Consider the following 55,476-nt stretch of genomic DNA (forward strand, 5'->3'; position numbering starts at 1 on the left):
GAGTCGCCTATCCGCGAGTCGGAGTCGCCTATCCGCGAGTCGGAGTCGCCTATCCGCGAGTCGGAGTCGCCTATCCGCGAGTCGGAGTCGCCTATCCGCGAGTCGGAGTCGCCTATCTGTGCGCCGGAGTCGCTCGTGGACGTGGCGGAGTCGTCGGCGGGTGTGGACGAGCCGCACGTGCGCGGAGAGGAGCCGCGGTGATCGCGCTGGTCCGCATGCGCCTGGCCGGTTTCGTCCGGGGCGGTCGCGCCTTGCCGCCGCTGCTGGCAGGTCTGGTCCTGCTCGGCGTTCTGCATGGCGGCGGGCAGTCCACGGCAGCGGCCGCCTATGGCTACTCCGCCGCGGTGCTCTTTCCCGTCTTCGCCTGGTTGACCAAGGTCGTCCTCGACACCGAGCCCGACGTGCAGCGGCGGCTCGCCCGGGTTGCGGTGGGGCCCATCCGGGAGTCCCTTGCCGGCGCGGTGACCGCTTTGCTCACCGGATTGCTGCTCACTGCGGCGGCCCTGATCGCTCCGCTCCCGTTCGGTGCCATTCGAGGGCCCGAGCCCGGGTCGGCTGAGCCCTCGACGGCCACCGGCGCGGTCCTCGGTCTGCTGGCTCACCTGGTGGCACTCGCCGCCGGTGTGGGGCTGGGAGCGCTAGGCAGCCGGGCGGTGACGCGGACGGTCCGGGCCGGCGTGACAGTGCTCGCGGTCGGATCGGTCCTCGGCATCGTGCTGGGCCTGCGCGACTCTGTAGCGCCGTGGCTGGTGCCGCCGGTGCTGGCCTTCGCCCGCGCGCTGGGCCGGGTGCCCGTGCCTGCCTTCGGGACGTTCTGCCTCCTCGCCGCCTGGGCATTGGCGTGGTGTGGGGCGGTCTTCGGGACGTACCTGTGGCTGCGTCGGCACCGTGCTTGACCTTGCCGGTCGGAGGATCAGCCGGGAGCGAGGAGGCAAAACTCGTTGCCCTCCGGGTCGGCCATGACCGTCCACGCGACCTCGACCGGGTCAAGGTCGATGGGGGTGGCGCCGAGTGCCCGCAGTCGGGTTGCCTCGACCGTCAGGTCGTCACCCGGATAAGGCCGCACGTCGAGGTGGACGCGATTCCACCCGGTCTTCATGTCGGGTGTGCGGAGGAACTGCAGATAAGGACCGACGCCCTGGGCGGAGCGGAGCACCGCATGGTGGTCGGTCACCTTGTGCAGGGTCCAGTCCATTGCGGCACCCCAGAATTGGGCCATGGCTCGTGGATCCCGGCAGTCGACCACCACCGTGGCGATCGGCCCGGTTTCCGGCAGGAGCGAGTCCAGCACGCAGAATTCGTTGCCTTCCGGATCGGCCATGACCGTCCACGGGACATCGCCCTGGCCCACGTCGGCGAGTGTCGCGCCGAGCTCCCTCAGCCGTGCGACCGTCTCCGCCTGCTGGGCCGCCGAGGTGGTGGCGAGGTCGACGTGCACCCGGTTCTTTCCTGCCTTGGGTTCCGGGGAGGCGATGAGATCAATGCAGACGGCGACGGGGTCGGGGTAGCTGAAGCCCGCTGGTTCGAGGTTGGTGACGCCCGGTCCTTCGCTGCTGAGGTTCCAGCCCAGTGCCGCTGCCCAGAAGCTGCCCAGCGCTGATTCGTCGTGGGCCTTCATGTTGATCTGCACTAGCCGCGTCGCCATGTCGACGATGCTAGTGACGCCGAAGCCAGACCGGGGTCCCTCGGGTTCGGGGGCCGATTTGGTGTGTGCGGCGGGTACGCGTACTCTTCGGTGTTGAAGTTCCACCCATAGACCGCTGGTCGTCGCAGTCACCGTTTCAAGACGGGGGTTGTGGCCGAAGGTCCCGCAGCAGGCGGGCGACCCGCGCAGGGAGAACGGCTCGTGTTCATGCCGGCGTCTCGTTACGCCCATGTCCGCCCCGTGCGCCCTGCGCCGGGGCGTTTCTCGTGTTTCGGGTCCGCGAACAGTTCCAGCGGATCTTGAGCATTGAGAGAGGAGGGACATGGCGGACAAGCCGGTCCGGGCCGATAAGGCCACTGCCGTCGCCGAGCTCACCGAGCAGTTCCGGAACTCCTCGGCAACCTTGCTGACCGAGTACCGCGGTCTCACGGTTTCCGAGATCACTGAGCTGCGGCGATCGCTGGGCAACGAGACCAAGTACTCCGTGTCGAAGAACACGCTCGCGAAGCGGGCTGCGACCGACGCGGGCATCGAGGGCCTCGACGAGCTCTTCGCCGGTCCTACCGCGCTCGCCTTCGTCAGCGGCGACCCGGTCGAGGCGGCCAAGGGCCTTCGGGCCTTCGCCAAGGCCCACCCCGTCCTGGTGATCAAGGGCGGCGTCTTCGAGGGCAAGGCCATCACGGCCGCCGAGGTGGGCAAGATCGCCGACCTCGAGTCCCGCGAGGTGCTGCTGGCCAAGCTGGCCGGCGCCATGAAGGGCAACCTGACCAAGGCTGCGGGCACCTTCCAGGCCCCGCTGGCCCAGGTCGCACGCCTGGCGGCTGCACTGCAGGACAAGCGCGCGCAGGACGGTTCCGCCGAGGCCTGATCCGGCCTTACGCGGACTTCGACTTACATTCACCAAAGCTAAGAAAGGTTGCCTGATATGGCGAAGCTCAGCACCGACGAGCTGCTCGACGCGTTCAAGGAAATGACCCTGATCGAGCTCTCCGAGTTCGTGAAGCAGTTCGAAGAGGTCTTCGAGGTCACCGCCGCCGCTCCCGTCGCGATGATGGCTGCCGGTGGCGCGGGCGGCGACGCTGCCCCGGCCGAGGCCGAGAAGGACTCGTTCGACGTCGTCCTCGAGGCCGACGGTGGCAAGAAGATCCAGGTCATCAAGGTCGTGCGCGAGCTGACCGGCCTGGGCCTCAAGGAGGCCAAGGACGCCGTCGAGGCCGCCCCCAAGGCGATCCTCGAGGGTGTCAACAAGGAGAAGGCCGAGGAGGCCAAGGCCAAGCTCGAGGGTGAGGGCGCCAAGGTCACCCTCAAGTGACCTGACGCTTCACGCTTTTCTCGCCACAGGCGGGGGCCCGGAATGGGTCCTCGCCTGTGCGTTTTCCGGTAGGCGGTGCCGGCCCGTCGGGCCGCTGTCCAGGGGTCGGACACCCGACGGACAATTGCCCTGACCAGGAGTAATTCCCGCGGTCGGGCGACTATGCCGCGTCCGGCAAGGGACGGCACAGGTCCGACCCGCGGCGCAACCCTTGACTGTGTGTCCGACGACAGGCACGCTGACATCAGCAAGTTTCCGCGCTTGCGACAGCCGACCTGTGGGTATGCCTGCTTATGCCGGGTCCCGCAGACTGGCACCGAGGAAGATACGCCGCGTTTTGAGCGGCCCCGCACGAGGCACTGACCTTGGAAGCGCAGGTCAGCGACCTTCGGGGCACGTTCCGCAGGCTTCCTCCGGTGTGGGCTGGACAGCGGTTAGCCGAGCGGCTACACTGCTAGTTTGCGCTGCCTTCTGCCTTGAGCCCTGCAGGGACATCCATCCGGATGACTTCCTGGGGGTTCATTGGAGTGCCCAGAGCGGTAACCAGCGGTTAGCAGCGCAGACAGTTGCACCAGCAGCTCAGCCGCATCAGCAGCACCGGTCCTCGGAAGGACGCATCTTGGCAGCTTCCCGCCCTGCGAAGACCAGTCGTACGTCGAGCGCTTACGCTCCCCGCCGTATCTCTTTCGGCAGGATCACCGAGCAACTTGAGGTCCCCAACCTCCTTGCCCTCCAGACGGATTCCTTCGACTGGTTGGTTGGCAACGAGGCGTGGCAGGCCCGATCGACGGACGATCCGCATGCCCTGTCGGGCCTCGCAGAGATCCTCGAAGAGATCAGTCCCATTGAGGACTTCTCTGGCACCATGTCGCTGTCCTTCTCCTCCCCGCGCTTCGACGAGGTCAAGGCCTCGATCGAGGAGTGCAAGGAGAAGGATCTGACCTACTGCGCACCGCTGTTCGTGACCGCGGAGTTCACCAACAACACCACTGGCGAGATCAAGAGCCAGACGGTGTTCATGGGTGACTTCCCGATGATGACCCCCAAGGGGACGTTCATCATCAACGGCACCGAGCGCGTCGTGGTGAGTCAGCTCGTCCGCTCGCCGGGCGTGTACTTCACCAAGGAGCCGGACAAGACCTCCGACCGCGACCTTTCCAGCGTCAAGGTCATCCCGAGCCGGGGTGCCTGGCTCGAGTTCGACATCGACAAGCGCGACACCGTTGGTGTTCGCATCGACCGCAAGCGTCGGCAGGCCGTCACGGTCCTGCTGAAGGCGGTCGGTTGGTCGGCGGACCAGATCCGCGAGCGGTTCGGCTGGTCCGAGCTGCTCATGACGACGCTCGAGAAGGACCACATCGCGGGGCAGGACGAGGCCCTCCTAGACATTTACCGCAAGCTCCGCCCTGGCGAGCCCCCGACCCGGGAGAACGCGCAGACCCTGCTCGACAACCTCTTCTTCAACCCGAAGAGGTACGACGTCGCCAAGGTCGGTCGCTACAAGTTCAACAAGAAGCTCGACATCGATGTCCCGATCGTCCGGGGCACGCTGACCGAGGAAGACATCGTCAAGACCGTGGACTACCTGTGCCGGCTGCACGCCGGTGAGGAAGGCTACGAGCCCGACGACATCGACCACTTCGGTAACCGGCGCCTGCGTACGGTCGGCGAGCTGATCCAGAACCAGGTCCGGGTCGGCCTGTCCCGCATGGAGCGCGTCGTCCGCGAGCGCATGACCACGCAGGACGTCGAGGCGATCACGCCGCAGACGCTGATCAACATCCGCCCGATCACGGCGGCGATCCGCGAGTTCTTCGGCACCTCGCAGCTGTCGCAGTTCATGGACCAGACCAACCCGCTGGCGGGCTTGACCCACCGGCGCCGGCTGAGCGCGCTCGGCCCCGGTGGTCTGTCCCGCGAGCGGGCTGGCTTCGAGGTCCGCGACGTGCACCCGTCCCACTATGGCCGGATGTGCCCGATCGAGACCCCGGAAGGCCCGAACATCGGCCTGATCGGTGCCCTCTCGACCTTCGCGCGGGTGAACCCGTTCGGCTTCGTCGAGACGCCATACCGCAAGGTGGAGAACGGCGTCGTCACCGACGAGGTCCACTACCTGACCGCGGACGAGGAAGACCGGTTCATCAAGGCGCAGGCGAACGCCACGCTCGCCGCCGACGGAACGTTCGCCCAGGACCGCGTCCTGGTCCGCCGTAAGGGCGGTGAGGTCGACTACGTGCCCGGCACCGACGTCGACTACATGGACGTCTCGCCGCGGCAGATGACCTCCGTCGCGACCGCGATGATCCCGTTCCTCGAGCACGACGACGCGAACCGCGCGCTCATGGGCGCCAACATGCAGCGTCAGGCAGTGCCGCTGGTCAAGGCCGAGGCGCCGCTGGTCGGCACCGGCATGGAGTACCGCGCTGCGGTCGACGCCGGTGACGTGGTCGTGGCCGAGGTCGGCGGTCTGGTCGAGGACCTGTGTGCCGACTACGTGACGGTGCACCAGGACGACGGCCACCGCCGGACCTACCTGCTGCACAAGTTCCGTCGCAGCAACGCCGGCTCCTGCGTCAACCAGAAGCCCGTCGTCTTCGAGGGCGACCGGGTCGAGGCCGGCCAGGTCATCGCCGACGGTCCGTGCACCGACGAGGGGGAGATGGCCCTCGGCCGTAACCTCCTGGTCGCGTTCATGTGCTGGGAAGGCCACAACTACGAGGACGCGATCATCCTGTCGCAGCGCCTCGTGCAGCAGGACGTCCTCACCTCGATTCACATCGAAGAGCACGAGGTCGACGCCCGTGACACCAAGCTCGGCCCGGAAGAGATCACCCGCGACATCCCCAACGTCAGCGAGGAAATGCTCGCCGACCTGGACGAGCGCGGCATCATCCGGATCGGTGCCGAGGTCGTGCCCGGCGACATCCTGGTCGGCAAGGTCACGCCCAAGGGTGAGACCGAGCTGACCCCGGAGGAGCGGCTGCTCCGCGCGATCTTCGGTGAGAAGGCCCGGGAAGTCCGGGACACCTCGCTGAAGGTGCCGCACGGCGAGACCGGCACGGTCATTGGCGTCCGGACGTTCTCCCGCGAGGACGGCGACGAGCTGCCCCCGGGCGTGAACGAGCTGGTCCGGGTGTACGTCGCCCAGAAGCGCAAGATCCAGGACGGTGACAAGCTCGCCGGACGCCACGGCAACAAGGGCGTCATCTCCAAGATCCTGCCGGTCGAGGACATGCCGTTCCTGGAGGACGGCACCCCGGTCGACATCGTGCTCAACCCGCTCGGTGTGCCCTCGCGAATGAACATCGGTCAGGTCCTGGAGACCCACCTCGGGTGGATCGCCAAGACCGGCTGGTCGGTCGAGGGCGACGACGCCGACTGGAAGCGGCAGCTGCGGGCCATCGAGGCGCACGAGTCCCCCGCGGACTCGAACACCGCGACCCCGGTCTTCGACGGCGCGCAGGAGGAGGAGATCAAGGGTCTCCTCGAGTCCACGCTCGTCAACCGGGACGGCAAGCGGCTGGTCAACGGCGACGGCAAGGCGCAGCTCTTCGACGGTCGCTCCGGCGAGCCGCTGCCCGACCCGATCTCCGTCGGCTACGTCTACATCCTCAAGCTGAACCACCTGGTCGACGACAAGATTCACGCTCGGTCGACCGGCCCGTACTCGATGATCACGCAGCAGCCGCTGGGTGGTAAGGCGCAGTTCGGTGGTCAGCGGTTCGGTGAGATGGAATGTTGGGCGATGCAGGCCTACGGCGCCGCTTACGCGCTGCAGGAGCTGCTCACCATCAAGTCCGACGACGTCCTGGGCCGCGTGAAGGTCTACGAGGCCATCGTCAAGGGCGAGAACATCCCGGAGCCGGGTATCCCCGAGTCCTTCAAGGTGCTTCTCAAGGAACTGCAGTCGCTGTGCCTGAACGTTGAGGTGCTCTCCAGCGACGGTGTGGCCTTGGAGATGCGCGAGACGGACGACGAGGTCTTCCGGGCCGCGGAGGAACTCGGCATCGACCTGTCCCGGCGCCCGAACGAGGGCGTCAGCAGCGTCGAAGAGATCTGACGGACGGCGCCCCGGGTGGTGTGACCACCGCCCGGGGCGCCCCCGCCGCCTGGAATTTATCCGAGCAACGAAACACGAGGGATAGTCCAAGTGCTCGACGTCAACTTCTTCGACGAGTTGCGCATCGGCCTTGCTACCGCTGACGACATCCGGCAGTGGTCGCACGGCGAGGTCAAGAAGCCCGAGACGATCAACTACCGCACGCTCAAGCCCGAGAAGGACGGACTCTTCTGCGAGAAGATCTTCGGTCCGCAGCGGGACTGGGAGTGCTACTGCGGCAAGTACAAGCGGGTCCGGTTCAAGGGCATCATCTGTGAGCGCTGCGGCGTCGAGGTGACCCGGTCCAAGGTCCGCCGTGAGCGCATGGGCCACATCGAGCTGGCCGCGTCGGTCACGCACATCTGGTACTTCAAGGGTGTGCCGAGCCGGCTGGGCTACCTGCTCGACCTGGCTCCCAAGGACCTCGAGAAGATCATCTACTTCGCCTCGTACGTGGTCACGAGCGTGGACGCCGAAGCGCGTCACCGCGACATGTCCACCATCGAGAACGAGATCTTCGCCGAGAAGCGGCAGTCCGAGAACAGCCGTGACTCCGAGATCGAGAAGCGCGCCGCCAAGCTCGAGCAGGACCTGTCGGAGCTCGAAGCCGAGGGTGCCAAGGCCGACGTGCGCCGCAAGGTCAAGGAAGCCGGCGAGCGCGAGATGCGCCAGATCCGGGACAAGGCCCAGCGCGAGATCGACCGCCTCGACGAGGTGCTCGACACCTTCCGCAAGCTCGACGTGAAGCAGCTCGTCACCGACGAACTGCTCTACCGCGAGCTGCGGGACCGCTTCGGTGAGTACTTCACCGGCGGCATGGGTGCCGAGGCGATCAAGGCGCTGCTCGAGAACATGGACCTGGACGCCGAGGCCGAGCTGCTGCGCGAGATCATCCGCACCGGCAAGGGCCAGCGGAAGATCCGTGCGCTCAAGCGGCTCAAGGTCGTCGCCGCGTTCCTGAACACCCGGAACTCCCCGCTGGGCATGGTCCTGGACTGCGTCCCGGTCATCCCGCCGGACCTGCGCCCGATGGTGCAGCTCGACGGTGGCCGCTTCGCGACCTCCGACCTGAACGACCTGTACCGCCGGGTGATCAACCGGAACAACCGCCTCAAGCGTCTGATCGACCTCGGTGCCCCCGAGATCATCGTGAACAACGAGAAGCGGATGCTGCAGGAGGCCGTCGACGCACTGTTCGACAACGGTCGCCGCGGCCGGCCGGTCACCGGTCCGGGTAACCGCCCGCTGAAGTCGCTCTCCGACATGCTCAAGGGCAAGCAGGGTCGCTTCCGGCAGAACCTGCTCGGTAAGCGTGTCGACTACTCCGGCCGTTCCGTCATCGTCGTCGGCCCCCGGCTCAAGCTGCACCAGTGCGGCCTGCCGAAGCAGATGGCGCTGGAGCTGTTCAAGCCGTTCGTGATGAAGCGTCTGGTGGACCTCAACCACGCGCAGAACATCAAGTCGGCCAAGCGGATGGTCGAGCGCCAGCGCCCGGTCGTGTGGGACGTCCTCGAAGAGGTCATCAGCGAGCACCCGGTGCTGCTGAACCGCGCGCCGACGCTGCACCGCCTGGGCATCCAGGCCTTCGAGCCGCAGCTGGTCGAGGGCAAGGCGATCCAGATCCACCCGCTCGTCTGTACGGCGTTCAACGCCGACTTCGACGGTGACCAGATGGCGGTCCACGTGCCGCTGTCCGCCGAGGCGCAGGCCGAGGCGCGGATCCTGATGCTCTCGTCGAACAACATCCTCAAGCCGGCCGACGGCAAGCCGGTCACCATGCCCACCCAGGACATGGTCATCGGGCTGTACCACCTGACCCACCTGACGCCGGGCGCGAAGGGTGAAGGCCGGGTGTTCAGCTCGGACGCCGAGGCACGGATGGCGTTCGACAACGGCGAGCTGCACCTGCAGGCGCCGGTCAGGATCCGGCTCCGCGAGGTCATCGGTGTCGACAACGGTGCCGGCAAGGCCCCGTGGGAGGCTCCGGAGGACTGGACCCAGGACCAGCCGCTGCTCGTCGAGACCACCCTGGGCCGGGTGATCTTCAACGAGACGCTGCCGCCGGGCTACCGCTACGTCAACTACGAGATCCGCAAGGGTCAGCTCTCCGCGATCGTCAACGACCTCGCCGAGCGCTTCCCAAAGGTCGCCCTGGCCGCGACCCTGGACGCGCTCAAGGAGGCCGGCTTCCACTGGGCCACCTGGTCCGGTGTGACGATCGGTATGGGCGACGTCATCGGTCCCCCGCGCAAGCCGGAGATCATCGCCCGCTACCAGGGCGAGGCGGACCGCATCGACAAGCAGTACCAGCGGGGTCTGATGACCGCCGAGGAACGTCGCGGCGAGCTCATCGACATCTGGACCAACGCGACCAAGGAAATCTCCAAGGAGATGGAGACGGCGCTGCCGCAGGAGAACCCGCTCTGGGTGATGATCAACTCCGGCGCTCGCGGTAACCTCCTCCAGCTCCGGCAGATCGCTGCGATCCGTGGTCTGGTGGCCAACCCCAAGGGCGAGATCATCCCGCGCCCGATCACCTCGTCGTACCGCGAGGGCCTGACCGTTCTGGAGTACTTCATCTCCACGCACGGTGCCCGTAAGGGTCTCGCTGACACCGCGCTGCGGACCGCCGACTCGGGTTACCTGACCCGACGTCTGGTGGACGTGTCGCAGGACGTCATCATCCGCGAGGAGGACTGCGGCACCGAGCGCGCGATCCCGATGGCGGTGGGCGAGCGGGAGGCCGACGGCACCCTGATCGTGCACAAGCACGCGGAGACCGGCGTGCACGCCCGGACCCTGGCCGACAACATCGACGACGCGCAGGGCAACCGCGTGGTGTCGCGTGGTGACGACCTCAACTCGATCCTGGTCGACAAGCTTGTCGCCGCCGGTGTCGAGAACGTCCGGGTGCGCAGCGTCCTGACGTGCGAGTCGAAGCTGGGCGTCTGCGCGGCCTGCTACGGCCGGTCGCTGCCGACCGGCAAGTCGGTCGACATCGGCGAGGCGGTCGGCATCATCGCCGCCCAGTCCATCGGTGAGCCGGGTACGCAGCTGACGATGCGTACCTTCCACACTGGTGGTGTCGCGGGTGAGGACATCACCCAGGGTCTGCCCCGTGTGCAGGAGATCTTCGAGGCCCGCGTCCCGAAGGGCAAGGCGCCGATCGCCGACACCCCGGGCCGCATCCGGATCGAGGACGGCGAGCGTTCGCGCAAGATCGTCGTCATCCCGGACGACGGCAGCGAGGAGATCGTGTACGACAAGATCTCCAAGCGCGTGAAGCTGCGGCCGAACGTGCACGACGGTGGTCACGTCGAGGTCGGCGAGAAGCTGACCGAGGGCACCATCGACCCGCACGAGCTGCTGCGCATCATGGGCCCGCGCGCGGTCCAGGTCCACCTGACCAATGAGGTCCAGGAGGTCTACCGCTCGCAGGGTGTGCTCATCCATGACAAGCACATCGAGATCATCATCCGCCAGATGCTCAAGCGGGTGACGGTCATCGACTCGGGTGCCGCGGAGTTCCTGCCGGGTGTCCTGGTCGACCGCGCCCTCTTCGAGTCGGAGAACCGCCGACTCGTGGGCGAGGGCGGCGAGCCCGCCGCCGGTCGTCCGGTCCTCATGGGTATCACCAAGGCCTCGCTGGCGACCGACTCCTGGCTCTCGGCGGCCTCCTTCCAGGAGACCACCCGGGTGCTCACCGACGCGGCGATCAACTCGCGCAGCGACTCGCTGGTGGGCCTCAAGGAGAACGTCATCATCGGTAAGCTCATCCCGGCCGGTACCGGTATCTCCAAGTACCGCAACATCCGGGTCGAGCCGACCGAGGAGGCGAAGGCCAAGGTGTACTCGATGACCGGGTACCCCGAGACCGACTACGGCTTCGGGCCGGCCAGCGGGCAGGCTGTGCCGCTGGACGACTTCGACTTCGGGTCGTACCGCTAAACAACGCACCACGGGTGGGGCGGTCGCTGACAGCGGCCGCCCCACCCGTGTTTCATGGGTCGATCTGCTCTTGCGGCGGGAGAAGGCCGAGCTGCGGAGGATAGTGCGGCAGAGCGGCTCTCAGGGAGCCTGCGGCCAACGGAGGGACCGGGGGAGATGGGCGGGTTGACCCGCCACGGACTGCGCTGCGCTGAAGGATCGGTAGTCCGCTAGTGCGGTGTACCGCGAGTGTTGCAAGTCTTGCGCTCGCGGCAGTGGGCTGTGTCTCGCCTCATCCGTTGGTGAGACACCGACTCGGTGTCTGCTGGAGCGCCGACGGAGACGTCGACCAGGTGCTGGCGCCGACCAGGAAATGGAAATTCTGTGCGCTGGAATGGACAGTAATGCGATTTCCTGCACAGGAAAATGTAATCGCCAGGCCGTTCAGCACGTGATCTCAATGCGCCAAGCCGAAGCCGATGCCGCACTTTCCTGAGGCCTGAAACCGTTGGCTGGTAAGGGTTTGAGTCAATGCTGTTGGGCGTATCCGTTCGGTCGTCGTCGGCCTGCGGTCACCTGTAGGCGTCTGCGAGGTCCTGTGTCGAGACCGGACTGCTTTGCGGATTGCCGCACGTTGGACACGGCTATCGCTGGGTTTGAGAATGGCAATTTTTCTGAGATTTACATCACAGTTGCCCGCTGTGAGAGGTCCGGTCAGCGAGCCATCCTGCTGGCAGGAAAGGCGAAAACCGGGCTGACTGGGGTGCTCGAGCGGGGGGATGCCGGTAAGGATGGGGGAGTGAGTGTGTTCACCGCGCCGCCGCGCCACCCGATGGACCCCGACCCGGTGCCTTCGACGAAGGCACGCGCCGTTTTTGCCCTTGGGCTGGCCGGTTTGTTGACCGGCCCGCTGGTGGGCGGAGTGATTCCCGCCACGCTGGCGCTGCTGCTTGGTCGGCAGGTGCATCGCGAGCAGTGGGTGGCCGAGGGTTACCTGACCGGGGGTAAGTGGCTGCACCGCGGCCGCCGGATGGCCTGGGTGGGCATCGTGTTCGCCGTTACCACCCTCGTGATCACCGTGATCGCCGCGTTGTTGCACCTCGCGGGCGCGCCGGGTCAGGACTTCGCTCCCGGCACCAACTGACGCCGGGCGCGGCTGCGGCTCGCCCGTGCGGGTGACAAGCTGGGCCCATGACGTATTACCCGTCCGGTGGACCAACGCCGGCCGTGCCGCCGCCACCGCACGACGGCGCGTGGACGCCGGGCCGGGTCGACCGGGTCGCCGGCACCGATTACGGCCTGGTCCAGCTGCAGGTCGTGCCGGCGATGTCTGGGCAGGCCACGGGCTCGTTGATTGCGGGGATCGCGTCGATTCTGGTGTCCCTCCTGGTGCTTTGCTTCGGCGCCGTTGGTGCTGAGGACGGCTGGGGCGTGTTAGCCGCCGGGGCGTTTGCGCTGCTGTCGGGGCTGCTCGGCGTCGGGGCGATCGTCACCGGCGTTCTCGCCATGCGCCAGATCCGAAGTTCAGGACAGGGCGGGCGGCTGCGGTTCAAGGGGCGCGGCGTCGCGGTGGCGGGCTGCTCGTGCGGTGCGGTCGGAGCGGGGATCGCCGTCCTGTCGGTCGCCGTCAGCGCCCTGCTGGGGGCGTCTTAGTGAGCTGGCTCGCAGTGTTCGGAGGATCGCTCGGCAGGACCGATAGCCCGCCCGGTACAGTTGAACGTGCGGAGGTATCCGACCGTGTCTCGTGGGGGTCATTTTGACCCGTGGGGATGTGGTGGGTAATCTTCTTCCTCGTGCCTGGGCTCGCCCGGGCAAGTCGTGCGTGCGCCCTTAGTCGTAGGCAAGACGAACAAGAAGATCAGGGCAGCAACGCCGGGCTTGACGAGCCCGACACAAACAACCCGCCGCGTGTTCGAACGGACGCGCCGGGAAACCGTGAGCTGGGCGACACGCCCGACCGCGGGTGTGGGAGTCCCGCCAGGGACTGCCTGCACACAAGGCATAACGAGACGGTGCGGCCGCTAGAAAACGGCGGCCGAAGGGAGCGGAGAAACCCGGTGCCCACGATCCAGCAGCTGGTCCGCAAGGGCCGCCAGGCGAAGACGAGCAAGACCAAGACGCCGGCGCTGAAGGGAAGTCCCCAGCGGCGCGGCGTGTGCACGCGCGTGTACACCACCACCCCCAAGAAGCCGAACTCTGCGCTGCGCAAGGTCGCTCGTGTGAAGCTCAGCAGCCAGATCGAGGTGACCGCGTACATCCCGGGCGTCGGCCACAACCTGCAGGAGCACTCGATCGTGCTCGTGCGTGGCGGTCGTGTGAAGGACCTCCCGGGCGTCCGCTACAAGATCGTCCGCGGTTCGCTGGACACCCAGGGTGTCCGCAACCGCAAGCAGGCCCGCAGCCGTTACGGCGCGAAGAAGGAGAAGAGCTGATATGCCGCGTAAGGGCCCTGCTCCGCGCCACCCTGTGGTTGCGGACCCGGTTTACAACTCGCCGCTGGTCACCCAGCTGGTGAACAAGATCCTGGTCGGCGGCAAGCGTCAGCTCGCCGAGCGGATCGTCTACGGCGCCCTCGAGGGCTGCCGCGAGAAGAACGGCACCGACCCCGTGGTCACGCTCAAGCGCGCCATGGACAACGTCAAGCCGACCCTCGAGGTCCGCAGCCGCCGTGTCGGTGGCGCGACCTACCAGGTGCCGGTCGAGGTCCGTACCCCGCGGCAGACCACGCTCGGCCTGCGCTGGCTGGTCCAGTACTCCAAGGCCCGCCGCGAGAAGACCATGATCGAGCGGCTGCAGAACGAGCTGCTCGACGCCAGCAACGGCCTCGGTGCTGCGGTCAAGCGGCGCGAGGACACCCACAAGATGGCGGAGTCCAACAAGGCCTTCGCGCACTACCGCTGGTAAGACCCCCGTTACCGGCCCGGCGACCGCCGGGCCGGGACGCTGGTTTCATCGGCCTTTTCCGCGGAATCCGCGGAATTCAAGGTCGACCTGACGACGAAGAGTAGGGATTGCAGTGGCTGCCGCAGACGCGCTCGCCAAGGTTCGCAACATCGGCATCATGGCGCACATCGACGCTGGTAAGACCACGACGACCGAGCGCATCCTGTTCTACACCGGCATCACGTACAAGATCGGTGAAGTCCACGAGGGCGCGGCCGTCATGGACTGGATGGAGCAGGAACAAGAACGCGGTATCACCATCACTTCCGCCGCCACCAAGTGCGAGTGGAAGGGTCACACGATCCAGATCATCGACACGCCTGGCCACGTCGACTTCACGGTCGAGGTCGAGCGGTCGCTGCGTGTGCTCGACGGTGCGGTCGCGGTCTACGACGGTGTCGCCGGCGTCGAGCCGCAGACGGAGAACGTCTGGCGGCAGGCGGACAAGTACAACGTCCCGCGCATGTGCTTCGTCAACAAGCTCGACCGGACCGGCGCGGACTTCTTCCGCTGTGTCCAGATGATGATCGACCGGCTCAACGCCACCCCGCTGGTGCTGCAGATCCCGATCGGCCTCGAAGGCGACCACATCGGTGTCGTCGACCTGATCGGCATGCGCGCCCTCACCTGGCGCGGCGAGACCGCCAAGGGTGAGGACTACGCGGTCGAAGAGATCCCGGCCGACCTCGCCGAGTCCGCCGCTGAGTGGCGCGACAAGCTCATCGAGACCCTGGCCGACGTGGACGACGCGGTCATGGAGAAGTACCTCGAAGGCGAAGAGGTCTCCCAGGACGAGATCAAGGCCGCCATTCGGCGGGCCACGATCGCCAGCAAGGCCAACCCGGTTCTCTGTGGCTCGGCGTTCAAGAACAAGGGCGTGCAGCCCATGCTCGACGCCGTCATCGAGTTCCTGCCGTCGCCGCTGGACATCCCGGCCATCGAGGGCACCGCGACCGATGGCGAGACGCCGATGAGTCGTAAGCCCTCGAACGACGAGCCCTTCTCGGCCCTGGCGTTCAAGATCCAGACCGACAAGCACCTCGGCAAGCTGACCTACGTCCGGGTCTACTCCGGCACGCTCGAGACCGGCACCCAGGTGGTCAACTCCACCAAGGACCGCAAAGAGCGGATCGGCAAGATCTACCAGATGCACGCGAACAAGCGTGAGGAGCGCACCACCGCGCAGGCCGGCGACATCATCGCCGTCCAGGGTCTGAAGCAGACCACCACCGGTGACACGCTCTGCGACCCGGCCAAGCCGGTCATCCTGGAGTCGATGACCTTCCCGGAGCCGGTTATCCAGGTCGCCATCGAGCCGAAGACCAAGTCGGACCAGGAGAAGCTGGGCACCGCGATCCAGCGCCTGGCCGAGGAGGACCCGACCTTCCGCGTCTTCAACGACGAGGAGACCGGTCAGACGATCATCGCCGGCATGGGCGAGCTCCACCTGGACATCCTGGTGGACCGCATGCGCCGCGAGTTCAACGTCGAGGCCAACATCGGTAAGCCGCAGGTGGCGTACCGCGAGACCATTCGCGGCACGGTGGAGAAGTACACCTACGTCCACAAGAAGCAGACCGGTGGCTCCGGCCAGTACGCGAAGGTCGTCGTCAACGTCGAGCCGCTGTCGCTCGAGGCTGACGGCCCCACGTACGAGTTCGTCAACGCAGTGACCGGTGGCCGCATCCCCAAGGAGTTCATCCCCTCGGTGGACCACGGCGCGCAGGACTCCCTGCAGTACGGCGTCCTCGCCGGCTACCCGCTGGTCGGCGTGAAGTTCACGCTGGTCGACGGCCAGTACCACGAGGTCGACTCCTCCGAGATGGCGTTCAAGATCGCCGGCTCGATGGCGATGAAGGAAGTGGCTCGCAAGGCCGACCCCGCGCTGCTCGAGCCGATGATGTCCGTGGAGGTCACCACTCCCGAGGACAACATGGGCGACGTCATCGGCGACCTCAACTCCCGCCGTGGCATGATCCAGTCGATGGAGGAGCGTCACGGCGCCCGCGTCGTCAAGGCCCTCGTGCCGCTCTCCGAGATGTTCGGCTACGTCGGCGACCTCCGGTCGAAGACTGCTGGCCGGGCTAGCTACAGCATGCAGTTCGACTCCTACGCCGAGGTTCCGCAGGGCGTGGCGAAGGAGATCATCGCTAAGGCCACTGGCGCCTGACGCGTTGAGGCGCATGCGGTCCGTCGAGGACCGCACGCGCACGAGCAGTCGACAGAGTCCTAATCGCCTTATCGGGCGTGCCGGGCGACAGAAGAAACCCCAGTCCACAGGAGGACACCAGTGGCGAAGGCGAAGTTCGAGCGGACTAAGCCGCACGTCAACATCGGCACCATTGGTCACATCGACCACGGTAAGACGACGCTGACTGCGGCCATCACGAAGGTACTGCACGACGAATACCCGGACCTGAACCCGTACACCCCGTTCGACGAGATCGACAAGGCGCCTGAAGAGAAGGCCCGTGGTATCACGATCTCGATCGCGCACGTCGAGTACCAGACCGCGGCGCGGCACTACGCGCACGTGGACTGCCCCGGCCACGCTGACTACATCAAGAACATGATCACCGGTGCTGCGCAGATGGACGGCGCGATCCTGGTGGTTGCCGCGACCGACGGCCCGATGCCGCAGACCAAGGAGCACGTGCTCCTGGCCCGCCAGGTCGGCGTTCCGTACATCGTTGTCGCCCTGAACAAGAGCGACATGGTCGAGGACGAGGAGCTCCTGGAGCTCGTCGAGCTCGAGGTCCGCGAGCTGCTCAGCACCTACGAGTTCCCGGGCGACGACCTGCCGGTCGTGCGTGTCTCGGCGCTCAAGGCGCTCGAGGGCGACCCGGAGTGGACCGGCAAGCTCATGGAGCTGATGAACGCGGTCGACACCGCGATCCCGCAGCCCGAGCGTGAGACCGAGAAGCCGTTCCTCATGCCGATCGAGGACGTCTTCACGATCACCGGTCGCGGTACGGTCGTCACCGGCCGGGCCGAGCGCGGCATCCTCAAGCCGAACGAGGAGGTCGAGATCGTGGGTATCCGCGAGAAGTCGACCAAGACCGTTTGCACCGGCATCGAGATGTTCCGCAAGCTGCTCGACGAGGCCCGCGCGGGCGAGAACGTCGGCCTCCTGCTGCGCGGTATCAAGCGCGAGGACGTCGAGCGCGGCATGGTCGTGGTGAAGCCGGGCTCCAGCACTCCGCACACGGAGTTCGAGGGCCAGGTCTACATCCTGTCAAAGGAAGAGGGCGGCCGTCACACGCCGTTCTTCCAGAACTACCGCCCGCAGTTCTACTTCCGCACCACGGACGTCACCGGCGTCGTCACGCTGCCCGAGGGCACCGAGATGGTCATGCCGGGCGACTCCACCTCCATGTCGGTCAAGCTGATCCAGCCGATCGCCATGGAGCAGGGCCTGAAGTTCGCGATCCGTGAGGGTGGCCGCACCGTCGGCGCCGGAACGGTCACGAAGATCAACGTCTGATTGAGGATCGCCTCCGCCGACTCCCTCGCGCAGTGATGTGCGACTCAAGAGTGGGCGGAGGCGACCCCCAACGGTGACCCCGATTAGCTTTGCCGCGATCGATACGGCATACTAGTCAGGTTGCGTCCGCGCAGGGTGGTTGGCGGCCTTAGCAATGTGACTGCCTCGGCAGTTTGGCAGCTAGCCACCCTCGCCCGGTGTCCGGCGTGTGTAAGCGCCGCCGGTCGCCCCGATCCCGACGGATGGGGTTGCTCCCCTGGAGCTGCTCCGCGGGCATGACCGCTCCAGATCCTTGGGGCGGAGCCTGGTTCCACAGCGCGACACGCCCGACCGCGGGGGTCGGACAACGCAGGATCAACGGTCCTGCGGGCATGCGAGGGCCACCGCTTTCGCACGTAGCGGCATCGAGAGAAGGAAACAGAAGCCACCATGGCGGGACAGAAGATCCGCATCCGGCTCAAGGCCTATGACCACGAGGTCGTCGACTCCTCGGCACGGAAGATCGTCGAGACGGTGACGCGGACCGGGGCGCAGGTCGCAGGCCCGGTGCCGCTGCCCACGGAGATCAACCGTTTCTGCGTGATCCGTTCGCCGCACAAGTACAAGGACTCGCGCGAGCACTTCGAGATGCGCACGCACAAGCGTCTGATCGACATCATCGACCCGACTCCGAAGACGGTCGACTCGCTCATGCGCCTCGACCTGCCGGCTGGCGTCGACATCGAGATCAAGCTGTAGGGACCGGACAATGGACAGGCAAGTGAAGGGCATCCTGGGCGCCAAGCTCGGCATGACCCAGGTCTGGGACAACAACAAGGTCGTCCCGGTAACCGTGGTGCAGGCCGGCCCGTGCGTCGTGACCCAGGTCCGCACCCCTGAGGCGGACGGCTACTCCGCGGTGCAGCTGGCGTACGGCCAGATCGACCCGCGCAAGGCGAACAAGCCGGAGAGTGGACACTTCGCGAAGGCGGGCGTTTCACCGCGCCGCCACATCGTGGAGCTGCGCACCACCGACGCGGGCGATTACGCGCTCGGCCAAGAGGTCACCGTTGAGGCGTTTCCGGTCGGCGTGCCGATCGACGTCACCGGTAAGACCAAGGGCAAGGGCTACGCCGGTGTCATGAAGCGGCACGGCTTCCACGGCCTCAAGTCGAGCCACGGCGTCGAGCGCAAGCACCGCTCGCCCGGCTCGATCGGCGCGTGCGCCACCCCCGGCCGAGTGTTCAAGGGCACCCGGATGGCGGGCCGCATGGGCGGCAAGCGCTTCACCGTGCAGAACCTCACGGTGCAGGCGGTCGACACCGAGAACAACCTGCTGCTCGTCCGTGGTGCCGTTCCCGGCCCCAAGGGCGCGCTGATCCTGGTCCGTTCGGCGGCGAAGAAGAAGGGTGGTGCCAAGTGAGCTCGGTTGACGTGATCAACGCCGAGGGCGCGAAGGCCGGCTCAGTCGAGCTGCCCGACGACATCTTCGACGTGCAGGCGAACATCCCGCTGATGCACCAGGTCGTCGTGGCTCAGCTGGCGGCGGCCCGGCAGGGTACGCACAAGGCGAAGACCCGCGGCGAGGTCGCCGGCGGCGGCAAGAAGCCGTACAAGCAGAAGGGCACCGGTCGCGCCCGTCAGGGCTCGATCCGCGCGCCGCAGTTCACCGGCGGTGGCGTCGTGCACGGTCCCGTGCCGCGTGACTACAGCCAGCGGACCCCGAAGAAGATGAAGGCCGCCGCTCTGCGTGGCGCCCTCTCGGACCGGGCCCGCGACGGTCGGGTGCACGTGGTCGAGGCGTTCGTCGCCGGCGAGACCCCGTCCACGAAGGCCGCGATCGCCACGCTGCGCAAGGCGACCCAGTCCGCCAAGGTGCTGGTCGTGCTGAGCAGCTACGACGAGATCAACTGGCTGTCGCTGCGGAACGAGGCGACCGTGCACCTCATCGAGGCCGGTCAGCTCAACACGTACGACGTGCTGGTCGCGGACGAGGTCGTCTTCACCAAGGAAGCGCTCGAGGAGTTCCTCGGCGTTCCCGCAGCGGCCTCCGAGGAGGGGAACAAGTGAGCACGATCGCCGACCCGCGCGACATCATCATCGCGCCCGTGGTCTCCGAGAAGAGCTACAGCGTTCTCGACCAGAACTGGTACACGTTCCTGGTCCACCCGGACGCCAACAAGACCGAGATCAAGATCGCGATTCAGCAGATCTTCGATGTCCGTGTGCTGACGGTTAACACCATCAACCGCCAGGGCAAGCGCAAGCGCACCAAGACGGGCTTCGGTCAGCGCAAGGCGACCAAGCGTGCCCTGGTGAAGCTGGCTGACGGTGACCGCATCGAGGCCTTCGGCGGCCCGGTCAGCTAAGGGGTTGTGAATCATGGGTATCCGTAAGTACAAGCCGACCACGCCGGGCCGTCGCGGCTCCAGCGTGGCGGACTTCGCCGAGATCACCCGGTCGACGCCGGAGAAGTCTCTGCTCGCCCCGCTGCCCAAAAAGGGTGGTCGCAACGTCCACGGCCGCATCACCACGCGGCACCAGGGCGGTGGACACAAGCGGCAGTACCGGATCATCGACTTCAAGCGCAACGACAAGGACGGCGTGCCGGCCAAGGTCGCTCACATCGAGTACGACCCGAACCGCACCGCCCGCATCGCGCTGCTGCACTACCTCGACGGCGAGAAGCGCTACATCATCGCGCCGAAGGACCTGAAGCAGGGCGACAAGGTCGAGTCGGGTGTCGGTTCCGACATCAAGCCCGGCAACAACCTGCCGCTGCGCAACATCCCGGTCGGTACGACGGTCCACAACGTGGAGCTTCGTCCCGGCGGTGGCGCCAAGCTCGGCCGCTCGGCCGGTGTCGGCATCCAGCTCCTCGGCCGTGAGGGCGTGTACGCCACGCTGCGTATGCCTTCGGGCGAAATCCGTCGTGTCGACGTGCGCTGCCGCGCCACGGTCGGCGAGATCGGTAACGCCGAGCAGTCGAACATCAACTGGGGCAAGGCCGGCCGCATGCGCTGGAAGGGCAAGCGCCCGACCGTCCGTGGTGTCGCCATGAACCCTGTCGACCACCCGCACGGTGGTGGTGAGGGTAAGACCTCCGGTGGTCGCCACCCGGTTAACCCGGCTGGTAAGCCGGAGGGCCGTACCCGCCGCAAGGGCCAGGAGAGCGACCGCATGATCGTTCGCCGCCGCTACGCCACCCGCAAGCGCGGGTAACGGGAGTTAAAAGATGCCTCGCAGCCTGAAGAAGGGCCCGTTCGTCGACGACCACCTCGTCAAGAAGGTGGAAGTCCAGAACGAGAAGAACTCGAAGAACGTCATCAAGACCTGGTCGCGGCGCTCGACGATCATCCCCGACATGCTCGGGCATACGATCGCCGTGCACGACGGGCGCAAGCACGTCCCGGTGTTCATCACCGAGGCCATGGTCGGGCACAAGCTCGGCGAGTTCGCTCTGACCCGTACGTTCAAGGGTCACGAGAAGGACGACCGCAAGAGCCGCCGCCGCTAAGCAGTCCACGGATAAGAACAAGGGGTTACAGCGATGCCAGTTAAGGGCGACGCTCCGGCGCTTCCGGGCGCGCGGGCGATTGCGCGCCACGTGCGCATCTCGCCGAACAAGGCGCGCCGTGTGATCAACCTCGTCCGCGGTCTGCCCGCGAAGGAGGCTCTCACGGTTCTGCAGTTCGCGCCGCAGGCTGCGAGTGAGCAGGTTTACAAGGTGCTCGCCAGCGCGATTGCGAACGCGGAGAACAACGAGCGGCTCGACCCGGACGCGCTCCTGGTCAGCGAGGCGTTCGTGGACGAGGGTCCGACGCTCAAGCGGTTCCGGCCGCGGGCGCAGGGCCGGGCGTACCGGATCCGCAAGCGCACCTGTCACATCACCGTCGCGGTGGAGGCCGTCCAGGCCACCACTTCGGGCCGTAAGCCCGCGGCGACCAAGGCGGCGAAGGCCAAGGCGGCTCCGGCCACCGAGGCCAAGCCGGCCGAGTCCCAGAGCACGGAAGGTGCCGAGTAATGGGTCAGAAAGTTCACCCCACCGGATTCCGGCTCGGCATCTCCACCGACTGGAAGAGCCGCTGGTTCGCGGACAAGCTCTACAAGGACTACATCGGCGAGGACGTCAAGATCCGCCGGATGATGTCCAAGGGCCTTGAGCGCGCCGGCATCTCCAAGGTGGACATCGAGCGCACCCGGGACCGGGTCCGCGTCGACATCCACACCGCCCGGCCGGGCATCGTCATCGGCCGTAAGGGCGCGGAGGCCGACCGCATCCGCGGCGAGCTCGAGAAGCTCACCGGCAAGCAGGTCCAGCTCAACATCCTCGAGGTGAAGAGCCCGGAGTCGGACGCACAGCTCGTGGCGCAGGGCGTCGCCGAGCAGCTGTCCAGCCGGGTCAGCTTCCGTCGGGCGATGCGCAAGGCCATGCAGTCCGCGATGAAGAACCCGGTCTGCAAGGGCATTCGGGTGCAGGTCTCCGGCCGCCTCGGCGGCGCGGAGATGAGCCGCACGGAGTTCTACCGTGAGGGTCGCGTTCCGCTGCACACCCTGCGCGCCAACATCGAGTACGGCTTCTTCGAGGCCCGCACGACGTTCGGCCGCATCGGCGTGAAGGTCTGGATCTACAAGGGCGACGCCGTGCCGGGTCGCGAGATTGCTCCCGAGGCGCCCGCGCGTCCGCGCCGTGAGCGTGGCGACCGTCCCGAGCGTCCGCGTCGCGGCCGTTCCGGTTCGTCCGGCACGACCGCGGGCGGCACCGAGGCCGGGCGGGCCGCGCAGGCTCAGGCCGCCGAGTCGACCGACACCGCCGCTGCTCCGGCTGCGGCCGAAACGCAGCAGGAGGGCTGACACATGCTGATGCCGCGTAAGCCCCCGAAGGGCTTCCGCAAGCCGCACCACCCGGACCGCCACGGCGCGTCCAAGGGCGGCAATCGCGTGGTCTTCGGTGAATTCGGTATTCAGGCCCTCGAGCCTGCGTACGTGACCAACCGCCAGATCGAGTCGGCTCGTATCGCCATGACCCGGCACATCAAGCGTGGCGGTAAGGTCTGGATCTCGATCTTCCCGGACCAGGCGCTGACCAAGAAGCCCGCCGAAACCCGCATGGGTTCGGGTAAGGGCTCGCCGGAGTGGTGGGTGGCGAACGTCAAGCCGGGACGCATTCTCTTCGAGATGTCGTTCCCGAACGAGACGATCGCGCGCGAAGCGATGCGTCGCGCGATCCACAAGCTCCCGATGAAGTGCCGCATCGTGACACGCGAAGTGGGTGAAAGCTGATGGCAGCGGGCGTTAAGGCAGCCGAGCTGCGGGAACTCTCCGAAGAGGAGTTGATCTCGCGGTTGAAGGAGGCCAAGGCGGAGCTGTTCAATCTTCGCGTGCAGGGCGCGACCGGGCAGCTCGACAATCACCGTCGGCTGCAGGTGGTCCGTAAGGACATCGCGAAGATCTACACGATCATGCGTGAGCGTGAGCTGGGGCTCTCGGCCGCGCCGACTGAGGTGACAGCATGAGTGAGAACACTGCTGCTGAGCCGCGGGCACAGCGCAAGACGCGCGAGGGCCTCGTGGTCAGCGACAAGATGGACAAGACCGTCATCGTCGAGGTCGAGGACCGCGTCAAGCACGCCCTCTACGGCAAGGTTCTCCGTCGCACCCGCAAGCTCCAGGTGCACGACGAGCAGAACGCTTGTGGCGTGGGCGACCGGGTGTCCCTGATGGAGACCCGCCCGCTGTCGCGTACCAAGCGGTGGCGCATCGTGGAGATCCTCGAAAAGGCCAAGTGAGTGCGCTGGGCCGGTGCAAGCCGGCCCAGCCGCCCATCGTTCCGCCAAGCTTCGGCGCAGCTGTTCCGGAGAACTGGCAGACATAGGAGACAGACGTGATCCAGCAGGAGTCGCGACTGCGCGTCGCCGACAACACGGGTGCCCGGGAAATCCTGTGCATCCGCGTACTGGGCGGCTCCGGCCGCCGCTACGCGAGCATCGGCGACGTCATCGTGGCCACGGTCAAGGACGCCATCCCGGGTGCCGGTGTGAAGAAGGGTGACGTCGTCAAGGCGGTCATCGTTCGCACCGCCAAGGAGCGGCGCCGTCCCGACGGCTCGTACATCCGCTTCGACGAGAACGCCGCCGTCATCATCAAGGACGGTGGGGACCCCCGCGGTACGCGCATCTTCGGCCCGGTTGGCCGTGAGCTGCGCGACAAGCGGTTCATGAAGATCATCAGCCTGGCGCCGGAGGTGCTCTGACCGTGAAGATCAAGAAGGGCGACACGGTCGTCGTCATCGCCGGTAAGGACAAGGGCGCCAAGGGCAAGGTCATCGCGGCCTTCCCTCGGCAGGACAAGGTCCTGGTCGAGGGCGTCAACCGCATGAAGAAGCACGAGAAGATCCGCACGACGCAGCGCGGTTCCAAGACCGGTGGCATCGTCACGCAGGAAGCCCCCATCCACATCTCGAACGTGCAGATCGTGGACGACCAGGGCAAGCCGACCCGCATCGGTTTCCGCATCGACGACAACGGCCAGAAGGTCCGCATCGCTCGTAGCACCGGTAAGGACCTGTGATGACTGCCGCCACCGAGACCAAGACTCTGCCCCGGCTGAAGCTCAAGTACCGCGGAGATGTCATCCCGGCGCTTCAGGAGCAGTTCAAGTACGGCAACCCGATGCAGGTTCCCGGCCTGGTGAAGGTCGTCGTGAACATGGGTGTGGGCGAGGCTGCCCGCGACGCCAAGCTGATCGACGGCGCCGTGCGGGACCTGACCACCATCACCGGCCAGAAGCCGCTGGTGCGGCGGGCCACCAAGTCGATCGCGCAGTTCAAGCTGCGTGAGGGCATGCCGATCGGCGCGAAGGTCACCCTGCGCAACGACCGGATGTGGGAGTTTCTGGACCGGCTGCTGTCGATCGCGCTGCCGCGTATCCGTGACTTCCGCGGGCTCGACGGGCGCAAGCTCGACGGGCACGGCAACTACACGTTCGGTCTGACCGAGCAGTCGGTGTTCCACGAGATCGACCAGGACCGGATCGATCGGACCCGGGGCATGGACATCACGGTGGTCACCACCGCCACGACCGACGAGGAGGGCCGGCAGCTGCTCAAGCTCCTGGGCTTCCCGTTCAAGGAGAACTGAGCATGGCTAAGAAGGCGCTGATCATCAAGGCGGCCGCGAAGCCGAAGTTCGCCGTTCGGGCCTACACCCGCTGCCAGAAGTGCGGACGCCCGCACTCGGTCTACCGCAAGTTCGGCCTGTGCCGGGTTTGCGTGCGGGACATGGCCCACCGTGGTGAGCTGCCCGGCGTGTCCAAGGCTTCCTGGTAACCCAAGCTTGTAATACCGCTTCGCCGTAGGCCCGGGCCTCCTGGGAACCCCGGCGAGAAAGGTTGACGAATACCCATGACGATGACGGACCCGATCGCAGACATGCTCACGCGTCTGCGTAACGCCAACCAGGCGTACCACGACAAGGTGACCATGCCCTTCTCGAAGATCAAGGCGAACATCGCCGAGGTCCTCAAGGCTGAGGGTTACATCGCCTCCTGGACGGCTGAGGACCCGGCTGAAGGCGAAGTCGGCAAGCGGCTGGTCGTTGAACTGAAGTACGGCCAGAACCGTGAGCGCAGCCTCGCCGGCATCAAGCGCGTGTCCAAGCCCGGTCTCCGGGTGTACGCCAAGTCCGACGAGCTCCCCCGGGTGCTCGGCGGCCTGGGTGTCGCGATCGTTTCGACGTCCCAGGGGCTGCTGACCGACCGGCAGGCCCGCAAGCGGAGCGTTGGCGGGGAAATCCTCGCCTTCGTTTGGTAACGGAGACTCTGACATGTCGCGAATCGGACGTAAGTCGATCCCGGTCCCGGCCGGCGTCGACGTCACCATCACCGGGCAGACCGTCAAGGTCAAGGGCCCCAAGGGCGAGCTCTCGCACACCGTCGCCGAGCCGATCACGGTCGAGAAGGCGGAGAACGGCGAGCTGAGCGTCAACCGCCCCAATGACGAGCGCAAGGCCAAGGAGCTCCACGGTCTTTCTCGTACCCTGGTCGCCAACATGATCGTCGGCGTCACCGAGGGCTACAAGAAGACGCTGGAGATCAACGGCACCGGTTACCGCGTGACTGCCAAGGGCAAGGACCTCGAGTTCGCCCTGGGCTTCTCGCACCCGGTCAACATCCCCGCGCCGGCCGGCATCACCTTCACGGTGGAGAAGCCGACGCAGTTCTCGGTGGCGGGCATCGACAAGCAGCTCGTCGGCGAGGTCGCCGCGAACATCCGGAAGATCCGCCCGCCGGAGCCCTACAAGGGCAAGGGCGTCAAGTACCAGGGCGAGGTCATCCGCCGCAAGGCTGGAAAGGCAGGTAAGAAGTGACCGCCACGCTGCTCAAGCGCCGCAATGGCGGCGGTGTCGCCTCCAAGCGCGCCGTCGGCAAGGCGCGTCGGCACTTCCGGGTCCGCAAGAACGTCCGCGGCACTGCCGAGCGTCCCCGTCTGGTCGTCACCCGGTCTACGCGCAACATCACCGCGCAGATCGTCGACGACCTCAAGGGTCACACGCTCGTCTCCGCCTCCACGCTCGACGCCTCCCTGCGGGGCACCGAGGGTGAAAAGAGTGCCCTGGCCGCCAAGGTCGGCACTCTCCTCGCCGAGCGCGCGAAGGCCGCGGGCGTTTCCAAGGTCGTCTTCGACCGCGGTGGCAACAAGTACGCGGGGCGTATCGCCGCGCTTGCCGATGCTGCCCGCGAAGCCGGACTCGAGTTCTAGGAGGGAAGACCTATGCCTGGTCAGCAGCGCCGAGGCGGCGGGTCCGGCGGTAACAACGAAGGTGGCCGCCGCGACAACCGCCGTGAGGGCGGCCGCGGTAACGCGCCCGTCGAGAAGACCCCGCACCTGGAGCGGGTCGTAGCGATCAACCGTGTCGCGAAGGTCGTGAAGGGTGGTCGTCGCTTCAGCTTCACCGCCCTCGTGATCGTCGGCGACGGTGACGGCACCGTCGGCATCGGATACGGCAAGGCCAAGGAGGTGCCCGCGGCTATCGCCAAGGGTGTCGAGGAGGCCAAGAAGCACTTCTTCAAGGTGCCGCGGATCGGTGCGACGATCCCGCACCCGATCACCGGCGAAGCCGCCGCGGGTGTCGTGCTCCTGAAGCCGGCCTCCGCCGGTACCGGTGTTATCGCCGGTGGCCCGGTGCGTGCCGTGCTTGAGTGCGCGGGCATCCACGACGTGCTCTCGAAGAGCCTCGGCTCGTCCAACCCGATCAACATCGTGCACGCGACGGTGGCGGCCCTGAAGGGCCTGGAGTCCCCGGAGGCCGTTGCGGCCCGCCGTGGCCTCCCGGTCGAGGACGTCGCGCCTGCGGCCATGCTGGCGGCGCGTGCGGAAGCGGCGGTGCACTGATGGCACGCTTGAAGGTCACCCAGCTCCGGTCCGCCATCGGCCGTAAGCAGAACCAGCGGGACTCCCTGCGGTCGCTTGGGCTGAAGCGGATCAACGATGTGGTGGTCAAGGAGGACCGTCCCGAAATTCGGGGCATGATCTTCGCCGTGAACCACCTCGTCAGTGTCGAGGAGGTCGAGTAATGGCGATCAAGGTCCACCACCTGCGCCCGGCGCCCGGAGCCAAGACCGCGAAGACCCGTGTGGGTCGCGGTGAGGGCTCTAAGGGCAAGACCGCCGGTCGGGGCACCAAGGGTACGGGAGCCCGTAAGAACGTCTCGGCGGCCTTCGAGGGTGGGCAGATGCCCCTCCACATGCGCCTGCCCAAGATGAAGGGCTTCAAGAACAAGAACAAGGTCGTCTTCCAGGTCGTCAACCTGGACCGGCTCGCCGAGCTGTTCCCGAACGGCGGCGAGATCGGCCCGCTCGAGCTCGCCGACGCCGGCGCGGTTCGTCGCGGCCAGCTGGTCAAGGTGCTGGGCTCGGGTGACCTGAACGGCGTGTCGCTGCAAATCTCAGCGCACGCGTTCAGCGAGTCGGCCAAGGAAAAGATCGCAGCTGCCGGTGGTTCCGCCACCGAGCTGTGAGGCTTGCCGGGGGTGCTGGCCCGGGTATCGAACCGATGCCCGGCTAGCGCCCCCGTTGTGGCGTCTGACCAGGCATTTCGTCTGGCCGGGCGACATTGTTCCCGGCCCCGCCGCGTAGCTCTTCGTCCCCGGGTGTTGCACAAGCGGCGACCGTGCCTCACGAGAGGCACGTCGGGCTGTTAAAGTCCGTTCCCAGCCAGGTATATCGGTCGTCCGGACCGATGCCTACCCCCATCCGCCGGTTTCAGGCGGCCACCTCGCGCAGGAGGAAGAAGTTGCTCTCCGCCTTTTCCAGTGCGTTCCGGACGCCTGACCTGCGCAAAAAGCTGCTGTTCACAGTAGCGATCATCGGGATCTATCGGCTCGGTGCCACTTTGCCCAGCCCCGGTGTCTCCTACACCAACGTCCGTAACTGTATGGACGCTATGAACAGCGCCGACGCCGGCGGGGTCCTGAACCTGCTGAACCTCTTCTCCGGCGGTGCGCTTCTTCAGCTGTCGGTCTTCGCGCTGGGCATCATGCCCTACATCACCGCGTCGATCATCCTGCAGCTCCTGACAGTGGTGATCCCGCGCCTCGAACAGCTCCGCAAGGAGGGCCAGTCCGGCCAGGCGAAAATCACCCAGTACACCCGCTACTTGACGCTCGGCCTTGCGGTCCTGCAGTCCGCGGCGTTCGTCGCGCTCGCCCGTTCGGGCCAGCTCTTCGGCGGTGCCTGCCCGCAGGACAACCCGACCCTCGCGATCATTCCGCGCGACACCGGCCTGCCGTACTGGCTGACGCTAACGATGCTGGTCATCACGATGACCGCGGGTACCGGCATGGTCATGTGGCTGGGCGAGCTCATCACCGACCGTGGCGTCGGCAACGGCATGTCCGTCCTGATCTTCACCTCGATCGCGGCTCGCCTGCCCAGCGAAGGCTGGGGCATCAAGGAGGCCAACGGCTGGGGCAAGTTCTGGCTCGTCATTGCGCTCGTCCTGCTGGTCATCGCCGCGGTCGTCTTCATCGAGCAGGCCCAGCGCCGCATCCCGGTGCAGTACGCGAAGCGGATGATCGGCCGGCGGATGTACGGCGGCACCTCGACGTACATCCCGTTGAAGGTCAACCAGGCCGGCGTCGTGCCGGTGATCTTCGCATCGTCGCTGCTCTACCTGCCGAACCTGTACCTGCGGTTCTTCCCGCAGGACCAGCTCAAGGGCTACCAGATCTGGATTCAGCAGAACCTGGTCGACCCGACGAGCTGGATCTACATCGGGTCCTACTTCCTGATGATCATCTTCTTCACGTACTTCTACGTCTCGATCACGTTCAACCCGACCGAGGTCGCGGAGAACATGAAGAAGTACGGTGGTTTCGTACCGGGCATCCGGCCCGGCAAGCCGACCGCCGACTACCTGGACTTCATCCTCAGCCGAATCACCCTGCCGGGTGCGCTCTACCTGGGTCTGATCTCCGTCCTGCCGAACTTCTTCTTCATCTGGCTCGACCAGGACCAGTACGTGAACTTCCCCTTCGGTGGAACCGCGGTGCTGATCATGGTCGGTGTGGGTCTGGAGACGGTGAAGCAGATCGAGAGCCAGCTCATGCAGCGCAACTACGAAGGGTTCCTCCGGTAGTGGCGGCGCGGAGCCGGGGGGCTCTCGCGTTCAAGGTTTGCGAGGCTCGTTCTCACCGAAGCGAGGCGATGTAGGTGCGGCTGGTACTGGTGGGCCCTCCGGGGGCCGGCAAGGGGACCCAGGCTGAGTTCATCGCCGCCCATCTCGCCGTACCGAAGATCTCGACCGGTGACATCTTCCGGGCCAACGTCTCGCAGGGCACCCCGCTGGGGCTCGAAGCGAAGCGCTACATGGACGCGGGCAACCTCGTCCCGGATGAAGTCACCATCAACATGGTTCGGGATCGCCTCGCGGAGCCGGACGCCGGCGACGGCTTTCTGCTGGACGGCTTCCCGCGTACGGTGCCGCAGGCTTCGGCTCTGGACAAGCTCCTGGCTGACCTGGGCACCGCGCTGGACCTGGTGATGGAGCTCGTGGTCGACGACGACGAGGTCATCCGCCGGCTTTCGGGCCGGCGGACTTGCCGCGGCTGCGGCAAAATCTGGCACGTCGAGTTCGACCCCACCAGCAAGGAGAACCTCTGCGACCGGTGCGGGTCCGAGCTGTTCCAGCGGGACGACGACCGGGCTGAGACGATCGCCAACCGCCTCGTCGAGTACGCGGACAAGACGGCACCGCTGGTCGACTTCTACGGCGCCCAGGGCAAGCTGGTGGGGATCGACGCCACCGGGCCGGTCGAGGACGTCACGGTGCGGGCGATTGACGCGCTGCGCTCCTACGGGGGATAGAGCCCACAGCGGCTGACAACGTACGCATAGAAGTTCGGTGTGAGGGCGCTGCTTCGGCGGCGCCCTCGCTGTTTTAGGCTGACGCCCATGCCCCGTAGCAGCGCCCAGGACATTCAGATCAAGACCCCGGAGCAGATCGAGCTCATGCGCCGCGCCGGCCTGGTCGTCGCCGCCGCGCTGAACGCGATGCGGGCGGCGACTGCCCCCGGTGTCTCCACCGGCGACCTTGACGCGATCGCGGAGCAGGTCATCCGGGACCACGGCGCGGTGCCGTCGTTCAAGGGCTACCACGGGTTCCCGGCGTCGATCTGCGCGTCGGTCAACGAGCAGGTCGTGCACGGCATCCCCAGCGCCTCGCAGGTGCTGCGGGAAGGCGATCTGCTGTCGCTCGACTGCGGGGCGATCCTGGACGGCTGGCACGGCGACTCGGCCATCACCATCGGCGTGGGAGAAACCGACCCGGCCCTGCTGCGGATGGCGGAGGTAGCCGAGGACGCCATGTGGGCGGGCATCGCTGCCGCCGCCCGGGGCGCTGCCAACGGCCGCGGCCGGCTGACCGACATTTCCTTCAACGTGGAAAAGACCGTGCGGAAGGCGGCGGCCCGTTACGGCATCGTCGACGGGTACGGCGGCCACGGCATCGGCACCGAGATGCACCAGGACCCGCACGTGCTCAATCACGGCAAGCCCGGTAAGGGCCCTCGCCTGGTGCCCGGCATGTGTCTCGCCATCGAGCCGATGATCACCATGGGCTCGCCGCGCACCCAGGAGCTGAGTGACGGTTGGACGGTGGTCACCCGGGATGGCTCGATGGCGGCGCACGTGGAGCACACCATGGCACTTCTTGAAGACGGCGTGTGGGTCACGACGGCGCCGGATGGCGGCCGTGCCCGCCTCGGCGAGCTGGTGACCGCACGGCAGCCCGCATTGGCCGAGTAAGACTCGCGTTATCCGGGGGCCGCGCGTGGTGACCCGGCCTGGCATGCTGAACGCATGGCTGGGGAAGACATGCGCGCGGGCGACGCGGACCGTCAGGTCGTCGCGGACAGGTTGAAGTCGGCGCTGGACGAGGGGCGCCTCGATCTGCACGAGTACGACGAGCGCCTCCAAGCGGTGTATGCCGCCAAGACGTTCGGCGAGCTCGACGGCCTGACCACGGACCTCCCCGGCACCATCCCCGCCCAGCGCGCCCAGTTGGCGCCGCACGAGCCGACCGCCGTGCCGGTGGTGCCGACCGGTAAAGGCAAGGCCGCAGAGGTGCCTTGGCTGGGTGGCTACGCCGGTGTGGTGCTCATCTGCGTCGTGATCTGGGCGATGTCGTCGCTGGGGTCGGGGGAGTGGCAGTACTTCTGGCCGGGCTGGATGTTGATTCCGTTCATCTGGGCGACCGTCGCGCACTTCCGGGGCCGTAAGGGCTGACGAACTCGCCCGAAACTGCCCGCTTGACCGAATTTGTCGATCGTCGACACACCCGACCCCGGGTTACGGCCACCTCGGTTTGGTGTCGATGCATGGGCGCGCGTACACTGGCTTGCTGGCGCACAGCGTCCACTCCGGCATGTCTTGCAAGCGCTTCTGACAGGCGCCGGAGCCGCGGCTGGTCCGGACCGAACGTGGGTCCGGATGAACGTTGTGAGCCTGCCCCAAGAACCCGATGTCAGGTAGCGGAGGACATGCCAAAGAAAGACGGAGCCATCGAGATCGAAGGCCGAGTGATCGAGCCTCTCCCGAACGCCATGTTCCGGGTGGAGCTCGCGAATGGTCACAAGGTGCTGGCGCACATCTCCGGAAAGATGCGGCAGCACTACATCCGCATTCTTCCCGAGGACCGGGTCGTCGTCGAACTGTCGCCGTACGACCTGACCCGTGGGCGCATCGTCTACCGCTACAAGTAGCAGGGTCACGGGGATCCACATCCCGTCTGACTGAGAGTTAAGGCAAACCGTGAAGGTCAAGCCGAGCGTCAAGCGGATCTGCAACAACTGCCGGGTCATCCGGCGGCACGGGCGCGTCATGGTCATCTGCAAGACCGACGCGCGTCACAAGCAGCGCCAGGGCTGATCCAGCCACTCGCACTGCCAGATCCGCACCACTGAAGAAGCTCGTTCCGGCCGCGGTGTCATCACTCGTGATGGCGCGCGGTCTCACCCCCGGTCGGAGGCCGGGGCCCGCCCGGGCAGGCGGGATGGATGCGGGCACAGACCTCCGTGACATACCTGAGGAGTACGCCCACTTATGGCAAGACTCGTCGGCGTCGATCTGCCCCGCGAAAAGCGGATGGAGATCGCGCTCACCTACATCTTCGGGGTCGGTCGGACCCGCGCCGTTGAGGCGCTTTCCGCGACCGGCATTGACCTGAACAAGCGCGCCAAGGACCTCACAGACGAGGAGCTGGTCCAGCTCCGCGACTACATCGAGGCCAACTTCAAGGTTGAAGGCGACCTGCGCCGCGAGGTCGCTGCGGATATTCGCCGCAAGGTTGAGATCGGCTGCTACGCCGGCATCCGCCACCGTCGTGGGCTCCCCGTTCGGGGCCAGCGCACGCGGACCAACGCTCGCACCCGCAAGGGTCCGAAGCGCACGGTTGCCGGTAAGAAGAAGCCCGGTCGGAAGTAATAGGAGCGCACTGACTTATGCCACCGAAGGCACGCGCAGGGGCCGCAGTCAAGAAGGTCCGGCGCAAGGAACGCAAGAACGTCGCCCACGGGCAGGCGCACATCAAGAGCACCTTCAACAACACCATCGTGTCGATCACCGACCCGACCGGTGCTGTCATCTCCTGGGCCTCGTCCGGCCAGGTGGGCTTCAAGGGCTCCCGCAAGTCGACTCCGTTCGCCGCTCAGCTGGCCGCCGAGGCCGCCGCGCGTCGGGCCATGGAGCACGGCATGCGCAAGGTCGACGTGTTCGTCAAGGGCCCCGGTTCCGGCCGGGAGACCGCGATCCGTTCGCTGCAGGCCGCTGGCCTCGAGGTCGGACAGATCTCCGACGTCACGCCGCAGCCGCACAACGGATGCCGTCCGCCGAAGCGTCGCCGGGTCTAAGGGAGAGATCGAAACATGGCTCGTTACACAGGGGCGGACTGCAAGCGCTGCCGCCGCGAGAAGATGAAGCTGTTCCTCAAGGGCAGCAAGTGCGACGGGCCGAAGTGCCCGTTCGAGTCGCGTCCCTTCCCGCCCGGTCAGCACGGCCGTGGTCGGACCAAGGAGACCGAGTACCTCCTGCAGCACCGCGAGAAGCAGAAGGCGCGTCGCACCTACGGCGTCCTCGAGAAGCAGTTCCGCGGTTACTACGAGGAGGCTGTCACCAAGCCGGGCAAGACCGGTGAGGTGCTGCTGCAGATCCTCGAGTCGCGGCTCGACAACGTCGTCTACCGGGCCGGCTACGCCGCGTCTCGCGACATGGCCCGCCAGCTGGTCAAGCACGGCCACTTCAAGGTCAACGGCGTCAAGGTCGACATCCCGTCGTACCGGGTGAAGGACCACGACATCATCCAGGTCCGCGAGAAGTCGAAGGAAATGACTCCCTTCGTCGTCGCGCAGGCCCAGGCCGGTTCGCGTCCGGTGCCGGCCTGGCTGGAGCCGATCCCGAGCGAGATGAAGATCCTGATCCACTCGCTCCCGGCCCGCGCCGTCATCGACACGCAGGTCCAGGAGCAGCTGATCGTGGAGCTCTACTCCAAGTAGCAACGGTGGCCCGGCGTCCGTGTGGACGCCGGGCACCATCAGATGGCCGTCAAATAGTGGGTGGCCTGACAGAAAGAAGAACAGCGTGCTCATCAGCCAGCGCCCGAGCCTCTCGGAAGAGTCGCTCAGCGAGACCCGCTCCCGGTTCACCATCGAGCCCCTGGAGCCGGGCTTCGGCTACACCCTCGGCAACTCGCTGCGGCGGACCCTGCTGTCGTCCATTCCGGGCGCGGCGGTCACCAGCATCAAGATCGACGGCGTACTGCACGAGTTCACCACCATCCCCGGTGTCAAGGAGGATGTGGTCGAGCTGGTCATGAACGTCAAGGAGCTCACCGTCAGCTCCGAGCACGACGAACCGGTCAGCATGTACCTGCGCAAGCAGGGCCCGGGCGACGTCACCGCCGGTGACATCCAGCCCCCGGCCGGCGTCTCCGTGCACAACCCCGACCTGAAGCTGGCCACCCTCAACAGCAAGGGCCGGCTCGACATGGAGCTCACCGTCGAGCGGGGTCGTGGCTATGTCACGGCCGCGCAGAACAAGAGCGCCGGCGCCGAGATCGGCCGGATCCCGGTCGACTCGATCTACTCGCCGGTCATGAAGGTGACCTACCGCGTCGAGGCGACCCGTGTCGAGCAGCGCACCGACTTCGACCGCCTGATCATCGACGTCGAGTCGAAGGCTTCCATCTCGCCCCGTACCGCGCTGGCGTCGGCTGGCTCGACCCTCGTCGAGCTGTTCGGTCTCTGCCGCGAGCTGGACGAGACCGCCGAGGGCATCGACATCGGACCGTCCCCCCAGGACGCGCAGCTGGCAGCCGATCTGGCCCTGCCGATCGAAGAGCTGGACCTCACCGTCCGGTCGTACAACTGCCTCAAGCGCGAGGGCATCAACACAGTTGGTGAACTCATCGGGAGGACGGAGGCCGACCTTCTGGATATAAGGAATTTCGGTCAGAAGTCGATCGACGAGGTCAAGATGAAGCTCGCCGGAATGGGCCTGGGGCTGAAGGACAGCGCGCCGTCCTTCGACCCGGCGCACGTGGTCGACTCGTTCGGCGACGTGGACTACGACACCGACGACTACCGCGAGACCGAGCAGCTCTGATCTCGCTCGGCCTGAATTAGGAGCAACCGGAAATGCCTACGCCCACCAAGGGTCCCCGCCTCGGCGGCAGCCCGGCGCACGAGAAGCTGCTGCTGGCCAACCTGGCCACGGAGCTCTTCCGGCACGGCAAGATCAAGACCACCGAGACCAAGGCGCGGCGCCTGCGCCCGCTGGCCGAGCAGCTGATCACCAAGGCCAAGCGCGGTGACCTGCACGCTCGTCGTCGGGTGCTGACGGTCGTCAAGGACAAGGACGTCGTGTACGCCCTGTTCGAGCAGATCGCCCCGCGCTACGGCAACCGGCCGGGTGGCTACACCCGCATCACCAAGACCGGCCCGCGCAAGGGTGACGCCGCTCCGATGGCCGTCATCGAGCTGGTCGAGGAGCTGCAGGTCGCGGCGAACACGGCGCCGGCCAAGAAGGCGGCCCGCAAGGCCGCTGCGCAGCAGGACAAGGTCGAGGCGCTCGCCCGCGAGGACGAGACCCCGGCCGCTGCCAAGAGCGAGGCTCCGGAGGCCGACCAGGACGCCGAGCCGCCGGTGAACGCGTCTGGCGACAAGGGCGCCGAGGGCGAAGACACCAAGGCCTGATCAGGCACCGAGCGGCCCGGCACCCTTCGTGGGGTGCCGGGCCGTTTCGCTTTCTTCAGTACGGTTGCCGCCTCCTGCGATGGCGCGGAACGAAGGACCAGGTTTGACCGACACGACTCGCCTCCGCCTCGACATCTCCTACGACGGCGGGGACTTCTCCGGCTGGGCCGCCCAGCCCACCCGCCGTACCGTGGCCGGGGTGCTCACCGAGGCGCTGGGCACGCTCGCCGGCGCCGACGTGCCGCTGGGCCTCACCGTGGCTGGGCGTACGGACGCCGGCGTGCACGCCACCGGCCAGGTGTGCCACATCGAGCTGCCGACGGAGACCTGGGAACGACTGTCCACGTCGCTGCTGCGCCGCCTGGCCGCCCTCATGCCCCCGGACGCCCGGGTCAAGGCCGTGACGCCGGTGCCGGCCACCTTCGACGCGCGTTTCTCCGCGACCTTCCGCCGGTACGAGTACCGGGTCGCTGACCAGGTCTGCGGTGCTGATCCGTTGCGCCGCCACGACACCCTCGGCTGGGTGCGTCCGCTCGACCTGGGTCGGCTCAACGAGGCCGCCGCCGGACTGGTGGGCCTGAACGACTACGCCGCCTTCTGCAAGCGCAAGGAACACGCCACCACCATCCGGGCCATCACCCGCCTCGACTGGCGCCGCGAGCCGGACGGGGTCGCGACGGCCACGGTGCAGGCCGACGCCTTCTGCCAGGCAATGGTCCGCAGCCTGGTCGGCGCGATGCTGTCGGTTGGCGACGGCCGCCGCGATCCGGCGTGGCCAGCCAAGCTGCTCACCCGGCGCGAGCGCTCCAGCGAAGTAACCGTGGCCCCGGCCCACGGCCTGACCCTGGTGGCGGTGGGCTATCCCGACGAATCGGAGTACGCCCAGCGCGCCGACACCACCCGCAACCTGCGCGCCTGACCCTGCCGTGGCCGGCGGTGCGCCGCCCAAGCACCCGTACCATCCGTTGCCGGCGCGGCCTGACGCGCGTCCGTCATCTCGTCATGCTGAGTTCGGCGATCCGGTCGGTCAGGTAGTTCTCGACAAGATCTTTCGTGATCCGAGCGGCGTGCGGGTCATCGTCGGTGACAAGGTTGCCGTCCGGCCGAGAGATGACGCAGTAGACCAGGTAATGCCCCACGGCCTGCCAGCCGGACTGTGCCGGTGCCGCGGCGGCCGGCCCACCCTGCGCCCCGCCCAGCGGCGCGAATCCGCCGCGCCCGGATTCGACCAGCAGCCCAGCATCGTCGCTGAACCGGGCGGCGGCCTTCGCGTCGGGCAGGTCGAGGACGCCTGCAGTCACGGAATAGTCGGCGTACGGTGCGACCATCGCCGCCCGAACCACCTGGTTGCAGCCGCTCTCCCGGAGCATGCCGCCAAGCTCGCCGGTCGTGCCGAGTGCGCATTCGGTGTCGACGTGGGTGAGGGAAATTCGGTAAGGACGTCCGTTCGGCCCCGGCTGCACCTCAGCGGCCGGGAAGATGTCTTGCCCGGTGAACGCCTGCCCAGCGACCCGTGCGCCACCCGCGGTTCCGGGGGGTGCGGAAGACGAGTCGGAGGGGCTCCGCCGTTCCTCGGCGATGACGAAGAACCCGGTAAGCACCACAATCGACGTGACGATCAGCGCGCCGAGGCCGCTCAGCAGCAACTGCAGGGCTTGCTGAGGTTCCGGTGGCAGCCGGCGCGCGGCCGGAGCTGGCGGCACACCGTGGACGCGCGGCCGTGCAGGACGGTCCGGACTCTTGCGCCGGACGCCCGGGTCGGGCTGCACAGCCGGCGCCGGCCGTCCATAGATGCCGGGCGCGGTCCGCGCATTGCGCAGGCCAGGCGGCCGCGACCACAGGCGCCTGGTCGCTGCCTCCCGGTCCGGTGCCGCGAGGTCACGCGGGGGCAGAACGTCGGCGGTGAGGTCCCCGGGGCCGAACTCGGCCGGATCAAGATTGCGCGGCGGCAATTCGGAAGCGCGGGGGTTGTGGCTGTGCGGGGCGGGATCGCGGGGGGTGCGGCTGTGCGGGGCGGGATCGCGGGGGTTGTGGCTGTGCGGGGCGGGATCGCGGGGGTTGTGGCTGTGCCGGGCGGGATCGCGGGGGGTGCGGCTGCGCGGGTCGAGACCGCGGGGGCGGCTGAGGATGCCGAGTGCGGGCAGGGTGGGGCTGGCGGCGAGGACACCTCGGGCTGTTTCGAGGATCCAGTCGGTCAGTGGGACTGGCAGGGTGACTGTGCGACGAGACGAGGCGTGCCGGTGCGAGGTGCGGGTGCCCGAGGTGGGGCGACCGGCGGCCGAGCTGGGCGGGGTGCCGGTTCCAGCCTGCCGGTGCTGGGCGGAGGTGGGTCGTGTCGCGCTGCCCGGGTTCGCGCGATGGGCGGAGCGGGGGCGGGGGACGCGCAGCATGCCGTCACGCTAGAAGCGCACCGTGATCGATGAACGCACAGAATGTGCGGCACCCCGGTGCGGCGGCGCTCGTTGGGCGCGGGACACTGGCGGGGTGAGCGCCGACCATTACTTCAGTGCCGAGCCGGCCGCGCCCGGCACCCGGGGACGGATCGAATTCTCGGCGGCGGGGCGGGCGTACGACCTGACGGTGGCACGCGGGGTGTTTTCCGCCGGGCGGCTGGACCCCGGGACGGCGGTGCTGCTGCGCAAAGCCGAGCTGCCTGCTGCGGGCAGTGGCGGCACTTTTCTCGACCTCGGTTGCGGGTACGGCCCCATCACCTGCGTCCTGGCTAGTGAGGCGACTGCCGCAACCGTGTACGCGATCGACGTCAACGCCCGCGCCCGCGAGCTGACCATGGAGAACGCCAAGGCGTTGGGCCTGGGTGATCGGGTTCGCGTCAGTGCCCCGGATGACGTGCCGGCCGGAGTGGTGTTCGACCAGATCTGGAGTAACCCGCCGACCCACGTCGGCAAGGCCGAACTGCACGCGATGACGGAACGCTGGCTGGGCCGGCTCGCACCCGACGGCGTGGGCTGGTTGGTGATCAATCGCAACCTCGGCGGGGACTCGCTGCATACCTGGCTGACCGGGCTGGGCTGGAACGTGGAACGCATCGCGAGCCAGCGCGGGTTCCGGGTGCTGAAAATCGCCGGGAAAACCGGCTGACCGGCGCGGCCTTCTCGGCAAGGATGGCGCCGTGGGCTACGTGGATGTCTCCGGGGTCGGGTTCGTGCTGCCGGACGGGCGGGAGCTTTTCGCCGACGTGTCGTTTCGGGTGGGTGAGGGCGCGAAGGTAGCGCTGGTCGGGCCGAACGGGGCGGGCAAGACGACCCTGCTGCGGATGGTCGCCGGGGACCTCGCCGTGCCGGTCGGTTCGGTGGCTCGCTCCGGTGGGCTCGGGGTGATGCGCCAGTTCATCGGGATGATCGGCGACGACCGTACCCTCGAGGATTTGGCTTTGTCTTTGGTCGCGCCGCCGTTGCGGGCGGCGGGCAGCGCCTTGGCTGCCGCGGACGCCGCGCTGAAGTCGGCACCGGAGTCCGAGAAGGCGCAGCTGCGGTACGCGAACGCCCTGACCGGCTGGGGCGAAGCAGGCGGGTACGACGCCGAGGTGCTGTTCGACGTCGTGGCCGTGGCGATCCTCGGCAAGCCGTGGGAGGACGTGCGGTCCCGGCCGGTGCGTACGCTGTCCGGCGGCCAGCAGAAGCGGTTTGCGCTCGACCTGCTGTTGCGGGGCGGCGACGAGGTGCTCTTGCTGGACGAGCCGGACAACTTCCTCGATGTGCCCGGCAAGCGGTGGCTGGAGGCCCGGCTGCGGGAGTCGGCGAAGTCGGTGCTGTTCGTCTCGCACGACCGGGAGTTGCTGGCGCAGACCGCGACCCGGGTGGTGGCGGTGGAGGGCGGTGGCGCGTGGACCCATCCCGGCAGCTTCGCCTCCTGGCACGAGGCGCGCGCCAACCGGCATGACCGGCTGCTGGAGTTGCGGCGGCGCTGGGACGAGGAGCACGAGAAGCTGCGCGAGCTGGTGTTCACGCTGAAGAACAAGGCAGCGTTCAACGACGGGCTTGCTTCGCGCTATCAGGCCGCGCAGACGCGCCTGCGCAAGTTCGAGGAGGCGGGGCCGCCGCCCGTGCCGCCGAAGGAACAGTCGTTGAAGATGAACCTGCGCGGTGGGCGTACCGGAAAACGGGCCGTGGTCTGCGACGGCCTGGAGCTGGAGAACCTGACTTTCCCCTTTGACCTGGAGATCTGGTACGGCGACCGGGTCGCCGTTCTGGGTGCCAACGGCACCGGCAAGTCGCACTTTCTGCGGCTGCTGGCAGCGGGCGGTACGGCGCCGGAGGCCGACAACAAGCCGGTCGACGGCGCGCCTTTGGCGCATGTCGCGCATAACGGCATGGCGCGGCTCGGTGCCCGGGTCCGGCCGGGCCACTTCTCGCAGACGCATGACCGGCCTGAGCTGCTGGAACGCACGCTGGTCGAGATCCTCTGGCGGGGCGACGATCATCGGTCCGGAATGGACCGGGCAGGAGCGATGAAGGCGCTCAACCGGTATGAGCTGGCGGCGCAGGGGGATCAGCGGTTCGGCACGTTGTCCGGCGGTCAGCAGGCCCGGTTCCTGGTGCTGTTGTTGGAGCTGTCCGGGGCCACGGTGTTGCTGCTCGACGAGCCGACGGACAACTTGGACCTGGCGTCGGCGGAGGCGTTGGAGGAGGGCCTGCAGGCGTTCGAGGGCACGGTGATCGCGGTCACGCACGACCGCTGGTTCACCCGCGGCTTCGACCGTTTCGTGCTCTTCCAAGGCGATGGTGAGGTCGTCGAAACCCCCGAGCCGGTCTGGGACGTCCGCTGACGGGCTTTACTCCGACGCCGCTGCGGAGCTAGTGTCGGCGGCGGAACCAACCCCACGGGAGTCCGGTGCACCGGGCTGAGAGGGGGGCTGTCGCGGCCCCCGACCGTCGAACCTGATCCGGGTCATGCCGGCGCAGGGAGGAGTGCGTTGTGGACCCCGGCTTTCCGTGTCTACATGTCATCACCGATGCCCGCCCCGGGCGTGATCCACTTGCCGTGGTCGTCGCCGCGGTGGCTGCTGCCGAGCGGCTCGGCCTGGTCAACCGCTTAGCGATCCAGGTCCGGGTCGAGGACGACGCCACCGACCGCGACGCGTACGCGCTCACCACCGAGGTCGTCGCCGAATGCCGCCCGGCCGGCGTGCTGTGCCTGGTCAACGACCGACTGCACGTGGCGCTGGCCGCGGACGCGGACGGCGCGCACGTCGGCGCCGACGATCTGCCGGTCGCCGCCGCCCGCAAGGTGCTCGGTCCGCGGGCGGTGCTCGGTGCGACCTGCCGGGACGAGGTGGCAGCCCGGTCAGCGGTCCGTGCCGGCGCCACCTACCTCGGGGTCGGCCCAGCGTTCGCCACCGTTACCAAGTCCGGTCTGCCCGACCCGCTCGGCCCGGCGAAGATCGGTGCGGTGGCACGCTCGGTGCCCGGCACTGCGGTCGTCGCGATCGGCGGCGTGACCCTCCACAATGCCGCCGGCCTGATCGCCGCCGGGGCCGCGGCCGTCGCGGTCGTCGGGGCGGTCGCCACCGCCGCCGATCCGGGTGAGGCCGTTGCGCGGCTGCTCAAGGCCCTGCCGTGACCGACCTGACGATCGTCGGCGGCGGGATCATCGGCCTGTCCGTAGCGTGGCGCTGCCAGCAACGTGGCCTGCGGGTCACCGTGCTGGACAACGGATCCGACGACGGTGCCTGGTATGCGGCGGCCGGGATGTTGGCGCCGGCGGGCGAGTCGTCGTTCGGCCAGGAAGCGCTGACCGCGTTGATGATCGAGTCGGCTGCCCGCTGGCCCGGCTTCGCCGCCGAGCTGCGCCGGGAGACCGGGATCGACGTCGGACTGGACACCCACGGGACGCTTGCCGTCGCGCTGACCGGCGATGATCTGGCCGAGGCGCAGCGGCTGTGGGCGTACCGCGAGCAGCACGGCATGGGCGTGCACCGGCTGCCGCCCAGCGAGGTTCGCGATCGGGAGCCGGCTCTGACGCCGCGGCTGCGGGGCGGCGCCTACCTGCCGGACGACCAGCAAGTCGACCCGCGGCGGGTGCTGGCTGCGCTGCGCACCGCGCTCGGCCCAGCAGTGGTGCACCGCCAGGCCACTGAGGTTCCGCCGGGTCCCGTCGTCGTCGCCGCTGGCCTCGGCACCGCAGCTCTCACCGGCCTCCCCATCCGACCGGTGAAAGGCCTGGTGCTGCGCCTGCGCGGCGAGCCGGGACTCTTGCGGCACGTCGTGGTCGGGCAGGTCGACGGCCGACATGTGTACGTGGTCCCGCGCACGGACGGCGACATCGTCATCGGTGCCACCCAGGAAGAACGCGCCGACGCCACAGTGACGGCCGGGGCGGTGCTGGAGCTGTTGCGTCCCGCCACAGAGTTGGTGCCGGACCTGGCCGAGTTCGAGTTGACGGAAAGCGTGGTGCGGCACCGTCCCTCCACTCCCGACAATGCTCCGCTGCTCGGCCGCATCAGCGATGACGTCGTGGTGGCGGCGGGCCACCACCGCAACGGGGTGCTGCTGGCCCCGGTGACCGCCGATCTGATTGCCGACCTCGTGATCGAGCACTCTGCACCGCCCGCCGCTTTCTCCCCGGGGAGGTTTGCATGAAAGTCACCGTGAACGGCGCCGGCCGCACCGTCGACCCAGGTAGCACCGTCGAGGGACTCGTCGCCACCGTCACCGAGGCGCGCCGCGGCGTCGCGGTAGCGGTCAACGGCGAGGTTGTGCCGCGGTCCGGGTGGTCCGGTGCCCAGCTCAGCGACGGCGACCGGGTCGAAGTGCTCACCGCGGCGCAGGGCGGCTGACATGTCGGAGCTGTTTGGCGAGTCCCGGCTGATCCTCGGCACCGGCGGCGCCGAGAGCCTGTCCGCGCTGGAAGCGGCGATCGTGGCCTCCGGCACCGAGCTGGTAACTGTCGCGCTGCGGCGGGTCGACGCCGCCGGCCCCGGCCTGCTGCCCCTGCTCGACCGGCTGGGCCTGCGCATCCTGCCGAACACGGCCGGCTGCTACACCGCTTCGGACGCCGTCAAGGCTGCGCACCTGGCCCGGGACGCCTTCGAGACCGACCTGATCAAGCTCGAAGTGATCGGCGATGAGCGGACCCTGCTGCCGGACGGCCTCGAGCTGCTGCGGGCCGCCGAACGGCTGGTGGGCGACGGGTTCCGGGTGCTGCCGTACACCAGTGACGACCCGATCCTGGCCCGGCGGCTGGCCGATGTGGGGTGCGCGGCCGTGATGCCCGCGGGCGCGCCGATCGGGTCGGGGCTGGGCATCGGCAATCCGCACCACATCCGGCTGATCCGCGATTCGGTCGACGTCCCGGTGATCCTGGACGCGGGCATCGGCACCGCCTCCGACGCGGCGTTCGCGATGGAACTCGGCTGCGACGCCGTGCTCGTCGCGTCGGCGGTCACCCGGGCGGCCGATCCGGCGCGCATGGCGGCGGCGATGCGGCACGCGGTCGAAGCCGGCCGGCTCGCCGCCGGCGCCGGCCGCATCCCTAAGCGCTACCACGCGCAGGCCTCCACCTCCGACGAAGGCCTGCCGCAGTGGTGACCCCGACCGGCGTCGTCGTCCTGACGGACCGCCGGCTTGCCGCCGGGCCGCTCACCGAGGTGGTCCGAGCCGCGGTCCGCGGCGGCGCCGCGTGGGTCGTCCTGCGTGACAAGGATCTTCCGTACGCCGAACGCGCAGCCCTCGCCGCGCAGCTCAGAAGCGTCGCCGGCGCTGATCGGGTGATCGTGGCGGGCGCGGATCCGTTGGGTGGCAACGCGGTTCATCTGTCTTCTGTGGACAACCGGCCGCCGGAGGTCCCGCTCGTGGGACGCTCGTGGCATGGAGTCGAACAACTGTCTGATGAGGACTACGTCACGCTGTCGCCGATCTTCCCGACCGACAGCAAGCCCGGTTATGGTCCGGCGCTGGGAGTCGAGCGGGCAGCGGCACTGGCGGCTGAGCGCGGTGACGGGCGGCCCTGGCTGGCGCTGGGTGGCATCGACTCGGCCGAGCGGGCGGAGGCCTGTGTGCAGGCGGGTGCGGCAGGGATTGCGGTGCTCGGCGCGATCATGCGCTCGGACGATCCGGAACGGACCACCCGCATCCTGGCGGAAGCGGTGGCGGCATGACCGGCCGCGGCGGCACATCGCCGGCTGCTGCGGCCGGGCGGCTGGCTGGTCGTGACGAAGGCGACGGCTGCACGCCGCCGGTCGTGCTGACCATTGCCGGGTCGGATTCCGGCGGCGGAGCTGGTATTCAGGCCGACCTTAAGACGTTCGCGGCGTTGGGGACCTATGGCGTCTCCGTGTTGACCGCGATCACCGCACAGAACACGCTCGGGGTCACCGCCATCCATTCGGTGCCACCGGAGATCGTGGCGGCCCAGCTCGACGCTGTGCTCGCCGACTTCGACGTGGCGGCGGTCAAGGTGGGGATGGTGGGGGATCCGGCGCTGGCCGAGCTGCTTGCCGCACGGACCGCCGAGCTGCCGAACCTGGTCGTGGATCCGGTGCTGGTGGCGACCAGCGGCAGTCGGTTGTCGGGTGTTGCGGCTGTGGCGCCGCTGCTTGCGTACCCGCGGGTGCTGACGCCGAACCGGCACGAAGCTGGCGCCCTGCTCGGTCGCCGGGTCGAGACGGCCGAGGAGATGGCCCAGGCGGCGGTCGCGCTCGTGGAGCGGGGGCCGGCGGCGGTGGTGGTCACCGGCAGTGAGCTTGCGGTTGATTTCCTGTGCACCGGCGGTCGGACGGCGGAGCTGCGCGGCGAGCCCGTGCCGACGCTGAACAACCACGGTTCCGGCTGCACGTTTTCCTCGGCCATCGCTGCGCGGCTCGCGCACGGTGACGACATCTCGGACGCTGTCGCGTTCGCCAAGTCCTATGTGGCGCGGGCGCTGGCCGGTGGCCGCGACTGGAAGCTCGGCGCGGGACCGGGGCCACTGCAGCATTTCGCCTGAGTTTGGCCGGCACTGGCAGCGATTCTTCGCGGCCCGAGTGTGCCCGGTTAATCATGATTGGGGAGGAAACATGAGGCGCAAGGTGTACGTCGAGGGATCCCGGCCGGACCTGCGGGTGCCGTTCGCGGAGGTCGAGCTGACCGGCGACAACCCACCCGTCCGGCTCTACGACACGTCCGGCCCGGGCAGTGATCCGGAGGTCGGCCTGCCGCCGTTGCGCGGACCGTGGATCGCGGCCCGCGGCGATGTGGCCCCGGTCGCCGGTGCCGGTACGCCGCTGGCAGGAGAGCGGCCCACCCAGCTCGCCTACGCGCGAGCGGGCATCATCACCGCCGAGATGGAGTACGTCGCCATCCGCGAAGATGTCGACGCCGAAGTCGTCCGAGCGGAGATCGCCGCCGGCCGGGCCGTGCTGCCCGCCAACATCAACCACCCGGAGATCGAGCCGATGATCATCGGCGCGAAGTTCCTGGTGAAGGTCAACGCCAACATCGGCACCTCCGCCGTCACGTCCTCCATCGCCGAGGAGGTCGACAAGCTGACCTGGGCCACCAAGTGGGGCGCCGACACGGTGATGGACCTGTCCACCGGCAAGCGCATCCACGAGACCCGCGAGTCGATCATCCGCAACTCGCCGGTCCCGATCGGCACCGTCCCGATCTACCAAGCGCTGGAAAAGGTCGACGGCGACCCGGTCAAACTCACCTGGGAGATCTTCCGCGAGACGGTGATCGAGCAGGCCGAGCAGGGCGTCGACTACATGACCGTGCACGCCGGCGTGCTTCTGCCGTACGTGCCGTTGGCCGTCAACCGGGTCACCGGCATCGTGTCGCGCGGCGGCTCGATCATGGCGGCCTGGTGCCTGGCGCACCACCGGGAGAACTTCCTCTACGAGAACTACGCCGAACTGTGCGAGATCCTCGCCCGCTACGACGTGACCTTCTCCCTCGGCGACGGGCTCCGACCCGGCTCGATCGCCGACGCCAACGACGATGCGCAATTCGCGGAGCTGCGGACCCTCGGCGAGCTCACCCACATCGCCTGGGAGCACGGCGTCCAGGTGATGATCGAAGGCCCGGGCCACGTGCCGATGCACAAGATCAAAGAGAACGTCGACCTGCAGCAGGAGCTGTGCGCGGGTGCGCCGTTCTACACCCTCGGGCCACTGACCACGGACATCGCTCCCGCGTACGACCACATCACCTCGGCCATCGGCGCCGCGATGATCGGCATGTTCGGGACCGCGATGCTCTGCTACGTGACGCCGAAGGAACACCTGGGGCTGCCGGACCGGGACGATGTGAAGGCGGGCGTCATCGCGTACAAGATCGCTGCGCATGCGGCCGACCTCGCCAAGGGACACCCGGGTGCGCAGGCGTGGGACGACGCGCTGTCCAAGGCACGGTTCGAGTTCCGCTGGGAGGACCAGTTCAACCTGGCGCTCGACCCGGACACTGCGCGGTCGTACCACGACGCGACGCTGCCCGCCGCGCCCGCGAAGACGGCACACTTCTGCTCGATGTGCGGGCCGAAGTTCTGCTCGATGAAGATCAGCCAGGAGCTCAAGGAGTATGCCGCTCAGGGGATGCAGAACAAGAGCGAGGAGTTCCTGAACTCGGGCGGGCGGGTCTACCTGCCGGTTACGCCAACCTCCGCCTGATCACTTTCCGAGGCCGCTGACCCACTCCTCGATCTCTTCGTCCCTGCGGTGGCCGGGCTTGTTCCGGCCGCGGCCGCCGCCGGGCCCGTTCGCTGCCGGCGCACCGGTCGAGGTTGCCGCCGGGCCGGGCTGGGTCGACGCCGCGCTGGCCGGGGCTGCCGCTGGGCCGGGCGGGGTTGCTCTGCCGCTGGTGGGGGTGCTTCCGGCGGGCGGGGTTGCTCTTCCACTGGGCGGCGTTGCGCCCGGCCTCGGCAGGGGCGGGTGTGGCGGGGTCAGGGGCTGCGGGTTCGGCAGTGGGGCGCTGGTCGGGGTTGGCTGCGCGAGGGGCCGGCTCACCGCGGTTGGTTCCGGGGATCGCGGTGCGGGTGGCGTGGCTGCACTGCGGGATTCGGTGGCCTTGCGGGGCGCGGCGGCCGTGCGCGGTGCAGTGGCCTTGCGGGGCGCGGTGGCTTTCCGTGGCGCGGCGGCTTTGCGAGGCGTTGTGGCCTTGCGCTGCGCCGGTGGGCGGGCTTCCGCGGCGTGCCGCCCGAAGCCGTCGAAGGTGTCCGGCTGCTGGCTGCCGGGGGTGTCGGAACCGGCGTTGTCAGCCGCCCGAAGCAGTGGGTCCGACTGCTGGCTGCCGGGAACGTCGAAGACCGCGGTGTCAGCCGCGCGCAGCAGCGGGTCCGGGGTCTGAAGGGGCGGCATCGCCGGAACGGAAGCGGTCGCCGTCGCTGTCGGGGTTTTTCCCGCGGGCCGATGGCTCGGCACGGCGGCCGGGCCGGGCGCAGTGAACGGATCGGTTGCGGGGGATGGCTCGGGCGCGGGGGACGGAGCGGGCGCCGGATGGGCGGCGGCGGCCGCGGCGATGGCTGATTCCTGGTGGCTGGTGCGTTGGGGCAGCGGTGGCTTGGCGGCCGACGATGAAGTCTCCGCGGCGTCGTCGCGGCCGGTCTCGTCGAGGAACAGGCCGTCCGATTCGCTGGCGTCCTCGTCGGCTTGCGAGCCGGACGGGCGGCGGAGGACCGCGGCGAGCACCGAACCCAGCACGCCGGCTCCCGTGGCGACCATCGCCGCCCAGTAAGGAACCACCTGGTAGCGGTCCGAGCCGGAGCCGGGGCCGGCGATGAGGTAGGCGAGGGTCAGCAGCGCCGGACCGGAGAGCCCGGCCAGCGCGATGGTCAGGGTCGGCAGGCCGCGGCGGCGTGCCACCCAGCCCAGGCCGGCGCCGGCCAGCAGCGCCAGGGCGGGCATCGTGGCGAGGGCGGTTCGCTGCGTGACCGCGGGCGCCAGGAACCCGGCGTCCAACACCCCCAGTCGTACGGCGGGCAGCGGGTCACCGGGAGCCAGCGACGGCACCACGGATACGAGCGCCACCAACCAGACCGCCGCACCGAGCGCGATCAGGCTCCACCGGGCAACCGCCTGCGCGAGTGCGGCCCATGCGGCGAAGATGCCGACCACCGCGCCCAGACTTGCGCAGATGGCGATGATCACCACCGGGTTCACGCCGGCGACCAGTGCCGTGCGGGCGGGCTGCATGGTGAGGGGCACCACCACGGCAGCGCCGAGCGCCGCGGCTGCAGCGATGGCGAGTTCGGTGCCGGCGCCGCCGCGGAAGCCGGGCGCCCAGCGGCGGATGCAGGCCGTGCCGGCCAGGGCGCCGGCCACTGCCGCGGTCATCGGGAACCAGGCGATCCACGCAAGCTGAGCGAGCCATTGATCACGCGCGGTCACGTCGACGACCCGGGTCAGGCGCACGATGCCCAGGCCGTACGCCATGCCGAGCTGGCTGGCGGCCGCCAACGCGCCCACGCCGAGGGTCGCGGACAGCAGTTTGGCCCAGGTGCGCAATGCCATGCCGCGCACGTTACGGAAGGTCCGGGGCGACTCGCCAGTGCAGTCACCGCTTCTTAAGGCTGACCTCAGGCGCGCGCGGGTGACATCGCTCGCACGACACCGATCGGGTGACTCCGACCATTACTCAGCGTCATCTTCTACAGCTGGGAAAGGACGTGTCCGGCGATCAGGTCGACGTGCTCCAGGTCGGACATATCGATGATGCGCAGGTGAACCCGGTTGGCGCCGATCTCCGCCAGTTCGCCGAGGCGTTGCACCAGCGCGTCCGGCGAGCCGACGACAGGGTCCTCCGGGGGCAGTGCACTCGGCACGTGCAGGGGTGCGGCGCGGCGCTGTGCCTCGGCGTCCGTACGCCCGATCGCCACGACGACACCCGCCGACAGGGTCAGTGGGCGGTCGGCGGGGCGGGCGTACGTGTCGCAGGCCTGGCGTACCCGATCAAATGCCGCAGCCGTCTCCGCGACGGTCTTGAACGGCATGTTGAACTCGTCCGCGAAGCGGGCGGCCAGTTCCGGGGTGCGGCGTGGCCCCCGGCCGCCGACGATCACCGGCGGGCCGGGCCGCTGCACCGGTTTGGGCAGCGCGGGCGCGTCGAGCAGCCGGTAGTGCTTGCCGTCGAACGAGAACGTCTCGCCGTCCGGCGTGGCCCACAACCCGGTGATGATCGCGAGCTGTTCGCCCATCCGGTCGAAGCGTTCGGCCAGCGGCGGGAAGGGGATTCCGTAGGACGTGTGCTCGCGTTCCAGCCAGCCGGCGCCTATCCCGAGCTCGATCCGGCCGGCACTCATCGCGTCCACCTGGGCCACCATGACTGCCAGCGGCCCCGGCAGCCGGAAGGTCGCCGAGTTGACGAGCGTGCCCAGCCGGATCCGGGAGGTCTCGCGGGCCAGTCCGGCGAGGGTGATCCAGGCGTCGGTCGGCCCGGGCAGCCCCGGGTCCGCGCCCATCGCCTGGTAGTGGTCGGCCCGGAAGAACCCCTCATATCCGGCGTCCTCGGCGTGCCGGACGAACCGGAGCTGAGTGTCGTAGGTGGCGCCGCGGTGCGGCTCGACGAACAGGCAGACGCGCATGATTTCCCTAGGCCATCAGCAGTTCGTGCAGCTCGGCGCTGCATTGGGCGACTTCGGTGAGGTGGGCGCCGCGGCCCAGCGTGCGGGGGCGGGGGATCTTGACGTCGAGGATCTCGCGGATGCGGCCTGGCCGGGGACTGAGCACCACGACCCGGTCCGCGAGCAGCACGGCCTCGTCGATCGAGTGGGTGACGAAGACGATCGTCGTGTTCAGGTCCATGTGGACGCGCTGCAGCTCGCCCGACAACTCCTCGCGGGTGAGGGCGTCCAGGGCGGAGAACGGCTCGTCCATGAGCATCACCCGCGGCTCGGCGATCAACGAGCGGCACAGCGCGACCCGCTGCTGCATGCCGCCGGACAGCTCGTGCGGGAGCCGACGCTCGAAACCGGCGAGGCCGGTCATGGTCAACAACTCGTGGGCGCGCGCCCGGTGAGCGGCCTTCTTCCCGCCGAAGATCTGCACGGGCAGCAGCACGTTGTCGAGCACCGAGCGCCAGGGGAGCAGGGCCGGCTTCTGGAACATCATGGCTATGTCACGGCGGGGCTTCGTCACCCGGTCGCCTGAAACGCGTACCTCGCCGGTGGTGGCCGGGAGCAGTCCGGCGATCATGCGCAGCAAAGTGGACTTTCCGCAGCCGGAGCGGCCGAGCACGGCGACGAACTCGCCCTCCGCAACGTCGAGATCGATCCCGCTCACAGCGTCCACGGTGCCGGAACGGCCGGTAAACGACCGGGAGACACTGGAGAGACGGATCATCTGTGCGCGCCTTCGAATCAAGTCAGGTCAATGCGCTGACACTGTAGCCATAGATGATCCGCTGCCTGGGACAGGCTGTCCACAAGGGTGGCTTCGATACACACCTGTCATCGTTGATCGATGTCTGGTCCCCTACGCTGACGTGCGCGAGGTCGTCTCACCCCCGCCTCAACACCCCCTCGGTTGGGAAGGAACACGGTGCACAGAAGGACATTCACCCGCACGCTCGTGGCCGCCGCGCTGGCCACGACCCTTGCCGCCACTGCCGCATGCAGTGACGACAAGGACGACAAGGGCGCGGCCAGCGGCTCGCAGGCGCTGGAGAAGGTCACCTACCTGACGTCGTTCGGCACCTTCGGCCGCGACAGCTACGCGTATGTGGCCAAGGAGAAGGGCTACTTCAAGGCCGCCGGTTTCGACGTCGACATCAAGCCGGGCAACGGCAGCGGCGAGAACGTCAAGGCGATCGTCGGCGGCCAGGCCCAGTTCACCCCGATCGACCTCACCGGCGGCCTGCTCGCCGCAGGCGGCGCCAGTGGCGCGCCCAAGATCTCCGGGTTCACCGCGGTGGCGGCGATCCAGCAGCGCACGATGGCGGCGATCATGTCGCTCGAGGGCTACGGGATCAACTCCCCCAAGGACCTCGAAGGCAAGACCCTGGCGGACACTCCCGGCTCCGTCGTGCGCAACCTGTTCCCCACGTACGCGAAATTAGCCAACGTGGACGCCACCAAGGTCACCTTCGTGAACGGCACGGCGCAGACGCTGTTCGGCACGCTGGCGCAGCACAAGGCGGACGGCATCGGGCAGTTCGTGGTCGGCAAGCCCACCATCGAGGGCATCGCGAAGAAGACCGCGGTGCTCCTGCCGTACAGCGACTACCTCCAGGACCTCTACGGCAATGTGCTGATCACGTCCTCGCAGTACGCGAAGGACAACCCGGAGAAGGTCAAGAAGTTTACCGAGGCGCTGCTCAAGGGCTTGCAGGACTCGATCACCAACCCGGGCGAAGCCGGCACGATCCTGAAGAAGTACGTCGCCACGGCCGTGCCGGAGTCCGCCGCCGCCGAGCTGACGCTGATGGGTCCGTTCGTGCGTTCCGAGGCCGCCGGTGTGCCGGTCGGCGCCCTGGACAGCCAGCGGGTCGCGCGCAGCATCGCGATCCTGCAAGGGTCCGGACAGATCCCCGCCGGACTGACCCCCGAACAGGTCATCACGTTCGACCTGGTGCCGAACGCTTGATCCGGCTACCCCCAGCCGCGGGATGCCCGCCCACCGGGTGTCCCGCGGCCGGGTGGAGGAGACGACGACGTGCTGACTGAACCGGCTCAGGGGCTCGCGCCCCGCCGTACGTTCTCGGTGGTGTGGTGGCCGCTTCTGGGGTTGGTCGTCGCGGTGACCGGGTGGTGGGCGGTGACCGCCGCCCTCGAGATCAACCCGGTGGTGCTGCCCAGCCCCGCGGAGGTGTCCGACGGGTTCGGGCGCTATCGCGAGGTGCTGCTCAGCGAGACCTGGCACACCACCCAGTCGACCGTTCTGGGCTTCGGCCTCTCCGTGGCTGTCGGCGTGCTGATCGGGGTGTCCATCGCCGCCTGGCGCCCGGTCGAGCGGATGTTCTCGCCGCTGCTGGTGGCCTTCAACGCGGTGCCCAAGGTGGCTCTCGCGCCGCTGATGCTGATCTGGTTCGGCTATGGCTCGGCGCCGATTCTGGCTATGGCGTTCATGGTCTGCTTTTTCCCGATCGTGCTCTCCACGGCGACCGGCCTGACCAGCACCCCGGTGGACCTGGTCGACCTGGCCCGCGCGATGGACGCCTCGCGGTCGCAGATCTTTCGCCGGGTCCGGCTGCCGGCCGCGCTGCCGCAGATCTTCGTCGGGCTCAAGGTCGCCATGCCGCTCGCGGTGATCGGCGTCGTGGTCGGCGAGATGCAGTACGGCGAAACCGGCCTCGGCATGATCATCGTGCAGACCAGCGGCCAGGGCGATACCTCGACAGCGTTCGCCGCCGTCACGTTGCTGGCGTTGGTGAGCATCGTGCTCTACTACCTGCTCGTGTTGATCGAGCGCCTCGCACTGCCCTGGGTCCGCGCCACCACCTCAGTCCGTTGAGGGTCAACCTCTCCGCGCGCCGGCCGGCCAGATGATGTGGCGGTCGACGCCCAGTTCGTCGGCGTAGATGACGATGTCCCCGGTGCCGCCCTTCCCGACTGCCGGACGGCCGTCCCACACCGCGACGAGACGATCGCAGCGGTCGACGACGGCCTGACCAGTGGCGAGGTAGGCGTCTTCGCTGGGAGCCGCGAAGGGTAGGGAGGTCGTCTCGCTGGCCTGGCTCAGGAGGGCGAAGTAGTTTCGCTGCGCCTGCTCGTCAGTGAAGGTGTGCTCGTAACCCAGACTGGGCACGATGACGTGCAGCCGCCCGCCGGCGGCCAGGACAGTCAGGGCGAAGATCTGGTCCGCGCCCTCGGCGAGACTGGTGATTGCGACGAGGTCGTCGTCAGCGAGGTCCGCGAGGAAAGCGGCGAGAGCGGCGGTGACCGCTCGGCGGGTGGCGCCGGTGAGACCTTGGTGCCCGGTGAAGCCGATACGCATCAGAGGATCCCTCGGTCAGCCAGCCGCCAGAAGTGGCGCCCCAGCGGGGTGAGATAGACGTAGCCGCTGTCCATGGCTACCCAGTAATGATCACGCAGGTCGTCAGTGGTGACCAGGTGGGCGTTGCGGAGCCGGCCGACATAGTCGAACTGCTGCTGCTCGAACGTTCCGCGATCGTCGGGAGGAAGCGGCCGGCCGTCGCCCTCATGCGCGGGCGTCAGCTGCAGCCGATGGTCCTCGGCGGGGAAGTGGCGGGGCAGGTCGCGCAGCATGCCGAGGTCGAGCCACGGCGCACCGACCCGGAGCACCACGGGCTCGGTCAGCGACGTTTTCAGCACGGGCCGCTGTTGCCAGGCGCTGAAGGCTGGACTGAGGTAGCCGTACAGGCTCAGGGCCGTCACGTTGCCACGGTGATCGGTGGCGCCGCCGTCGAGACCTTCGAGCAGAATGCGGGTGAAGACACCGTGCCCGGCGGACTCTTGGGACGGTTCTGTGGCGCGGCTGGCGGCCATGATGGTGAGGTTCTCCCGGAGGACCGCTCGGTCCAGGCGGAAGTTCTCGGCCACCCCGGCCGCCCTCAACCCTGGACTGTTGCCGATGTCGCCGCTGAAGCAGCAGTCGAGCACGATCGTGATGCTGCGCGCCGGGGAGTCGTTAGCCAGGGTGACGAGATCGTTCATGGAGACGCCCAGGCTGTGCGTGGTGGCGTCCTGAGTCATCAGGTCGGCACCCCACGGGGTCTGGCCGCCATGGCCGGCGAAGTAGAAGAGCAGATCGGCGTCGCGCGCGTTGCCGAACAGCCGGGTCAGGGCACGGCGCAGGCTGTCGCGGGTGATCTCCAGAGCATTGTCGCTCGTGATCAACAAGGCGTCCCAGTTCGGTGTGCCGTCCGCGTGCCTGGCCAGCAGCGCGTGCAGGGCGACCGCATCCGCGACGCAACCGGTCAGGGAACGCTGGGAGGGGTAACTGTCGATGCCGACGATCAGCGCGCGCTTCACGCGTACCTTTCTCCTTCATCTGGTGGTCTTGAGACGTCACTCTGGCGGCAACCTGACAGTCCAGGGTCGCCGGCTGGCCCAGCGGATATGGTGCGACGACGACCGCGGAGGATGGTTGATGCGCATCATTCTGGTTCGGCTGTGGTCAACCCTCGGCTGGGGCATCGTGGGCCTGTTGATCGTGCTGGCCGCGCTGTCGTTCCTGCTCTGGGCCGAGGCCGACTACGGCTTCCTCGTGCTGCCAGCAAGCCTGCTGCTGACCGGCATTGCGGCCGTCGCGGTGCGGTGGGGCCGCTACGAGCGCTCGGCGCATACCGCTGCCTGCAGCGAAGCTCTGCCCGGACTGCTCGCCTCCAGAGAGGAATTCACGCTGCTCCTGCGGCCCTTCGGCAGCGACGGTGAAACCGTGGTCCGTGACTCCCGCGGCAAGCGGGTCTTCAGCTTCGCGGGAATGAGCCCAACCGCCACATTGGAACAAATCGTGGCCCGGGTCGTCCGTGCCGAAACGGGGATGCGGACCGTGGCCCTCGTGGACCCGGACCGGGCACTGGCCCCGCCGGGGCCCGATTATCTGCGGGCACCGCACGACGGTTGGCAGCCGTCGATTCTCGGGCTCATCCGGCGTGCTCATTCGATTGTGTTGGTTCTGCACCCCGGCCAGGACCTACGCGCCTCCTTCGGGTGGGAGATCGAGCAGATCAACCTGCATCAGCTGCAATCCCGCATCGTCATCGTCCTACCGCCCGCCGACCGTGATCCGGCCGGCTACCAGCAAGCCCGGTACCAGGCTTGCGTCATCGTCGCGGCGTTGGAGGGCTTCGCCGGAACCATCGACGACGTCGACCCGCTCAACGTGCTGCAGTGGGAGTCAGGACTGCCGGATCGCGTCCAGGTGATCAAGATTTCGTGGCCGCCGACGGCGCACCGCATGCAGGTCCTGCACTGGGCGAGCATCCCGCCGAAGAAAAGATCGGTCGTCGGTGCGTTCACCTACGCCCAGTGCCTGGGCCCGGCTCTTGCCATTGGCGTACGGGATCTCGACGGCATCAGCTTTGCCCAGCGCTACCCCGTCGAGCGCCCCCTGTCCTAGCCGGGTCAGCTCAGCAACCGCCAGCGACCGGCGCGGGCGACCAGCAGGGTCAGCGCCTGCGGCATCAGGCCCGAGTGGTTGTCCGGCGTCAACCGGATCGGGCCGGACAGCCCATCGGTCTGCGTGGTCTCCAGGATGTCGCGGATCCGTTTGCGGTCCCCGCCGGCCTTCGCGACCGCGTCGGCGATCAGGGTGACCGCATCGGCGCCGAACGAGGCCACTCCCGAGTAGCTGCCGTACCGGGAGGTGTAGTCCCGGAACCACTGCTTACGGGCGGCTTTGGCCGGAGTCGTGGCGATGACGTCGTCGATCGCGAGGATCTGCGTGAACACCATGGTGGCGTCGCTCGTCGCCGCCGCGGCCTCCTGCGGCACGAAGAGGTCGCCGGCTGCTGCCGCGTCGAAGTACAGCCGGCCCTGGAAGCCGGCGGCCTTGGCGCTGACCGCTGCCAGCGTCGCCTGGTCCGGGCCGGTCCAGACGACCAGGGCCTCCGGCTCGGTGTCGGTCAGGGTGCCGACGGTCTGGGTGACGTCGGTGGCGGTCGGCTTGACCGGCAGTTGGTTGACGACCTTGATCCCGGCCCGGTCGAGCTGCGCCGCCATGCGGACATGGCCGCCCTTGCCATAGAGATCGTCGGAATACAGCAGCGCGACCCGCTTCGTGCCGGTACGGGACAACTCGGCCACGAGGGTGGCGGCGCTGTCGTTCGCGTTGGGGCCGAGCTTGAAGAGGTGCCGGCGCTCCTCGACGGGGGTGCTGACCTCGTCGGCGGCGGCGAGGGCGATGGTCGGGACCCGCTTGTCGTTGATCGTCTTGGCGGCGCCGACCACGCATTCGTTGCAGCCGCCGGTGATGATCGCGGCGACGGCCGGATCGTCAGCGAGCATGCTGATGTTCCGAAGTGCCGCCGTCGGGTCGGACTTGTTGTCCTGAACGCGCAGCACCAGATTGTGCTTGTCGAGCACGCCGGATGCGTTGACCTGTTCGACCCGCAGTTGCAGTGCACGGGCGTAGGCGGCGTCGATCGCCGAGCCCGAGGCCAGGTCGGCGCCGATGATCACATCGGTCTTCTCACTGGGGGTGGCACTGCCGGAGTCGCAGGCGGCAACGGCGGTCAGGAGGAGCGCCGATGCGGTGACGGACGCCGTCAGACGGCGGGGGAGCCTCACTGGGGGTGCCTCCTTGAGGGGCGGAGACGGGACGACAAGTCCCGGCAAACGCGATGTTGTCCGGAGTGGACCGGGAAAACACGGACAGCCCGTCCGTCCCATCGCGCCAAACCTTGCCAACGTGAAGGTTGCTGGTCAAGCCGCACCCGGCGTGGTTCGCGGGATGCGCATCCCACATAGTGGTTGGAATCTTGATGGACGATCGTCACTGTGCCGGCAACAGGCG

At 68.0% G+C, this 55,476-nt stretch carries 65 protein-coding genes and 1 riboswitch; of the genes, 57 read left to right on the forward strand and 8 right to left on the reverse strand.

Features of this window, described 5'->3' with window-relative positions; all coding sequences use genetic code 11:
• Together ACIA1L_RS08465 and ACIA1L_RS08470 are read left to right on the forward strand one after the other, a co-directional pair.
• On the forward strand, nt 1–201 hold a 201-nt coding region (locus ACIA1L_RS08465; protein ID WP_396071930.1), incomplete at its 5' end, for a hypothetical protein.
• Complete coding sequence (locus tag ACIA1L_RS08470) at nt 198–896, forward strand: hypothetical protein (RefSeq protein WP_396071931.1); 699 nt, start codon at nt 198–200, stop codon at nt 894–896. The genes ACIA1L_RS08465 and ACIA1L_RS08470, both read left to right, overlap by 4 nt.
• Nucleotides 897–913: 17 nt before the next feature.
• On the opposite strand, the gene ACIA1L_RS08475 is transcribed toward ACIA1L_RS08470, so the two are convergent.
• Nucleotides 914–1,645 (reverse strand): VOC family protein, encoded by a 732-nt coding sequence (locus tag ACIA1L_RS08475; protein WP_396071932.1) that lies wholly within the window; start codon nt 1,643–1,645, stop codon nt 914–916.
• Nucleotides 1,646–1,967: 322 nt separating this feature from the next.
• Between ACIA1L_RS08475 and rplJ the strand changes: the two genes are divergently transcribed.
• The 43 genes from rplJ (at nt 1,968) to truA (ending at nt 36,051) form a co-directional block, all read left to right on the forward strand.
• Complete coding sequence (gene rplJ / locus ACIA1L_RS08480; RefSeq protein ID WP_396071933.1) at nt 1,968–2,513, forward strand: 50S ribosomal protein L10; 546 nt, start codon at nt 1,968–1,970, stop codon at nt 2,511–2,513.
• A 57-nt stretch (nt 2,514–2,570) separates the two neighbouring features.
• Complete coding sequence (gene rplL, locus ACIA1L_RS08485) at nt 2,571–2,957, forward strand: 50S ribosomal protein L7/L12 (protein ID WP_396071934.1); 387 nt, start codon at nt 2,571–2,573, stop codon at nt 2,955–2,957.
• A 619-nt stretch (nt 2,958–3,576) separates the two neighbouring features.
• Complete coding sequence (locus ACIA1L_RS08490; protein ID WP_396071935.1) at nt 3,577–7,017, forward strand: DNA-directed RNA polymerase subunit beta; 3,441 nt, start codon at nt 3,577–3,579, stop codon at nt 7,015–7,017.
• A 90-nt stretch (nt 7,018–7,107) separates the two neighbouring features.
• Entirely contained in the window at nt 7,108–11,004 is a 3,897-nt protein-coding gene (locus ACIA1L_RS08495) for a DNA-directed RNA polymerase subunit beta' (protein ID WP_396071936.1), read from the forward strand.
• Between the two features lie 811 nt (nt 11,005–11,815).
• Nucleotides 11,816–12,127 (forward strand): hypothetical protein, encoded by a 312-nt coding sequence (locus ACIA1L_RS08500; RefSeq protein WP_396072447.1) that lies wholly within the window; start codon nt 11,816–11,818, stop codon nt 12,125–12,127.
• Between the two features lie 47 nt (nt 12,128–12,174).
• On the forward strand, nt 12,175–12,636 hold the full coding sequence (locus tag ACIA1L_RS08505; protein WP_396071938.1) for a hypothetical protein: 462 nt from the start codon (nt 12,175–12,177) through the stop codon (nt 12,634–12,636).
• Nucleotides 12,637–13,040: 404 nt separating this feature from the next.
• On the forward strand, nt 13,041–13,415 hold the full coding sequence (rpsL, locus tag ACIA1L_RS08510; protein ID WP_014440718.1) for a 30S ribosomal protein S12: 375 nt from the start codon (nt 13,041–13,043) through the stop codon (nt 13,413–13,415).
• Nucleotide 13,416: 1 nt separating this feature from the next.
• On the forward strand, nt 13,417–13,887 hold the full coding sequence (gene rpsG, locus ACIA1L_RS08515; RefSeq protein WP_133873229.1) for a 30S ribosomal protein S7: 471 nt from the start codon (nt 13,417–13,419) through the stop codon (nt 13,885–13,887).
• 112 nt (nt 13,888–13,999) lie between these two features.
• The gene (gene fusA / locus ACIA1L_RS08520) at nt 14,000–16,096 is read left to right on the forward strand and encodes an elongation factor G (RefSeq protein WP_396071939.1); all 2,097 of its coding nucleotides are present in this window, start codon (nt 14,000–14,002) and stop codon (nt 16,094–16,096) included.
• Nucleotides 16,097–16,216: 120 nt separating this feature from the next.
• Nucleotides 16,217–17,410: an elongation factor Tu gene (tuf, locus tag ACIA1L_RS08525; RefSeq protein ID WP_396071940.1), complete on the forward strand. Its 1,194-nt coding sequence runs from the start codon at nt 16,217–16,219 to the stop codon at nt 17,408–17,410.
• Nucleotides 17,411–17,839: 429 nt separating this feature from the next.
• The gene (rpsJ, locus tag ACIA1L_RS08530) at nt 17,840–18,148 is read left to right on the forward strand and encodes a 30S ribosomal protein S10 (RefSeq protein WP_007073037.1); all 309 of its coding nucleotides are present in this window, start codon (nt 17,840–17,842) and stop codon (nt 18,146–18,148) included.
• A gap of 10 nt (nt 18,149–18,158) precedes the next feature.
• The gene (gene rplC / locus ACIA1L_RS08535; protein WP_396071941.1) at nt 18,159–18,812 is read left to right on the forward strand and encodes a 50S ribosomal protein L3; all 654 of its coding nucleotides are present in this window, start codon (nt 18,159–18,161) and stop codon (nt 18,810–18,812) included.
• Nucleotides 18,809–19,459: a 50S ribosomal protein L4 gene (gene rplD / locus ACIA1L_RS08540; protein WP_396071942.1), complete on the forward strand. Its 651-nt coding sequence runs from the start codon at nt 18,809–18,811 to the stop codon at nt 19,457–19,459. Before rplC ends, rplD begins: the two co-directional genes overlap by 4 nt.
• The gene (gene rplW, locus ACIA1L_RS08545; protein WP_396071943.1) at nt 19,456–19,758 is read left to right on the forward strand and encodes a 50S ribosomal protein L23; all 303 of its coding nucleotides are present in this window, start codon (nt 19,456–19,458) and stop codon (nt 19,756–19,758) included. Before rplD ends, rplW begins: the two co-directional genes overlap by 4 nt.
• Before the next feature lie 13 nt (nt 19,759–19,771).
• Complete coding sequence (gene rplB / locus ACIA1L_RS08550; RefSeq protein ID WP_396071944.1) at nt 19,772–20,611, forward strand: 50S ribosomal protein L2; 840 nt, start codon at nt 19,772–19,774, stop codon at nt 20,609–20,611.
• A gap of 13 nt (nt 20,612–20,624) precedes the next feature.
• The gene (rpsS, locus tag ACIA1L_RS08555; protein ID WP_396071945.1) at nt 20,625–20,906 is read left to right on the forward strand and encodes a 30S ribosomal protein S19; all 282 of its coding nucleotides are present in this window, start codon (nt 20,625–20,627) and stop codon (nt 20,904–20,906) included.
• Nucleotides 20,907–20,939: 33 nt separating this feature from the next.
• Nucleotides 20,940–21,413 (forward strand): 50S ribosomal protein L22, encoded by a 474-nt coding sequence (gene rplV, locus ACIA1L_RS08560; protein ID WP_396071946.1) that lies wholly within the window; start codon nt 20,940–20,942, stop codon nt 21,411–21,413.
• Complete coding sequence (rpsC, locus tag ACIA1L_RS08565; RefSeq protein WP_396071947.1) at nt 21,413–22,243, forward strand: 30S ribosomal protein S3; 831 nt, start codon at nt 21,413–21,415, stop codon at nt 22,241–22,243. Before rplV ends, rpsC begins: the two co-directional genes overlap by 1 nt.
• A gap of 3 nt (nt 22,244–22,246) precedes the next feature.
• Nucleotides 22,247–22,672, forward strand: coding sequence for a 50S ribosomal protein L16 (gene rplP / locus ACIA1L_RS08570; protein ID WP_015618999.1), 426 nt, complete (start codon nt 22,247–22,249; stop codon nt 22,670–22,672).
• Nucleotides 22,672–22,905 (forward strand): 50S ribosomal protein L29, encoded by a 234-nt coding sequence (rpmC, locus tag ACIA1L_RS08575; protein ID WP_396071949.1) that lies wholly within the window; start codon nt 22,672–22,674, stop codon nt 22,903–22,905. The genes rplP and rpmC overlap by 1 nt, the downstream gene beginning before the upstream one ends.
• Nucleotides 22,902–23,177, forward strand: a complete 276-nt coding sequence (rpsQ, locus tag ACIA1L_RS08580; protein WP_396071950.1) for a 30S ribosomal protein S17 — start codon at nt 22,902–22,904, stop codon at nt 23,175–23,177. Before rpmC ends, rpsQ begins: the two co-directional genes overlap by 4 nt.
• A 95-nt stretch (nt 23,178–23,272) precedes the next feature.
• The gene (rplN, locus tag ACIA1L_RS08585; RefSeq protein ID WP_023358185.1) at nt 23,273–23,641 is read left to right on the forward strand and encodes a 50S ribosomal protein L14; all 369 of its coding nucleotides are present in this window, start codon (nt 23,273–23,275) and stop codon (nt 23,639–23,641) included.
• Entirely contained in the window at nt 23,638–23,958 is a 321-nt protein-coding gene (rplX, locus tag ACIA1L_RS08590) for a 50S ribosomal protein L24 (protein ID WP_396072448.1), read from the forward strand. Before rplN ends, rplX begins: the two co-directional genes overlap by 4 nt.
• The gene (gene rplE / locus ACIA1L_RS08595) at nt 23,958–24,527 is read left to right on the forward strand and encodes a 50S ribosomal protein L5 (protein ID WP_396071951.1); all 570 of its coding nucleotides are present in this window, start codon (nt 23,958–23,960) and stop codon (nt 24,525–24,527) included. The genes rplX and rplE overlap by 1 nt, the downstream gene beginning before the upstream one ends.
• Before the next feature lie 2 nt (nt 24,528–24,529).
• Nucleotides 24,530–24,715, forward strand: coding sequence for a type Z 30S ribosomal protein S14 (locus tag ACIA1L_RS08600; RefSeq protein ID WP_014440734.1), 186 nt, complete (start codon nt 24,530–24,532; stop codon nt 24,713–24,715).
• Nucleotides 24,716–24,790: 75 nt separating this feature from the next.
• Nucleotides 24,791–25,198: a 30S ribosomal protein S8 gene (rpsH, locus tag ACIA1L_RS08605; RefSeq protein WP_184997654.1), complete on the forward strand. Its 408-nt coding sequence runs from the start codon at nt 24,791–24,793 to the stop codon at nt 25,196–25,198.
• 13 nt (nt 25,199–25,211) lie between these two features.
• On the forward strand, nt 25,212–25,754 hold the full coding sequence (gene rplF / locus ACIA1L_RS08610) for a 50S ribosomal protein L6 (RefSeq protein ID WP_396071952.1): 543 nt from the start codon (nt 25,212–25,214) through the stop codon (nt 25,752–25,754).
• A gap of 8 nt (nt 25,755–25,762) precedes the next feature.
• Complete coding sequence (gene rplR / locus ACIA1L_RS08615; RefSeq protein WP_396072449.1) at nt 25,763–26,146, forward strand: 50S ribosomal protein L18; 384 nt, start codon at nt 25,763–25,765, stop codon at nt 26,144–26,146.
• A 12-nt stretch (nt 26,147–26,158) separates the two neighbouring features.
• Entirely contained in the window at nt 26,159–26,779 is a 621-nt protein-coding gene (gene rpsE, locus ACIA1L_RS08620; protein WP_396071953.1) for a 30S ribosomal protein S5, read from the forward strand.
• Nucleotides 26,779–26,961: a 50S ribosomal protein L30 gene (gene rpmD / locus ACIA1L_RS08625; protein WP_184997647.1), complete on the forward strand. Its 183-nt coding sequence runs from the start codon at nt 26,779–26,781 to the stop codon at nt 26,959–26,961. The genes rpsE and rpmD overlap by 1 nt, the downstream gene beginning before the upstream one ends.
• Nucleotides 26,961–27,404 (forward strand): 50S ribosomal protein L15, encoded by a 444-nt coding sequence (gene rplO, locus ACIA1L_RS08630; RefSeq protein ID WP_396071954.1) that lies wholly within the window; start codon nt 26,961–26,963, stop codon nt 27,402–27,404. Before rpmD ends, rplO begins: the two co-directional genes overlap by 1 nt.
• A 275-nt stretch (nt 27,405–27,679) precedes the next feature.
• Complete coding sequence (secY, locus tag ACIA1L_RS08635) at nt 27,680–29,023, forward strand: preprotein translocase subunit SecY (RefSeq protein WP_396071955.1); 1,344 nt, start codon at nt 27,680–27,682, stop codon at nt 29,021–29,023.
• Between the two features lie 74 nt (nt 29,024–29,097).
• Complete coding sequence (locus ACIA1L_RS08640; RefSeq protein ID WP_396071956.1) at nt 29,098–29,751, forward strand: adenylate kinase; 654 nt, start codon at nt 29,098–29,100, stop codon at nt 29,749–29,751.
• Between the two features lie 87 nt (nt 29,752–29,838).
• Complete coding sequence (map, locus tag ACIA1L_RS08645) at nt 29,839–30,690, forward strand: type I methionyl aminopeptidase (RefSeq protein ID WP_396071957.1); 852 nt, start codon at nt 29,839–29,841, stop codon at nt 30,688–30,690.
• 54 nt (nt 30,691–30,744) lie between these two features.
• Complete coding sequence (locus ACIA1L_RS08650; RefSeq protein WP_396071959.1) at nt 30,745–31,170, forward strand: DUF1707 domain-containing protein; 426 nt, start codon at nt 30,745–30,747, stop codon at nt 31,168–31,170.
• A 254-nt stretch (nt 31,171–31,424) separates the two neighbouring features.
• Nucleotides 31,425–31,646, forward strand: a complete 222-nt coding sequence (infA, locus tag ACIA1L_RS08655; protein WP_007073013.1) for a translation initiation factor IF-1 — start codon at nt 31,425–31,427, stop codon at nt 31,644–31,646.
• Nucleotides 31,647–31,695: 49 nt separating this feature from the next.
• Nucleotides 31,696–31,812, forward strand: coding sequence for a 50S ribosomal protein L36 (rpmJ, locus tag ACIA1L_RS08660; protein ID WP_015619018.1), 117 nt, complete (start codon nt 31,696–31,698; stop codon nt 31,810–31,812).
• Between the two features lie 174 nt (nt 31,813–31,986).
• Nucleotides 31,987–32,367 carry a 30S ribosomal protein S13 gene (rpsM, locus tag ACIA1L_RS08665; RefSeq protein ID WP_366153717.1) on the forward strand — a complete coding sequence of 127 codons (381 nt, stop codon included), beginning with the start codon at nt 31,987–31,989 and terminating at the stop codon, nt 32,365–32,367.
• Nucleotides 32,368–32,384: 17 nt separating this feature from the next.
• The gene (rpsK, locus tag ACIA1L_RS08670; RefSeq protein ID WP_014440747.1) at nt 32,385–32,792 is read left to right on the forward strand and encodes a 30S ribosomal protein S11; all 408 of its coding nucleotides are present in this window, start codon (nt 32,385–32,387) and stop codon (nt 32,790–32,792) included.
• A 15-nt stretch (nt 32,793–32,807) separates the two neighbouring features.
• Nucleotides 32,808–33,434 carry a 30S ribosomal protein S4 gene (gene rpsD, locus ACIA1L_RS08675; protein ID WP_396071960.1) on the forward strand — a complete coding sequence of 209 codons (627 nt, stop codon included), beginning with the start codon at nt 32,808–32,810 and terminating at the stop codon, nt 33,432–33,434.
• An 85-nt stretch (nt 33,435–33,519) separates the two neighbouring features.
• Nucleotides 33,520–34,542, forward strand: coding sequence for a DNA-directed RNA polymerase subunit alpha (locus ACIA1L_RS08680; RefSeq protein ID WP_023358222.1), 1,023 nt, complete (start codon nt 33,520–33,522; stop codon nt 34,540–34,542).
• A 32-nt stretch (nt 34,543–34,574) separates the two neighbouring features.
• A complete protein-coding gene (gene rplQ / locus ACIA1L_RS08685; protein ID WP_396071962.1) occupies nt 34,575–35,132 on the forward strand; it encodes a 50S ribosomal protein L17 in 558 nt (185 codons plus the stop codon).
• Nucleotides 35,133–35,235: 103 nt separating this feature from the next.
• Nucleotides 35,236–36,051: a tRNA pseudouridine(38-40) synthase TruA gene (truA, locus tag ACIA1L_RS08690; RefSeq protein WP_396071963.1), complete on the forward strand. Its 816-nt coding sequence runs from the start codon at nt 35,236–35,238 to the stop codon at nt 36,049–36,051.
• A gap of 73 nt (nt 36,052–36,124) precedes the next feature.
• Here truA and ACIA1L_RS08695 read toward each other — a convergent pair whose 3' ends face one another.
• Nucleotides 36,125–37,522 carry a hypothetical protein gene (locus tag ACIA1L_RS08695; protein ID WP_396071965.1) on the reverse strand — a complete coding sequence of 466 codons (1,398 nt, stop codon included), beginning with the start codon at nt 37,520–37,522 and terminating at the stop codon, nt 36,125–36,127.
• A 94-nt stretch (nt 37,523–37,616) separates the two neighbouring features.
• Between ACIA1L_RS08695 and ACIA1L_RS08700 the strand changes: the two genes are divergently transcribed.
• The 9 genes from ACIA1L_RS08700 (at nt 37,617) to thiC (ending at nt 45,735) form a co-directional block, all read left to right on the forward strand.
• On the forward strand, nt 37,617–38,231 hold the full coding sequence (locus tag ACIA1L_RS08700) for a class I SAM-dependent methyltransferase (RefSeq protein ID WP_396071966.1): 615 nt from the start codon (nt 37,617–37,619) through the stop codon (nt 38,229–38,231).
• 31 nt (nt 38,232–38,262) lie between these two features.
• Entirely contained in the window at nt 38,263–39,918 is a 1,656-nt protein-coding gene (locus ACIA1L_RS08705; RefSeq protein ID WP_396071967.1) for an ABC-F family ATP-binding cassette domain-containing protein, read from the forward strand.
• A gap of 44 nt (nt 39,919–39,962) precedes the next feature.
• Nucleotides 39,963–40,074, forward strand: a riboswitch (TPP riboswitch).
• Nucleotides 40,068–40,712: a thiamine phosphate synthase gene (locus ACIA1L_RS08710; RefSeq protein WP_396071969.1), complete on the forward strand. Its 645-nt coding sequence runs from the start codon at nt 40,068–40,070 to the stop codon at nt 40,710–40,712. (Overlaps the previous riboswitch by 7 nt.)
• Complete coding sequence (gene thiO / locus ACIA1L_RS08715; protein WP_396071970.1) at nt 40,709–41,731, forward strand: glycine oxidase ThiO; 1,023 nt, start codon at nt 40,709–40,711, stop codon at nt 41,729–41,731. The genes ACIA1L_RS08710 and thiO overlap by 4 nt, the downstream gene beginning before the upstream one ends.
• Nucleotides 41,728–41,928, forward strand: coding sequence for a sulfur carrier protein ThiS (gene thiS, locus ACIA1L_RS08720; protein WP_396071971.1), 201 nt, complete (start codon nt 41,728–41,730; stop codon nt 41,926–41,928). Before thiO ends, thiS begins: the two co-directional genes overlap by 4 nt.
• 1 nt (nt 41,929) lies before the next feature.
• On the forward strand, nt 41,930–42,679 hold the full coding sequence (locus tag ACIA1L_RS08725; RefSeq protein WP_396071972.1) for a thiazole synthase: 750 nt from the start codon (nt 41,930–41,932) through the stop codon (nt 42,677–42,679).
• Entirely contained in the window at nt 42,673–43,248 is a 576-nt protein-coding gene (locus ACIA1L_RS08730; RefSeq protein ID WP_396071974.1) for a thiamine phosphate synthase, read from the forward strand. The genes ACIA1L_RS08725 and ACIA1L_RS08730 overlap by 7 nt, the downstream gene beginning before the upstream one ends.
• Nucleotides 43,245–44,075 (forward strand): bifunctional hydroxymethylpyrimidine kinase/phosphomethylpyrimidine kinase, encoded by an 831-nt coding sequence (gene thiD / locus ACIA1L_RS08735; protein WP_396071975.1) that lies wholly within the window; start codon nt 43,245–43,247, stop codon nt 44,073–44,075. Before ACIA1L_RS08730 ends, thiD begins: the two co-directional genes overlap by 4 nt.
• Before the next feature lie 70 nt (nt 44,076–44,145).
• On the forward strand, nt 44,146–45,735 hold the full coding sequence (gene thiC / locus ACIA1L_RS08740; RefSeq protein WP_396071976.1) for a phosphomethylpyrimidine synthase ThiC: 1,590 nt from the start codon (nt 44,146–44,148) through the stop codon (nt 45,733–45,735).
• Here thiC and ACIA1L_RS08745 read toward each other — a convergent pair whose 3' ends face one another.
• From ACIA1L_RS08745 to ACIA1L_RS08755, 3 genes are all read right to left on the reverse strand, one after another.
• Nucleotides 45,736–47,574: a hypothetical protein gene (locus tag ACIA1L_RS08745; RefSeq protein WP_396071977.1), complete on the reverse strand. Its 1,839-nt coding sequence runs from the start codon at nt 47,572–47,574 to the stop codon at nt 45,736–45,738.
• 137 nt (nt 47,575–47,711) lie between these two features.
• Entirely contained in the window at nt 47,712–48,644 is a 933-nt protein-coding gene (locus ACIA1L_RS08750; protein WP_396071978.1) for an LLM class F420-dependent oxidoreductase, read from the reverse strand.
• A gap of 7 nt (nt 48,645–48,651) precedes the next feature.
• Nucleotides 48,652–49,401: an ABC transporter ATP-binding protein gene (locus ACIA1L_RS08755; protein ID WP_396071979.1), complete on the reverse strand. Its 750-nt coding sequence runs from the start codon at nt 49,399–49,401 to the stop codon at nt 48,652–48,654.
• Nucleotides 49,402–49,599: 198 nt separating this feature from the next.
• Between ACIA1L_RS08755 and ACIA1L_RS08760 the strand changes: the two genes are divergently transcribed.
• Both ACIA1L_RS08760 and ACIA1L_RS08765 read left to right on the forward strand, forming a co-directional pair.
• The gene (locus ACIA1L_RS08760) at nt 49,600–50,643 is read left to right on the forward strand and encodes an ABC transporter substrate-binding protein (protein WP_396071980.1); all 1,044 of its coding nucleotides are present in this window, start codon (nt 49,600–49,602) and stop codon (nt 50,641–50,643) included.
• Nucleotides 50,644–50,712: 69 nt separating this feature from the next.
• Nucleotides 50,713–51,510 (forward strand): ABC transporter permease, encoded by a 798-nt coding sequence (locus ACIA1L_RS08765; RefSeq protein ID WP_396071981.1) that lies wholly within the window; start codon nt 50,713–50,715, stop codon nt 51,508–51,510.
• A gap of 3 nt (nt 51,511–51,513) precedes the next feature.
• Here ACIA1L_RS08765 and ACIA1L_RS08770 read toward each other — a convergent pair whose 3' ends face one another.
• Nucleotides 51,514–51,993, reverse strand: coding sequence for a hypothetical protein (locus tag ACIA1L_RS08770; protein ID WP_396071982.1), 480 nt, complete (start codon nt 51,991–51,993; stop codon nt 51,514–51,516).
• The gene (locus ACIA1L_RS08775) at nt 51,993–52,991 is read right to left on the reverse strand and encodes a caspase domain-containing protein (RefSeq protein WP_396071983.1); all 999 of its coding nucleotides are present in this window, start codon (nt 52,989–52,991) and stop codon (nt 51,993–51,995) included. Before ACIA1L_RS08775 ends, ACIA1L_RS08770 begins: the two co-directional genes overlap by 1 nt.
• A gap of 118 nt (nt 52,992–53,109) precedes the next feature.
• Between ACIA1L_RS08775 and ACIA1L_RS08780 the strand changes: the two genes are divergently transcribed.
• Nucleotides 53,110–54,081: a hypothetical protein gene (locus tag ACIA1L_RS08780; RefSeq protein ID WP_396071984.1), complete on the forward strand. Its 972-nt coding sequence runs from the start codon at nt 53,110–53,112 to the stop codon at nt 54,079–54,081.
• A 5-nt stretch (nt 54,082–54,086) separates the two neighbouring features.
• Here ACIA1L_RS08780 and ACIA1L_RS08785 read toward each other — a convergent pair whose 3' ends face one another.
• A complete protein-coding gene (locus tag ACIA1L_RS08785) occupies nt 54,087–55,250 on the reverse strand; it encodes an ABC transporter substrate-binding protein (protein WP_396071985.1) in 1,164 nt (387 codons plus the stop codon).
• Nucleotides 55,251–55,476: the final 226 nt, after the last annotated feature.

Origin of the sequence: Actinoplanes sp. NPDC051859 (genome assembly GCF_044452725.1) — a bacterium.
In the GTDB taxonomy this organism is placed as follows: domain Bacteria; phylum Actinomycetota; class Actinomycetes; order Mycobacteriales; family Micromonosporaceae; genus Actinoplanes.

Bases quoted from the DNA above. Each gene is read 5' to 3' on its own strand.
- rpsG (WP_133873229.1), top strand. From the start codon at position 13,417: ATGCCGCGTAAGGGCCCTGCTCCGCGCCACCCTGTGGTTGCGGACCCG.
- rplV (WP_396071946.1), top strand. From the start codon at position 20,940: ATGCCAGTTAAGGGCGACGCTCCGGCGCTTCCGGGCGCGCGGGCGATT.
- ACIA1L_RS08650 (WP_396071959.1), top strand. From the start codon at position 30,745: ATGGCTGGGGAAGACATGCGCGCGGGCGACGCGGACCGTCAGGTCGTC.
- ACIA1L_RS08505 (WP_396071938.1), top strand. From the start codon at position 12,175: ATGACGTATTACCCGTCCGGTGGACCAACGCCGGCCGTGCCGCCGCCA.
- thiD (WP_396071975.1), top strand. From the start codon at position 43,245: ATGACCGGCCGCGGCGGCACATCGCCGGCTGCTGCGGCCGGGCGGCTG.
- ACIA1L_RS08770 (WP_396071982.1), bottom strand. From the start codon at position 51,993: ATGCGTATCGGCTTCACCGGGCACCAAGGTCTCACCGGCGCCACCCGC.
- ACIA1L_RS08475 (WP_396071932.1), bottom strand. From the start codon at position 1,645: ATGGCGACGCGGCTAGTGCAGATCAACATGAAGGCCCACGACGAATCA.
- rpsM (WP_366153717.1), top strand. From the start codon at position 31,987: ATGGCAAGACTCGTCGGCGTCGATCTGCCCCGCGAAAAGCGGATGGAG.
- rpsE (WP_396071953.1), top strand. From the start codon at position 26,159: ATGCCTGGTCAGCAGCGCCGAGGCGGCGGGTCCGGCGGTAACAACGAA.
- ACIA1L_RS08725 (WP_396071972.1), top strand. From the start codon at position 41,930: ATGTCGGAGCTGTTTGGCGAGTCCCGGCTGATCCTCGGCACCGGCGGC.
- rplP (WP_015618999.1), top strand. From the start codon at position 22,247: ATGCTGATGCCGCGTAAGCCCCCGAAGGGCTTCCGCAAGCCGCACCAC.
- rpsH (WP_184997654.1), top strand. From the start codon at position 24,791: ATGACGATGACGGACCCGATCGCAGACATGCTCACGCGTCTGCGTAAC.
- rpsK (WP_014440747.1), top strand. From the start codon at position 32,385: ATGCCACCGAAGGCACGCGCAGGGGCCGCAGTCAAGAAGGTCCGGCGC.
- thiS (WP_396071971.1), top strand. From the start codon at position 41,728: ATGAAAGTCACCGTGAACGGCGCCGGCCGCACCGTCGACCCAGGTAGC.
- rplB (WP_396071944.1), top strand. From the start codon at position 19,772: ATGGGTATCCGTAAGTACAAGCCGACCACGCCGGGCCGTCGCGGCTCC.
- rplC (WP_396071941.1), top strand. From the start codon at position 18,159: ATGGACAGGCAAGTGAAGGGCATCCTGGGCGCCAAGCTCGGCATGACC.
- thiC (WP_396071976.1), top strand. From the start codon at position 44,146: ATGAGGCGCAAGGTGTACGTCGAGGGATCCCGGCCGGACCTGCGGGTG.
- ACIA1L_RS08745 (WP_396071977.1), bottom strand. From the start codon at position 47,574: ATGGCATTGCGCACCTGGGCCAAACTGCTGTCCGCGACCCTCGGCGTG.
- rplQ (WP_396071962.1), top strand. From the start codon at position 34,575: ATGCCTACGCCCACCAAGGGTCCCCGCCTCGGCGGCAGCCCGGCGCAC.
- ACIA1L_RS08780 (WP_396071984.1), top strand. From the start codon at position 53,110: ATGCGCATCATTCTGGTTCGGCTGTGGTCAACCCTCGGCTGGGGCATC.
- rplE (WP_396071951.1), top strand. From the start codon at position 23,958: ATGACTGCCGCCACCGAGACCAAGACTCTGCCCCGGCTGAAGCTCAAG.
- rpsQ (WP_396071950.1), top strand. From the start codon at position 22,902: ATGAGTGAGAACACTGCTGCTGAGCCGCGGGCACAGCGCAAGACGCGC.
- rpsS (WP_396071945.1), top strand. From the start codon at position 20,625: ATGCCTCGCAGCCTGAAGAAGGGCCCGTTCGTCGACGACCACCTCGTC.
- ACIA1L_RS08750 (WP_396071978.1), bottom strand. From the start codon at position 48,644: ATGCGCGTCTGCCTGTTCGTCGAGCCGCACCGCGGCGCCACCTACGAC.
- ACIA1L_RS08755 (WP_396071979.1), bottom strand. From the start codon at position 49,401: ATGATCCGTCTCTCCAGTGTCTCCCGGTCGTTTACCGGCCGTTCCGGC.
- ACIA1L_RS08600 (WP_014440734.1), top strand. From the start codon at position 24,530: ATGGCTAAGAAGGCGCTGATCATCAAGGCGGCCGCGAAGCCGAAGTTC.
- map (WP_396071957.1), top strand. From the start codon at position 29,839: ATGCCCCGTAGCAGCGCCCAGGACATTCAGATCAAGACCCCGGAGCAG.
- rpsJ (WP_007073037.1), top strand. From the start codon at position 17,840: ATGGCGGGACAGAAGATCCGCATCCGGCTCAAGGCCTATGACCACGAG.
- rpmD (WP_184997647.1), top strand. From the start codon at position 26,779: ATGGCACGCTTGAAGGTCACCCAGCTCCGGTCCGCCATCGGCCGTAAG.
- ACIA1L_RS08695 (WP_396071965.1), bottom strand. From the start codon at position 37,522: ATGCTGCGCGTCCCCCGCCCCCGCTCCGCCCATCGCGCGAACCCGGGC.
- rpmC (WP_396071949.1), top strand. From the start codon at position 22,672: ATGGCAGCGGGCGTTAAGGCAGCCGAGCTGCGGGAACTCTCCGAAGAG.
- rpsC (WP_396071947.1), top strand. From the start codon at position 21,413: ATGGGTCAGAAAGTTCACCCCACCGGATTCCGGCTCGGCATCTCCACC.
- rpsD (WP_396071960.1), top strand. From the start codon at position 32,808: ATGGCTCGTTACACAGGGGCGGACTGCAAGCGCTGCCGCCGCGAGAAG.
- ACIA1L_RS08500 (WP_396072447.1), top strand. From the start codon at position 11,816: ATGGACCCCGACCCGGTGCCTTCGACGAAGGCACGCGCCGTTTTTGCC.
- rplO (WP_396071954.1), top strand. From the start codon at position 26,961: ATGGCGATCAAGGTCCACCACCTGCGCCCGGCGCCCGGAGCCAAGACC.
- infA (WP_007073013.1), top strand. From the start codon at position 31,425: ATGCCAAAGAAAGACGGAGCCATCGAGATCGAAGGCCGAGTGATCGAG.
- rplL (WP_396071934.1), top strand. From the start codon at position 2,571: ATGGCGAAGCTCAGCACCGACGAGCTGCTCGACGCGTTCAAGGAAATG.
- rplJ (WP_396071933.1), top strand. From the start codon at position 1,968: ATGGCGGACAAGCCGGTCCGGGCCGATAAGGCCACTGCCGTCGCCGAG.
- rplF (WP_396071952.1), top strand. From the start codon at position 25,212: ATGTCGCGAATCGGACGTAAGTCGATCCCGGTCCCGGCCGGCGTCGAC.